We start from the raw sequence: 57,671 nt of genomic DNA, 5'->3' as shown, positions 1-57,671 counted from the left end.
GTGATATGCTTATAGAAGACGCCTCATATCTCAGACTACAAAATATATCTATCGGCTATACATTCCCCAAGAAGTTAATCAATAAGATACATCTCAGTAACTTGAAACTTTATGCCAATATACAAAACGTATGTACTTGGAGTAAATATAGCGGACTTGATCCGGAAGTGGGTGCAATGTATGGTGATGCACTGATGACAGGAGTCGATTATGGACGTTATCCTTCACCGCGTATCTATACATTCGGATTAAATGTATCTTTCTAAATCACTCTTAAAATGAATTACACAATGAAAAATAAAATATTTACCCTGACAGTAGTTGCCGGTTCACTGTTTATTTCTTCGTGTGAAGACTTCCTGACACACGAAAACACAACCAATGCCAATCAGGAAACATTCTTCGACAGCGAAGAAGCGTTAGAAACGGCCACGGCTCCACTTTATAACTATGTATGGAACAGTTTTAACGACAAAGCATATTATAGTATGGGAGATGGGCGAGCCAATAATATTACCGCTCGTTGGTCCGACTATATTTATCCGTACACTAATTTCACAGAAACAGCATTAAGCCCGGGGTTGGAAGATGCATGGGGTTCTTTTTATTCTGTCATAGCACAGGCTAACTATACCATTAACAACATCAAAGATTATTCAAGTCCTCAGATTAGTGAAGAAGCCAAAACACAAGCCTTTGCCGAAGCACGCTTCATGCGTGGGCTTGCCTACTGGTATATCGGATCTCTATGGGGAAAAGGTATTATCTATGAAAATACAGCCGAATTAGTCAGCAATTCCGTTGTGCCCGCCAATCGAGGAGTAGATGTAATAGAATTTGCAATCCGAGATCTTGAATATGCAGCAGTCAATCTTTCAAAAACAGCCTCTAATGAAGGAAGAGTCACCTGTTATAGCGCTTACGCTTTTTTGTCGCGTATATACCTGTCTATGGCAGGGCTCACTACTGACGGTCAATATGACGGAAGCAACATTGCTACCGATTTCAACCGGGGTACCCGCAACAGTTATTATCTTGAGTTGGCACGTAAAGCAGCCATGAAAGTTATAGAAGAAGGCCCCTACCAATTACTCGAGAATTATGGTGATCTCTTCGCCGTTGCTACGACCAATAACAATAGTGAATCTATTTTTCAACTGCAATGGTTAAGCGGTAGCACTGATGCAATAGGCTGGGGATGCAACAACTCCATGACCACTTATTTTGGCTGGTCTACCATGGTAGGTGAGCAGAACTGGGGCAATGCTACGTATGCTTCGTATGACCTTGTCCGCACCTACGACCCGCAGGACCGTATTCGTCGCCATTACACTATTGCGACTGTGGGAGAATACTATCCTGACCTCAATACAAAAAATGGCGGATATACATACAATGTAACTGAAACCGGTTATGAAAATAAATGCAATTTTAAAAAGTATGTAATCGGTAAGATCGATGACAATGGACAAAGTTATTCACAGAGTAGTGGTTTAAACACCTATATGATGCGCTTGGCTGAAGTTTATTTAAACCTAGCAGAAGCAATTATGGGTAATAACACTTCTACCAGTGATGCTATTGCTTTAGAGTACTTTAATAAAGTGCGCAGACGTGCCGGAATGCCTGAAGTAAATACTATTACATACGATGCTATCCACTACGAACGCCGTATAGAATTTGCTCTCGAAGGACAATACTGGTACGACCTCTTACGACGCTCTTACTATCAGCAACAGGAAGTTGTAAACTACCTCAACAATCAAGAGCGCAACGCCAGTTACAAATGGGATGAAACAGAAGATTGCCAATATGCCAAGACAGACGACGGAACTAGTGTGGCAACAGCTACTGTCAGTAACCTCACTCTACCTATATCCGACGTGGATAGTGGTCGTAATCCGCTGCTAAACCAAGAACCCGAAGCCTATACGTTTGGTGAAAGGGAAGTTTCAGAAGAAGATTTGTTCAATTGATTAAGCCAGACAGATATGAAAAGTACAAAATATATTAAGTTGTTGTGCATGTTATTACTACCTACAGTTTTCATTTCATGTAATAAAGATGACGAATACTTTGATGAGAAATATCAAAGTACCCCGATAACCGTAACCCAAGTTTATTTGGAAGACTATGAATCTTCCGTACCCGACCGACCTATTACCTATGCACGTCTCGGACAACTGATTCGCATAGAAGGAAGTGGATTCTATGGTATGAAAAAAGTCTATATCAACGGATACGACACATACTTCAACCGTGCTTACGTTACAGACAACTCTATGTTGGTTTCCATTAATAGTGATACCCCCGTATCTGATGCAGAACCCGAAGAGCGTAACATTATACGTTTCGTCAAAAACAACACGGAATTATCCTACAATTTCACGATACGCGCCGCTTCCCCCACCATCACAAGTATCAGCAATACACTGCCTGCAGCAGGTGAAAAAGTTACGGTATACGGTACCGGATTGGAAGAGACTTCCAAAGTAACCCTGCCCGGAAGTATAGAAATAACAACCGGTATAGAAAGCGATGAAGATGGAGAATGGTATTCCTTTACTATGCCTTCGGGAGTGACTACCGGGGGAAGTATCTATTCGGAAGGAGCCAATGGTCAAGCTGCCACTCCTGCCTACTTCAATAACGCAGATTGTATGATACTTAATTTCGACGGTAGCGGCACTCAAGGTTTTTGGAGTTGGAGCGAAACCGGATCTATGATTAATGCAGATGACTTGGTTACCGACCCGGTTTCCGGCAGCAATCGCGGCAAATGCCTGCAATTAATTCCCGAACGACTGATTGCAGCCGGTGGAATCATGTCAGGTAAACCTCGGGCATCCGAATGTTGGACTGCCGGTAATGATGACGCTGCCGATGACTGGAGCCGGATGTATCAATACATACCGAAAGAAACCCCTCTTACGGAAGTCGCATTGCAATTTGATATCTATGTAGCGGAAAACGAACCCTGGAGTAATTGCGGACATATACAAATCAACCTGTTCAATAACTTCAACTTTGCAGGAATCGGTTCGGATGACGACGGCTCTTCTAACCAGGTGGCTTTCTATGTACCTTATATACAAGACGGAGAAATCGTACCATTCTATACAGAAGGCTGGCAAACAGTTACAATCCCATTCAGTGAATTTAATAAATATGCCACATTAATAGCTGATAAGGAGACACCTACCTTTGAAGACGTGGTAACAGACCGGAATTCTGCCAGCTACCGGAACTTCGGTATCGGATTTGTTAATACAGATTTTACTTACAAGGATGTTACTGTGGAATCCAACACCTTTGCAACCCACATCTATCTTGATAATTGGCGCGTAGTACCTTGCAAAGACATTATAATCTCCGACTATCCGGAAGACGAAGAAGAGACTGAATAAATCAAATAGAAAAACATTAAAGATTATTGATTATGAAACGAAATAGGATTATTCTTTCGTTAATAGCTTGCACGCTTACGTTGACGGGCTGTGACGACCAGATAATGGAATGGCAAAAAGCGGACGGGAATATCAACAGTTCGGAAATACCTTTGGAACTGAATGAAAAGATAGCTTTATACAACAGTATCAAGACATACGCAGAGCAATATACACCTAACATGACTATAGGTTTGGGCTTAGGTGCAGAAGAATATATCAGCAATGCCGATTACAAAAAAATTGCCGATGAAAATTTCCAAATGTTTACAGCTGGCAATGCAATGAAACATCAGTCAATAGTGCAAGGTGATGGTTCACTTGATTTCACTACCGTTGACGCTTTTTTGGAAGTTGTACCGACAGACATCAAAATTTATGGGCATAACTTTATCTGGCATACGCAACAAAATCAAAATTACCTAAAGAATTTAATTGCACCCGAAGTAGACTTTGACAGTAGTGGAGATGGCAATTACTGTGTTAACGGTTCTTTTGAAAACGGAATGGAGAATTGGAGCTCAGAGAATAAAGGTGCAGGCATAGAAGTCATTGATTCCGATGATGCTATTGAAGGGGAAAAAATCCTAAAGATGACAGCGAGTAGCACATCTACAAAGGAATATGACTTACAAATCATTACTGATCCAATGCCCACTTTAACCAATAAAAAAGTACAGATTTCATTCTGGGTAAAATCTGATAAAGATGGAGAAGGACGTTTGTCCTTCTCAGGTATGACTAATAATTATCCATATATGAACTGGACTGGATCTCAATCAAGCTGGACTAAGTCATTTAATACATCTACAAATTGGCAATTAATTAATGTAATCCCACAAAACTTCAGTACAGATTTTGAAGAGGGAGGAACGACTTGGAAAATAAACTTTGATTTTGGTTTTAAGCCAAATGTCACTTATTATATTGATAATGTACAAGTAGTAGAGTATACAGAAGGACAAGCTAAACAATTTAAAGCCCAATTTGCTACTCGTGGTACCACCATAACTTATACCCCAAAATCTGATGAAGAAAAGAAAAGAATCCTATTAGATGCTATGGAATCCTGGATAAAAGGTATGGCAGAGCACGTAGGTAACCGTATTCAAGAATGGGATGTCATTAATGAACCTATAACTGATGATGGCCGATGGCGTGGTATAGACGGTGCCTTCGGTAGCACAGACAGCGAAGGGAAAGCTGATACAGCACCTACGGAAGATACTACTAACGGGCTAAACTTAAACTGGTCGAACGAAGCCGGCAACGGTCATTTCTACTGGGGTTACTATCTTGGCAAAGATTATGCCACCAAAGCATTTGAATATGCTCGAAAATATTGCGCGCAGGGTTCCCGTCTTTATGTCAACGATTACAACTTAGAAACAAGTCCCAACAAATTAGCAGCCCTAATTGACTTTGTAAAATACATTGATGAAAACAATGCAACCGGCCAGCCTATCGTCGATGGTATCGGCACACAAATGCACGTAACCGCAAGCAGTATCACCCGTGAACAGATAGATGCCATGTTTCAAACAATGGCCGCTACAGGCAAGTTAGTCCGCGTCACCGAACTTGATGTCGCATTAGGAACAGCTTCACCGTCCGCCGAACAATTGGAACTTCAGGCAAATGTATATCAAATGGTTTTCGAATCATACAAGGCAAATGTTCCCGAAGCACAACAGTCAGGTATCACCATCTGGACATTAAGCGATAATGCAGCCGAACATGAATACTGGCTGCCCGATGAATCGCCCAACCTGTTTGACGGCAATTACAACCGTAAACATGCTTACAAAGGCGTATGCGATGGAATTGCAGGGAAAGATATAAGTGAAGAATTCAGTGGGGATGATTGGAAGAACATCTCTTCAAAAGAAGAAAGTACTTCTGAAGAATAAATAAAATCACCCTATACATCATCTATCGACGCAAATAAGACTACATCATATTCTTATCATTCGATAGATGATGTATAATCCCCCTAAAAAGGCATCCTAAAACCGATTGTTACATAAGCAACATTTTATGTAACATCCGGCAAACAGTATGTAACAAAAACAAAGCATTGTACAATAGCAACGAAAGCCCCTTTATAAATTACCCGTTATCTTTGTAACATGAAAAGCATATTCAAAACATATCGGCAAAACATCGGAACATATTTCCATAACTTCGAAGCTTATCCGCAAAAGATAGGAGGATATTTAGTTCTACTTTTTATCATCCATTTCTTTACTGTTGAACCGGCTGTCGCTCAAAAAAGTTTCTTGCAGTCACAAGGCACTGCCACCCAACTTATCGTAGACGGTAAACCTTTCCTCATATTAGGCGGCGAGCTCGGTAATTCATCCGCCTCATCCGTACAAGACATCGAACGGATTTTTCCTAAATTACAAAGAATGGGATTAAATACCGTCCTCGTTCCTGCATACTGGGATTTAACAGAACCAACCGAAGGTCACTTCGATTTTACACTTACCGACAAAGTCCTGCAACAAGCACGCCGGAACAATCTGAAAGTCGTCTTCTTATGGTTCGGAGCCTGGAAAAACTCCATGAGTTGTTATGCTCCTCTCTGGTTCAAAGAAAACCATAAGAAATATCCCCGCGCTTACACGCAAACAGGTAAACCGTTGGAAATAGCCAGCGCTTTCTCCGAAAATGTCTATCAAGCAGACAATCGTGCCTTTTCGGCATGGCTACAACACATCGCTGCAATCGACAAAGAAGAAGGTACCGTCATCATGGTACAAATAGAAAATGAGATAGGCATGCTGGAAGATGCACGCGACTACTCTCAAGAAGCTGACAAAGCATTCCGTGCTCCTGTTCCCACAGAATTAATGAACTATCTGCAAAAAAACAAAAAGACGCTGCATTCCCAAATGATAAAAAAATGGGAGAGCCAAGACTGCAAGAAACAAGGCACATGGCAAGAAGTATTCGGTGCAGACATCTATACCGACGAAATTTTCATGGCATGGCACTACGCCCGCTACGTAGAACGAATGGCACAAACCGCCCGTTCCATCTATAACGTACCTTTATACGTCAACGCCGCCATGAACAGTCGCGGACGTAAACCGGGTGAATATCCTTCGGCAGGTCCGTTGGCACATCTTATCGACGTGTGGCGCTGCGGAGCACCCAATATCGACATCTTAGCGCCAGACCTGTACGATGACGGTTTCACCAATTGGGTAGCACAGTACAAACTGCATAACAACCCTCTTTTTATCCCAGAAATCCGTCTGACAGATAATAACGGAGTACGAGCTTTCTATATTTTCGGCGAACATGACGCCATCGGTATCAGCCCGTTCTCCATAGAGGATGGTTCCGACTCTTCCGATTCTCCTTTAGTTCAAAGCTATGCCAGATTAAAGGAACTAATGCCTTTACTCACTGAATATCAAGGCAAAGGTATGATGAAAGGAGTTCTTTTCAACCAAAAAGACAAAGAGCGTATCATTACGGATGATGACTTATCAATAACCTGCCGACACTATTTCACATTACCATGGGACCCACGCGCCACAGATGGCAGCGCATGGCCCGAAGGTGGCGGCCTCATCCTAAAACTATCCAAGAACGAATATATTGTAGCCGGTAGCGGTATCGTTTTGGAATTTACCAAGGCCTCGGAGAAACCGGGTTCCGAGATACGGAAACAACTGGGTGAAGACGGATTCGCCTTAAGTAACGAACAGGCAAAGACAAAAAAAGAAAGGTTTCAAGGAATGCGTTGCGGCATCGGTCATGTGGATGAAGTAGAGGTGGACAAAGAAGGAAAGTTCCGTTATATCCGCCGATTGAACGGCGACCAAGACCATCAGGGGCGCCACGTACGAATATCGGTAGGAGAATTCAAGATACTGCATGTACGATTGTACGAATATCAATAAAATTGATAAGTATATACCATAAAAGGATTTGAAATATGAAATATTTGATTCATGATAAGATTAGGTTAGGAGTAGCAGTGCTGCTTTGCTTTTGCACCGCCTTACAAACGGATGCAAAGGTGAAGCTGCCTGCTTTGATTTCGGACGGGATGGTATTGCAGCGTGAACAGCCTGTAAAAGTATGGGGAACTGCTGACGCAGGCGAAAGGGTCAGTGTAACATTCATGAAAAAGAAGTATGCCGCCACCGCTGACAACAACGGACAGTGGAACGTAACACTACCGCCAATGAAAGCAGGCGGTCCGTATCTAATGCAAATCAACGACATCAAACTGAACGATATATTGATAGGCGACGTATGGCTCTGTTCAGGGCAGTCGAATATGGAACTGCCTGTCAGCCGGGTGACAGATATGTTCGCCGCAGAGATTAGCGAATACAGCAATGAAAGAATCCGGCAGATTATCGTACCTAAAGTCTACAACTTCCATGCACCGCAAGAAACACTTTCCGCTACAAGCTGGAAACCGATGACGCAAGAAAACGTAATGAACTTCTCCGCCCTCGCCTGCTTCTTTGCCAAAGAGATGTATGAGAAAACCGAAGTGCCCGTAGGTATCATCAACTCCAGTTGGGGTGGTACCCCCATAGAAGCTTGGATCAGTGAAGAGGGATTAAAGGAATTTCCCATCTACATCAACGATAAACGCCTGTATGAAGATGATATCTATTGCGCACATATCAAGAAGCTGGAAGGCGAATGTTTCTATCGCTGGAACTCATCACTTTATCGCAGCGATGCCGGGCTACACGAACGGACTCCCTGGTATGCCTCAAACTATGATGATAGCGATTGGCAAACAGTGAACATGTTTTCCCGTACATGGGGCAATAACGGATTGAATCCCATTGCCGGCTCACACTGGCTGCGCCAAAACGTGGAAATACCGCACACCTGGAGCGACAAAGAAGTCACTCTGCGGTTAGGTTGCATCATAGATGCGGATTCCGTATACGTAAACGGTACATTTGTAGGAACTACCGGCTATCAATATCCGCCCCGTATCTACCGTATTCCGGCCGGGACACTGAAACCGGGAGTTAACAATATCACCGTACGCATCATCAGCAACGGCGGACAACCGGGATTTGTACAGGAAAAGCCGTACAAGCTCATCTGCGATAATGAGAGCACCGATCTGAAAGAAGAATGGAAATACCGTTTGGGAGCCCCTATGCCGTCGGCTCCGAACATGATGTTTTTCTGTTACAAGCCCGTATGTCTGTACAATGCCATGATAGCTCCTTTGCAACATTACACGTTGCGGGGCACAGTATGGTATCAGGGCGAATCAAACGTATCACGACGGAATGAATACGCTACTCTCCTTACAACCATGATTGCCGACTGGAGGCGTACTTTCGGTCAACCGGAATTGCCTTTTTATATAGTGGAACTGGCAGACTATCTATCCAAAGAAGATATCGGCGGCCGCAAGGCATGGGCAGAAATGCGTTTAGAACAGGCAAAAGCGGCCCAAGCCACTCCTAATGCTTTTCTTATACGTAACAGCGATTTAGGAGAATGGAACGATATTCATCCGCTCGACAAAAAGACATTGGGCAAACGCATAGCAGACAAAGTATTGGAAACATTGCCTATTAAAAAAGTGAAATCAAAGAACTAATAATAATCTGATATTATGGAAACGTCAATAAAAACGAATGAACAGTCTAAAGGTTTTTACAAACTGTCATGGCTTCAACGAATCGGGTTTGGTTCGGGCGATCTGGCACAAAACCTTATCTACCAGACAGTATGTATGTACCTGCTGATATTCTATACGAATGTATATGGGTTGGAACCGTCGGCAGCCGCATTCATGTTCCTCATAGTCCGGGTAGTAGACGTGCTGTGGGACCCCTTGGTAGGCGCATTCGTAGACAAACACAACCCCAAACTCGGTAAATACCGCTCTTATCTGATATTGGCGGGAATTCCTCTCACCGGCTTCGCCATACTTTGCTTTTGGAACGGATTCTCCGGTTCGCTGGTCTATGCATACTTTACCTATGTAGGTTTGTCTATGCTTTACACGCTGATTAACGTTCCCTATGGCGCACTGAACGCATCGCTCACACGTGACACGGACGAAATAACCACACTGACCAGCGTACGTATGTTTCTTGCCAATACAGGCGGGCTGGCGGTAGCCTATGGTATTCCTAAGCTGGTGGCAAGTCTGTCGCCCGACGGAATGACTAATACGGCAGAAAGCGCCGATGCCTGGTTTTATACCATGGCGATTTATGCGATTGCCGGACTGCTTTTACTGGTGTTCTGTTTTACACAATGCAAAGAACGCGTCGTTATGGATGCCAAAGAAACTGAAAAAGTACAGGTGTCAGACCTCTGGGTGGAGTTCAAGCGCAACAGACCCTTGCGTATTCTTGCGTTCTTCTTCATTACAGCATTTGCCATGATGGCTGTGGGTAATTCGGCAGGGTCTTATTATATGTTGTACAATGTACATGGCACCAGCGACCAAATGGCGAACTTTATGGCGCTCGGCTCAATCCCGGCATTTATCTTCATGCCATTAGTCCCGTGGATTAAGAGGAAGATAGGCAAACGTGCCATGTTCAATGTATTTCTGTCCATAGCAATCGTAGGCATGGCTCTACTCTATATCATATCGATGATACCGTCATTAAAGAGCCAGATATGGCTTGTTTATGTGGCGCAATTTATAAAATCCACCGGAGTTATCGTCGCTACAGGCTATATGTGGGCCTTAGTTCCGGAAGTTATCTCCTATGGCGAATACACCACCGGAAAACGTATTTCAGGTATTGTAAATGCTCTTACCGGTATATTCTATAAAGCAGGAATGGCATTGGGCGGTGTAGTGCCGGGACTGGTGCTTGCCTATGTGGGATTCGATAAGAACAACGCCGTCAGCCAATCTTCATTTGCCGAACAAGGCATTCTCTGGTTAGTAGCCATCATCCCTGCCATATTATTGATAGTTGCCATGCTTATCATCTCAAAATATGAGTTGGACGACGAACGGATTGACGAAATCAACAAGGAGATAGAAAACAGAAACAGATAATCATTCATTAAACAAGATACCATGAGAATAAAAAAAACTTTATTGTCCGCGCTTGCCGTTACTCTGTTATTGGCAGGTTGCGGTACCAAGCAAACGACACCTCAAAGCCTATCCCTGAAAGAGGCGTTCGGTGACAAGTTCCTTGTTGGCGTAGCATTGAACACCCGGCAGGTAGCCGGTAAAGACAGTGCGGCAACAAGGCTCATCAAACAACACTTCAACTCTATCGTTGCAGAAAACTGCATGAAAAGCGTAAATATTCACCCAGAAGAAGGCAGATATAATTTCGGTGCTGCCGATTCCATAGTAGAATATGGTGAAAAGAACGGCATGGCCGTTATCGGTCATTGCCTCATCTGGCACTCGCAATGCGCTCCCTGGTTCTGTGTAGACAAAGAGGGTAAGAACGTTTCGCCGGACATCATGAAGCAACGGATGAAAGAACATATCACGACGCTTGTAAGCCGCTATAAAGGACGCATCAAAGGTTGGGACGTGGTGAACGAAGCGGTAGCAGACGACGGCTCGTACCGTAACAGCCTGTTCTACCAAATTTTAGGTGAGGAATACATACCGCTCGCCTTCCAATATGCATATGAAGCCGATCCGGAAGCAGAACTCTACCTCAATGATTACGGCATGAGCAATCCCGCTAAAAGAAACACTTACGTGAAAATCATCGACGACCTGAAGAAACGGGGCTTGCGTATCGATGCCATAGGTATGCAAGGACATATGGGTATGGACTATCCCAACATAGAAGAGTTCGAGAAGAGCATGCTTGCTTTCGCCTCTACCGGTGTGAAACTGATGATTACCGAATGGGAAATGAGCGCACTGCCTACCGTACACGAAGGCGCCAATATCAGTGACACCGTTGCCTTTAAGGCAGCCATGAACCCCTATCCTGATGCACTGCCCGATTCAGTGTCCAAAATCTGGAACGCACGTATGAAAGCGTTCTTCGACCTGTTCGTGAAGCATGCCGACGTTATGGACCGCGTAACCGTATGGGGCGTGAGCGACGGTGATTCGTGGAAGAACGATTTCCCCGTAAAAGGCCGTAAGGAGTATCCCCTTCTCTTCGACCGCAATCATCAGCCCAAACCGTTCTTGCGCGAGCTGTTGTCGCCCAAAACCGCCACCTTTGACACCTTTACTTATTCCGTTGAAAACGGTACCGAAAGCGATGTACGGAATGACAGTACTTCCGGTTCCCGGTCGGTCAATCCCCTGCTTCCCGGTTGTTATCCCGATCCCAGCATCTGCCGTGCAGGAAATGACTACTATCTGGTGAACTCATCATTTGCATTCTATCCCGGAATTCCCATCTGGCACAGCACCAATCTTAAAGACTGGACACAACTGGGCTATGTATTGAACCGTCCCTCGCAATTACCACTGAAAGACGGTTTGCGCATCAGCGGAGGCATTTATGCTCCGGATATCAAATACAATCCGCACAACAAGCTCTTCTACGTGATTACTACCGCAGTAGACGGTGGCGGTAACTTCTTCGTAACAACCGATGATCCTAAAAAAGGAGAATGGAGCGATCCGGTCTTTCTACCCGAAGTAGGCGGTATAGACCCCGGATTCTTGTTTGATGAAGATGGTAAAGCCTATATTGTAAACAACGACGCCCCGGCCGGGAAACCGGAATACAGCGGGCACCGCGCTATCTGGATACGCGAATTCGACTGGAAAAATAACCGTACCGCAGGAGAACAAAAAGTGATTATAGACGGCGGTGTAGACAAATCGCAACATCCCAGTTGGATAGAAGGCCCGCACCTTTACCATATCAACGGTACTTACTACCTGATGGCAGCCGAAGGCGGTACAGGTCCCAATCATTGCGAGGTCATCTTCTCGGCTTCCTCTCCTTTCGGGCCTTTCAAGCCGTGCGGTACCAACCCGATATTGACACAACGTGACCTGCCCCAAGACCGTCCTAATCCTGTCACTTGTACCGGCCATGCCGATTTGGTGCAAACTCCTGCAGGTGATTGGTATGCCGTATTCCTTGCTGTACGCCCCTATCGCGACGGACACGATGTAATGGGGCGCGAAACATACCTCCTCCCTGTCGATTGGAAAGACGGACAACCTATTATTCTTCCTGCGGGTGAAACCCTCCATTACACCAATCGTTCCCTAGCTCCCACTCCGCTTTGGACAAGTAACGGGCTGGCTGATGAAGCATTCTTCATCCGTACCCCACAGAGTTCTTATTATGAGATAGGTAAAGACGGAAAACTGACCTTGACAGCCCGCAGTATAGGAATCAACGACCGTAGACAGCCGTCGGTCATCGGCCGCTGGATTACCAATAACGAGTTCGATGCGCAAACAGCCGTCAACTTCTTACCCACGGCTCCGGAAGACTTTGCGGGCATCATCCTGTTCCATAATGATGAATGTAATATCCGTTTCGGCAAGGCGCTGGACGAACAAGGCAAGCCTTGCTTGAAGCTGATTGCTTACAGTATGGACAAGCTCAATACGGAAACTGAAATTCCTTTGCGAGAATCGGATGCCGATAAAAAGATTTACCTGAAAGTAACCGGTAATGAACCGCAAACGGCAGGCCAAAGCGTTTATTATACTTTCTCCTACTCCTTCAGCCCCAAAACAGATTGGGTACAGGCAGGCGAACCCGTTTCCGCCGATTTACTCAGCACTCAAACTGCCGGTGGCTTTACAGGCACTATGGTCGGTATATATGCCACAGGGGATTACAATGAACAGGGAGATTACAGCAATATGAAAAAAGGAAAATAATGATTCAAATCCTATAAACGAATAATTCAATAACTTATCACTAATTTTGCTTCACCATGAAAAAAGAAATGAGATACCTGGTTCCGGGAGATTATATGGCAGACCCTGCCGTACATGTTTTCAACGATAGAGTTTACATCTACCCCAGCCACGATTGGGAGAGCGGCATCGGAGAAAACGATAATGGCGATCACTTCAACATGAAAGACTATCATGTTTTTTCCACCGACGACATTATGAACGGTGAAATCAAAGACCACGGAGTAGTTCTTCAGGTAGAGGACATTCCCTGGGCCGGCCGCCAACTATGGGATTGCGACGTAGTTCTGAAAGATGGAAGATACTATATGTATTTCCCCCTAAAAGACCAAAATGATATTTTCCGCATCGGTGTGGCTATCAGCGACAAACCCGAAGGGCCGTTCATTCCGCAAGCCAATCCGATGAAAGGCAGTTATAGTATCGACCCTGCTGTTTTTGATAACGGAGACGGCGATTTCTACATCTATTTCGGTGGCCTATGGGGCGGACAATTACAACGCTATCGCGACAACAAGGCATTGGAATGCGCAGTCTTGCCCGAAGGCGATGAACAAGCTTTGCCCGCTCGTGTAGCCAAGCTCAGCAAAGACATGCTGGAATTCGCAGAAGAGCCGAAAGCCCTAATCATTCTGGATGAAAACGATAAACCGCTGACCGCGGGCGATAACGGGCGCCGTTTCTTCGAAGCCAGCTGGATGCATAAGTATAACGGTAAATATTATTTTTCCTACTCCACCGGTGATACGCATCGTCTGTGCTACGCCATTGGCGATAATCCTTACGGACCTTTCACTTATCAAGGCGTTATCCTTACTCCGGTTGTGGGCTGGACTACACACCATGCCATCGTAGAATATAAAGGAAAGTGGTATCTGTTCCACCACGACTGTGTACCTTCCAACGGAAAGACCTGGCTCCGCAGTCTGAAAGCTTGCGAACTGGAATACGATACCGATGGAAAGATAATCACTATTGACGGACAATAAACCCGGATATAACATGAAATACAGAATATTTTCGCTTTTCTATATCGCAATAGTATTCGTTACCCAAATGGCTGCCGAAGACGGTAGCCATTTGTGGCTTCGACTGCCGGCCGATGCCCGTGCGCAAGTTTCGGCTCCCTACCAATCGCCTACATTAAACATCGCCGTCGAAGAACTGCAGGAAGCATGGCAAGGAGCTCCCGTCCGGCTTGTCATACAAAAGGACAAGCAGTTGCAACCCGAAGGTTTCCGCATCCGCTGCAAAGACAATACAGTCATTCTCTCCGCCCCCACCGAGAGAGGATTGCTCTATGCCGCCTATCACCTGCTCAGATTGCAGCAAACCGCCAATTTTCCACTCTCGGATTCCAACACTCAATTAACGGAGAACCCGGCCTACAATCTCCGTATCCTCAACCATTGGGATAATATGGATCGTACCATAGAGCGCGGTTATGCAGGACAGTCACTTTGGAATTGGGAAGAACTGCCGAACACCCTTTCCGACAGATACAAAGCATACGCCCGGGCCAATGCTTCCATCGGCATCAACGGTACGGTACTGAACAATGTAAACGCTTCTCCCAAAATTCTTTCCGCCGAATATCTGCAAAAGGTAAAAGCGTTGGCAGACGTTTTCCGTCCATACGGACTGCGTGTTTATCTTTCCGTCAATTTCGCATCTCCTATGGCGCTCGACAGTTTAAGCACCGCCGACCCTCTCAACAAAGAAGTCATCCGCTGGTGGAAAAACAAAGCCAAAGAAATCTACCGTATCATTCCCGACTTCGGGGGTTTTCTGGTAAAGGCCAATTCCGAAGGGCAGCCCGGTCCTTGTGACTTCGGACGCACTCATGCCGAAGGCGCCAACATGCTGGCAGATGCACTGAAGCCTTACAAAGGTATCGTCATGTGGCGCGCTTTCGTGTATAGTCCTTCCGATGCCGACCGCGCCAAACAGGCATATCTGGAGTTCAAGCCTTTAGACGGACAGTTTCGGGACAATGTCATTGTTCAGGTAAAGAACGGGCCGATAGATTTCCAGCCCCGCGAACCGTACAGCCCGCTGTTCGGCGCTATGCGGCACACCCCCTTGATGGCAGAGTTTCAAGTGACACAAGAATATCTGGGACATTCCAATCATCTTGCTTATCTGGCTCCGATGTGGAAAGAATTCTTCGGTTTTGTCGCCCCCGCTTCCCTGAAAGCGATAGCCGGTGTCGCCAATATAGGTACGGACGCGAACTGGTGCGGACATACTTTCGCACAAGCCAACTGGTATGCTTTCGGGCGACTGGCATGGCAACCGGCCTTATCGGCTGAAGAAATTGCTGATGAGTGGCTAAAACAAACTTTTGATTCGATACTTCCCGGCTCTCAACCTTCAACGCCCGACTTTCAACTCAAAAAGATGATGCTCGACAGTCATGAAGCGGTTGTAAATTACATGATGCCGCTCGGTTTGCATCATATTTTTGCATGGGGACATCATTATGGCCCCGAACCGTGGTGCAGTATTCCCGGCGCCCGTCCCGACTGGCTTCCGTCCTACTATCACAAAGCCGATAAACGAGGAATAGGCTTCGACCGCAGCAGTAAAGGCAGTAATGCCGTTGCACAGTATCCCGAAGCTTTGGCCCGACAATATGACAATATTGAAACCTGTCCCGAAAAATATCTCCTGTGGTTTCACCATGTTCCCTGGACACATCGCATGAAAAGCGGCCGCAACCTATGGGATGAGCTCTGTTATCGTTATGACCAAGGTGTCCGGCAAGTCAGAGACTTCCAAAAGACATGGGATGCAGCGGAGAAATATATCGACGCGGAGCGTTTTCACGAAGTACAGTCTCACTTAAAGTTACAAGTCCGCGATGCTGTTTGGTGGAAAGACGCCTGCCTGCTTTACTTCCAGAAATTCTCCGGCATGCCCATTCCTTTCGATATTGAGCGACCCGTACACGAATTAAAGGATTTGCAGAAAGTACATCTTCCCATCAGTAACTTTGAATGTCCTACGAAAGAACTGCTGAATAAAAACAGATAATAAATTAAAGCTCACTTATACCCACAACGCTTTTAGCTTTACCGGCAGCTCTAAAAAGTTTCACACCGAGGAACAAAGTGTTTTGCATCAGGAAACAGTTTGTTTCCCGGTGTGGAACAAACTGTTTCAACAGGGGAAACTAAAAGTTTCAACGGGGTAAACTTCCGGTACCAACCGTTGAAACTTTTTTCTATCCCGCTTCTTCAGAAAGGAAACAGCAAGGGGAGTACAAATACCATTACTACTCCCATAATAATCTGCAAAGGAAGTCCCACCTTTATGTAATCCATAAAAGTATATTGTCCTGCCGGCATCACCAGCGCATTGGGCGGTGTAGAGAAGGGAGAAGCGAAACACATGCTTGCCGCTACCGTTACCGCAAATAAGAAAGGTACAGGACTGACGCCGATTTGTATCGCACTCTGAAGCGCAATAGGAGCCATAAGAACGGCTGTCACCGTATTGCTGATAAACATCGTCATTAATGAAGTGGTAAAATAAATGCCTGCCATCAACACAATCGGTCCGTAACTTCCCAGTCCGCTTACCAGACTATTGGATATATATTCCGAAGCGCCGGTCTTCTCCAACGCCAACGACATCGGCAACATACCTGCAAAAAGTACGATAGTTTCCCAATTGATGGTTTTATATGCAGCTTCCACATTACGGAAACATCCGGTCAATACCATCAGCAATCCCGCTATCATCACAGCCGTAACAGGAGCTACGGGAATAAAATCGAATACCATCATCACCACCATCAACACCATGATAGCTGCGGCTACGGGAGCTTTGTAATCCAGCGTTACTTTGGCAGCCTCATCCAAAGGTTGTCCCAGCACCACCCATTCCGTATCCTCCTTGCTTAAACGCGCGATGTCCTGCCATGCCCCCTGCACCAGCAATACGTCGCCGCTATGCATATGCTCGCGTCCCAAATCCTGCAAGATATACTCTTTCTTACGGCGGATGCCTAATACGTTGACATTGAACTTATCACGAAATCCGGCTTCCTTTACCGTCTGGTTGATAATATTAGAGGAAGGCATCAATACTATCTCCGCTATCCCGATGTCATAGAAGTCAAGTTTGTTATCTGCCTTGACCGCTTCTTCGGTGGTATGACCGTCAATCATTTCCAACAAATAATCTCCGGCAAAGCGATTTACATCTGCGACGTCTCCTGTAATGTAAAGCACATCCCCTACCCATATCGTGGTATCGGGCGATGCGAGTTTCTGGGTAATCGTTTTCAAGAATTTGTGCTGTGAAGCCTCGCTACGGCGTACTTCCAGGATATTCAGCCCATATTTACGACGAATATCCAACTCGATAACCGTTTTCCCTATCAAACGTGAATCATTAATGGCGCGCAAACGAAACAGATTATTCGACAATCCGTATTCTTTCACCAGTTGGTTCAGGGATTTGCCGGATAAGGATGCGCTCTCACCTTTTCCCTTTTTAGAAAGAAACCACTTGGTCAGGGGTAGCAGCACCAATGTACCTACGATCACGCAAACGATACCGACGGGCAAGAATGAAAAGAAAGACAAAGGTTCGAACCCCGCACCCGTCAGCGTATTCTGAATAACAAGGTTCGGTGGCGTACCGATAAGCGTCATCATACCACCCATACTGCTGGCAAAAGCCAAAGGCATCAACAATCGTCCCGGATTCATACCGGCGCTCACCGCCAGGCTCACAACAATAGGGAGCATCAAGGCCACCGTTCCCGTATTACTGACAAAAGCGCCTATGGCTGATGTTACCAGCATCACCAGCAGAAAAAGTCTTAACTCGCTTTTACCCGCCAGCTTCAATATACGGGAACTTATCATCTTTGCCAAGCCCGTCTGAAAGATGGCGCCGCCTACCACGAACAGTCCCACCATCATTATCACAACCGAATTGGAAAATCCGGACAGGGCTTCTTCCGGAGTCAGAATTTGAAAAACAAGCAAACCAATCAATGCACAAAGTGCAACAATATCCGAACGGACTTTACCGGCTACAAAGAAAGCGGCGGAAAGAACAAGAATTATAAGGGTTATCAGCATAAATAAAGGTTTAAAAACTCTACAAATATACACATTTACGACGCATTCCGCAATGTTTGATTGTTGAAGACGCCTTTTCCGAAGCAGTATAAGACAAAAAAGGAAAGTTTAGAGCAAAAAAAAGGAGTACCGCTGTACTCCAACCTTTGTTAACCTTAAATCTAATACTATGAAAAACACACTGCAAAGGTACGGACTTTTGGCATTTCTGCAAATTATTCAAGGGGAAAAGATATGTTTTATAACACCTTTTAAGAAGCTGCATTCCTTTTTTTACTTCCTTTTTCAGATGTAAGCCGTAAATGTAAAAATAAGTTGTGCCTTCACGGAATAAAATGAACCGGTTCTTTTTATTCTGCCCGCAAATTACATTATCTTTGTATTCAAATTAATAAATACTTATTTATATGCCTGACTATGATTTAATCGCCATATTAGGCCCTACAGCATCCGGCAAAACTCCATTTGCCGCCGCATTGGCAGCAGAACTCAATACAGAAATCATCAGCGCCGACTCCCGGCAAATATACCGAAGTATGGATATCGGTACCGGTAAAGACCTGGCCGATTACATTGTGAACGGAAAGCAAGTACCTTACCACCTTATCGATATAGCCGACCCGGGATATAAATACAATGTATTTGAATACCAGCGCGATTTCCTGAATGCCTACGAAAGCATTAAACAAAAAGGCTGTCTGCCCGTTGTATGCGGCGGAACGGGAATGTATCTGGAATCCGTACTCAAAGGATACAAGCTACTGCCTGTACCCGAGAATCCGGAATTACGCAACCGTCTGGCGAATAAATCATTGGATGAGCTGACAGAGGTATTGGCAACCTATAAAAGCCTGCACAATACAACGGATGTAGATACGGTGAAACGCGCCATCCGCGCTATTGAAATCGAAGAATATTATGCTCATACTCCGGTAGACGAGCGTTCGTTTCCACAACTGAACAGCCTCATCATCGGTGTAGACATAGACCGGGAGCTTCGGCGTGAGAAAATCACCCATCGCCTGCACCAACGATTGGACGAAGGGATGGTAGACGAAGTACGTCGGCTGATAGCCCAAGGCATTCATCCGGACGACCTTATCTACTATGGATTGGAATACAAATACCTGACACTTTACGTCATCGGCCAACTGACCTACGACGAAATGTTCAGCCAATTGGAAATAGCCATCCATCAGTTTGCCAAACGCCAGATGACCTGGTTCCGGGGAATGGAGAGACGAGGCTTTACCATTCATTGGATGGATGCCCGGTGGCCTATGGAAGAAAAGATAGCTTTTGTAAAGTCAAAACTCAAAGAGATTTAGTATCTTTGACGGCGCCGCCGATTAACGGCGGATTATGAAAATATTGGACTGATTGAAAGGAACGGATATATGAGTGTAGAACCCGATAAATGGGGCGTAATCTATAACCCCAAAGCCGGAACGCGCAAAGTGCAGAAACGGTGGAAAGAGATTAAGGCGTATATGGATAGCAAAGGCGTGTCTTATGACTACGTACAGTCCGAAGGGTTCGGTTCGGTAGAGCGCCTGGCGGGTATACTTGCCAACAACGGTTACCGCACCATTGTCGTGGTAGGCGGTGACGGCGCACTGAACGACGCGATCAACGGCATTATGCTTTCCAATGCGGAAGATAAAGAGAATATCGCCATCGGCATTATCCCCAACGGCATCGGAAATGACTTTGCCAAATATTGGGAGATGAGCTCGGAATACAAGGAAGCCGTAGATTGTATCATAAATAATCGCCGCCGCAAAATAGACGTAGGCACCTGCTACTACTATGACGGTGAAAAACATATGACCCGCTATTTCCTGAATGCCATCAACATCGGTCTCGGCGCCAGCATTGTAAAAATCACCGACCAATGCAAACGTTTCTGGGGCGTAAAGTTCCTCTCCTATTTTATGGCATTCATCTCCTTAATCTTTGAACGGAAATTATATCGTATGCACCTTAAAATCAACGGTGAGCATATACGCGGACGCATTATGACGGTGTGTATAGGCAGTGCATGGGGATACGGACAAGCCCCCAGCGCAGTACCCTACAATGGCTGGCTGGACGTATCGGTTATCTATCGTCCCGAATTATTGCAACTCTTTTCGGGAATATGGATGCTGATGGAAGGACGGATTCTAAACCATAAAGTAGTAAAGCCCTACCGCACTCAAAAGATAAAAGTACTACGTGCACAAAATGCTTCCGTCGATTTGGACGGACGCATCCTCGACCGCCATTTTCCATTGGACATCGGCGTGTTGCACGAAGCGATAACATTGATTATACCAAACTGAGATATGACCTTTTCATAGCTCGCAATCCATAACCCATAATTCATAAAAACGTATGATTGAACTGAAAAATAATCCTGCCGGCAACTTCTTTCTGTTAGCAGGTCCTTGTGTTATCGAAGGAGAAGATATGGCAATGCGTATCGCCGAACGCGTGGCAGCCATTACCGAAAAATTACAGATTCCTTACGCATTCAAAGGCTCGTACCGTAAAGCCAACCGTTCGCGTCTGGACTCATTCATGGGAATAGGCGATGAAAAAGCATTGAAAGTCCTAAAGAAAGTGCACGATACATTCGGAGTACCCACCGTGACGGACATCCATGCCGCCGAAGAAGCCGCCATGGCCGCCGAATATGTAGACATCCTGCAAATTCCCGCTTTCCTTTGCAGGCAGACCGACCTGCTGGTAGCCGCAGCCAAAACCGGCAAAGTCATCAATATAAAGAAAGGACAGTTCCTCTCTCCGCTTGCCATGCGTTTTGCGGCAGACAAGGTGGTAGAGGCCGGAAATAAGAACGTTATGATTACAGAACGCGGAACAACGTTCGGCTATCAAGACCTCGTAGTAGACTATCGCGGAATACCGGAAATGCAAACGTTCGGTTTCCCCGTTATCCTGGATGTTACCCACTCCCTGCAACAGCCCAACCAGACCAGCGGCGTCACAGGCGGCATGCCGCAACTGATTGAAACCATAGCGAAAGCCGGTATCGCCGTGGGTGCGGACGGCCTGTTTATCGAGACACACGAGAATCCCGCCGTAGCCAAAAGCGATGGCGCCAATATGTTGAAGTTGGATTTACTGGAAGGACTTTTAACCAAATTGGTACGCATACGGGAAGCTATTAAATAAAAAAACAAGACGCTTTTGTGATTTATTATTTATCACTCCGACAGATAAGGCAAAACATTTTAAAATCAAATAATGATGAAACATTTATTACGTAACTTATGGATTGTTGCACTCATCGCATGCTGTAACTTCCAACAGGTATTTGCGCAACAATTACCGCCCATTCCCATCGACCAAGATGTCCGTATCGGCAAGCTGGATAACGGATTGACTTATTACATCCGTAAAAACAGTCTTCCCGCCAACCGGGCAGACTTTTATATCGCCCAAAAAGTAGGTTCCATACAAGAAGAGGACAACCAGCGCGGTCTTGCCCACTTCCTCGAGCACATGTGTTTCAACGGAACAACCCATTTTCCCGGAGATGCCTTGAAACAGTACCTGGAACGTATCGGCGTAAAATTCGGTGAAAACCTGAACGCATATACTTCCGTAGACGAAACGGTTTATAATATCTCCAACGTACCGGTCAACACTCCGGGGGCTATCGACTCCTGCCTGCTGATTCTGCATGACTGGAGCAACGACCTGACTCTGGACCCGAAAGAAATCGACAAAGAACGCGGTGTTATCAACGAAGAATGGCGTACCCGTATGAGCGCCATGCAGCGTTTTCAGGAAAAAATGCTTCCGGTTATGTTTGCCGGAACCAAATACGCCAACTGCTTCCCTATCGGAACAATGGACGTCGTAATGAACTTCAAACCTCAAACATTAAGGGATTATTATGAGAAATGGTATCGTCCCGACCTGCAAGGCGTAATAGTGGTAGGTGACATCGATGTAGATGCCGTCGAAGCTCAAATCAAACAGATGTTCGCCGATATTCCGGCACAGCCTAACGGCGCCAAACGCGAATACTATCCTGTAAACGACAACAAGGAACCTATCGTGCTGGTTGCCCGCGATAAGGAACAGCCATACGTGCAGACCTTTATCTTCAACAAGCACGAAGCCACTCCCAGAGAAGAAAAGAATAATGTAGGCTACCTGATGCAGGACTACGCGGTTACCTTGATTACCAATATGCTGAACGCACGTTTGAACGAATTGCTCCAGGCCGCCAATCCACCTTACATCTATGCCGCGACTTATGATGACGATTTCTTCGTAGCCAAGACAAAGGACGCCTTCACCGGCATTGTAGTCTGCAAAGAAGATGCGATTGAGAACGGTATCTCAACCATCCTCCGTGAAATAGAGCGTGCCCGCCAATTCGGATTCACCGAAACAGAATACAGTCGCGCCCGCGCAGAATATCTGCGCCAGTTGGAATCGGCTTTCCAGGAACGCGACAAACGCAAAAATGAGAATTACGTAAAAGAATACGTCCGCCATTTCCTCGATAACGAGCCTATTCCGGGAATCGCCAACGAATATACTATCATCAACCAGATAGCGCCGGCCATTCCGGTAACCGCCCTGAACCAGATGATGCAGCAAATGGTGACGGACAGTAACCAGGTAGTAGCTTTGTTCGGTCCTGAGAAAGAGGGTTTGAAACTCCCGACAGAGGAAGATATCAAGAATCTCCTGAAAGAAGTGAAATCAGAGAAGCTTACTCCGTATGTAGACAAAGTATCTAACGAGCCTTTGATGAAAGAAGCCCCGAAAGGCGGTAAAATCGTTTCTGAAAAGAAAGACGATATCTTCGGAACCACCATGCTGACACTGTCCAACGGAGTTAAGGTTATCATCAAAAAGACAGATTTCAAAGCCGACGAAATCCGTATGAAAGGTGTAAGTATGGGTGGCAGTTCACTCTTCCCCGACTCGGAAATCATCAATATCAACGGACTGGACGCGGTAGCATTAGGCGGTCTTGGCAATTTCAGCGCTATTGAACTGGAAAAAGTTCTGGCCGGCAAAAAGGCTTCCGTAAACTATGGCATCGGCGACAAGACCGAAGCCGTAACCGGCAGTTGCTCTCCCAAGGACTTTGAAACAATGATGCAACTCACCTATCTGACTTTCACAGCTCCGAGACGCGACAACGACGCCTTTGCGTCTTACAAAAACCGCAGCAAGGCCGAACTGCAGAATATGGACCTGAATCCAAGTTCCTCTTTCAGCGACTCCATCACGTCCACTCTCTACATGAAGCATCCCAGAACGTTAAGGATGAAAGCCGATATGGTAGACAAGATGGATTATGACAAGATTCTGTCTATGTACCAAGACCGTTTCAAAGATGCCAGCGACTTTACCTTTATTTTAGTTGGTAATGTCGATGTAGAAGCTGTGAAACCTCTGATTGAGTCTTACCTGGGTTCATTACCCTCCATCAACCGTAAAGAGACATTCAAGGACAACCATATCGCCATGCGTAAGGGTATCTACAAAAACGAGTTTATCCGCCAACAGGAAACTCCGAAAGTAAACAACTTCATCTGTTATAGCGGCACCTGCCAATATAATCTCCGCAACGACATCCTTATGAGCATGACCGACCAGCTTCTCAACTTAATCTATACGGAGAAAGTACGTGAAGACGAAGGCGGTACTTACGGTGTATATCCTATGGGGCAACTCGTTAAATACCCTGTCGAAAGAGCCGTTCTGCAAATCTTCTTCAACACAGCCCCCGCGAAGCAGGAAAAACTGATGAAGATTATCTATGCCGAAGCGGACGCTTTCGCCAAGAACGGTCCTGATGAAGCCAGCTTGAACAAAGTGAAAGAATATATGCTGAAGAAACATAACGAGGATTTGAAAGAAAACGGCTACTGGCTGAACAGCATAGACGAATATCTGTATACAGGCATCGACCCGGTGAAGGACTACGAGCAAATCGTCAACAGCATCACAGCAAAAGATGTCCGTCAATTTGCCAATGAGCTCCTGAAGCAGCAGAATCAAATCACTGTTTCAATGATCAGTCCCGAAAAGAAATAAAAAATAGAGCTTACCCAAAGGCTGCGTTGTTCGTGAAGCAGCGCAGCCTTTTTCATATACATTAACCACCCATCCATTATGAGCCTCTTTATAGAATTACGTAAGCACGGAAAGTTGGCTGCCAAACGGAATCCGATGTATGAGAAGAACAAATTCGGAAAGTTCTGGATGTACTTCATGGCAGTATTCTGGGCCGGCTACCTGATATTCTTCGGAACGACTTTCGCTTTTGCATTCGGCGACGGGGCAACGGAAGCATATCATGTCTTGAACAGCGGACTGATATTCGTATTCTTCCTGGACTTTCTCATGCGCTTTCCATTCCAGAAAACACCCGCTCAGGAAGTAAAGCCTTATCTGCTATTACCGGTAAAGCGCAACCGTCTTATCGATTTCCTGCTGACACGTTCCGGATTGAACGGCTTCAACCTGATATGGCTGTTTTTCTTTGTTCCGTTCGCTATCATCAGCATTACTAAATTTTACGGAATAACAGGGGTACTGACCTACAGCATCGGAATCTGGCTATTGATGATACTCAACAATTATTGGTTCCTGCTATGCCGGACATTGATGAACGAGCGTGTATGGTGGATAATCCTGCCTATACTGGTATACGGGATTATCGCTGCCGGAATGTTCATACCGGATGACAGCCCGTTGTTCGACTGGTCTATCGACCTGGGAGAAGGATTTATCCTCGGACACTTTCTTACTTTCATCGGAACATTCGCGGCTATCGTGGCACTATGGCTCATCAACCGCGGACTGATGATTAAATTGATTTATAATGAAATCAATAAAGTGGAAGACACCAAAGTCAAACACGTATCCGAATACAAATTCCTGGACCGTTACGGAGAAATCGGCGAATACATGCGATTGGAACTGAAAATGTTACTGCGCAACAAAGTCTGCAAGACAGCTCTGCGCACGGTATTCCTGGTAGTCGTCGCTTTCACCTGTATCCTGAGTTTTACCGAAGCATACGACGGTCAGGGAATGAAAAACTTTATCATGGTCTACAACTTTGTGATTTTCGGTATTCTGTTTTTATCGAGCCTGATGAGTTACGAAGGCAACTACATCGATGGCCTGATGAGCCGTAAGGAATCCATCTACACATTGCTCCGCGCCAAATATATTCTATACAGCATCGCCATACTCATACCTCTAATCTTGATGATACCGGCTATGGCAACCGGTAAACTGTCCGTCCTGAGCTGTATCGCCTGGGCTATATTCGTTGCCGGCGGTGTGTATTTCTGCCTGTTCCAATTGGCCGTCTACAATAACAAGACCGTAGACCTGAATGCTAAAATGACCAATCGCCAGAATATGGGAACCGGATTGCAAAATCTGATTTCCGGAGCAGCATTCGGCGTACCTCTGCTTATGAACTTTGTGCTGACAACCTTTTTCGGCCCCACAGTCACAGCCTGGATATTGATTGTTATCGGCGCGGGCTTCATACTCACTTCCCGCTTTTGGCTGAAAAATGTATATCACCGCTTTATGAAGCGGCGCTACAAAAACATGGAAGGATTCAGAGACAGCAGACAGTAAGATTTATTATTTAAGATTTATGGTTATGATTCAGATAAATAATTTGCAAAAGAAATTCGGCGCAAAGACCGCTGTAAATATTGACAATTACATCATCAATCAAGGTGATATGTTGGGTTTGGTAGGTAATAACGGAGCCGGAAAGACCACCCTTTTCCGCCTGATACTGGATTTGTTGCAAGCTGACCGCGGAAATGTCACCATCAAAGATATAGACGTATGCAAAAGCGAAGACTGGAAGAACTTTACCGGCGCTTTCATTGACGACGGCTTCCTGATAGACTATCTCACCCCGGAAGAATATTTCCATTTCATCGGCAAGATGTACGGCCTGAAAAAAGAAGAAGTAGATGAACGCATCGCTCCTTTCGAACGTTTTATGAACGGCGAGGTCATGGGACAGAAAAAGTTCATACGCAATTTCTCTGCGGGAAACAAACAAAAGATAGGCATTATCTCCGCCATGTTGCACCATCCGCAACTACTGATACTGGACGAACCTTTCAATTTCCTCGACCCCAGCTCGCAATCCATCATCAAGCAACTGCTGAAAAAGTACAACGAGGAGCACGGAGCGACCGTCATCATCTCCAGCCACAACCTTAACCATACGGTAGACGTATGCCCGCGTATCGCCTTGTTGGAGCACGGCGTCATTATCCGTGACATACAAAACGAAAACAATTCGGCTGAGAAAGAATTGGAAGCCTATTTCAATGTCAGCGTAGAAGAAGCCGTTGAAGTTGAAAATAATACGGACGAAGAAATATCGACAGAAGAATAAACATGAAGCAATCCTTTTCTTATGTAATTGTCCTTCTCGGACTAATGTTCTGTTTAAGTTCCTGCCATACTTCCGCTCCCCGTCTCGATTATAAAGCTCTGGCGCAAGCCTCGGTACGTCTGGGTATGGATATCGAGCTGACGGACAACCATAAATTGTATGTCAACGCCGCCGAATGGATAGGCACTCCCTATCGTGCGGGTGGCGACAGTAGGCATGGGACGGATTGTTCGGGCTTGGTATCCCAGCTTTATAAAAAGACCTACCGTATGCGTCTGTCGCGCAGCACGGACGGACAATTAAAAGAAAGCAATAAAATAGCCCGCCGCAACTTACGTGAAGGCGATTTGGTATTCTTCACCAGTCGCTCGTCCCGTAAAAAAGTAGCTCACGTAGGCATCTATCTGAAAGACGGAAAATTCATCCATGCCAGTACCAGCCAAGGAGTTATCGTGAGCAGTCTCAAGGAGAAATATTACACGCAACACTGGCTTTGCGGCGGAAGAGTAAAATGAAAAAGAGTAACAAACAAATATAAAATGCCAATTTATTCATAACTTTGCCGCAAAAAGGCATATGAATTATACAACCTACCTCTTCGACTTCGATTATACGCTTGCCGATTCCTCGCGCGGCATCGTTACCTGTTTCCGCAATGTACTGAACCGTCACGGCTACATTCACCCCACCGATGACGACATCAAGCGTACTATCGGCAAGACCTTGGAAGATTCTTTTTCCATTCTTTCCGGCGTAACCGACCCTCAGCAGCTTGCAGAATTCAAAAAGGAATATGTAAAAGAGGCAGATACACATATGACTGTCAATACGGTGCTTTTCCTCGAAACCAAATCCGTGCTGATGGCGTTAAAAGATTCCGGAGCCCGTATCGGAATCATCTCCACCAAATTTCGTTACCGCATCAAGGAATTACTGAATCAGCACTTTCCCGATGATTTTCTGGACATCATTATCGGCGGAGAAGATGTAAAAACCCCTAAGCCGTCTCCGGAAGGTTTGTTGCTTGCCATCAAGCAACTCCATGCTACCAAAGCCGAGACATTATACATCGGCGACAGTACGGTAGACGCAGAAACCGCACAAAAGGCAGGAGTGGATTTTGCAGGTATCACGCATGGCATGACTACCGCCGAAGAACTGCGGCAATACCCGCACAAGAAAATAATGAGCAGTCTGGAAGAATTATTGGAACGGGAACCATTACCCGCCGCATCGCCGAAGAACATAGGTGTACGCCGTATCGTACTTCTGTTAGTACTTTTCGCCGCATTCGCCGCCCTCATTTGCTTTCTCACCTTGGTATGACGAAGGAATTTCCTTGCTATAATTAAATCGTTCCACTATGGAGAAAGTTTTGTTCCACCATGGTGGAACAAAACTTCCCTCACAGCGGAACAAAATATTCACCATGATGGAACGAATAAACAGTCGTATCTCCGCCGCTTAGCGCCACGCTCCGAATGACAGATGCTCTTGATAGGAATCAATTCTTAGGACCTTACTTATAAAGTATTAATTGTCTTAAAAAAGAGAAAGAAAGATTTGTCCATTACAAATAAAAGAGGTACTTTTGTGCCCGATTATTCCGCACCGGGTTTAATTAAGTGCTTTCTAAGTGATTAGAGACCACCCGACGGAGCTAACTTATACATTATATATAAGAAATGTACGCAATTGTAGAAATCAACGGTCAGCAATTCAAAGCAGAAGCTGGCAAAAAGCTGTTTGTACACCACATGCAAAATGCAGAAGCCGGTGCAACGGTAGAATTTGAGAAAGTTCTTTTGGTAGACAAAGACGGTAACATCACTGTAGGTGCTCCTACCGTAGAAGGCGCAAAAGTTGTTTGCGAAGTTGTTTCAGGTCTGGTAAAAGGCGACAAAGTTCTTGTTTTCCACAAGAAAAGAAGAAAAGGTTATCGCAAACTGAACGGTCACCGTCAACAATTCACAGAGTTAACAATTAAGGAAGTAGTAGCTTAATCAATTAAAAAAGTAAGAAGAAATGGCACATAAAAAAGGTGTCGGTAGTTCTAAGAACGGCCGCGAATCACAGAGTAAGAGATTAGGCGTTAAGATATTTGGTGGCGAAGCTTGCAAGGCAGGTAACATCATCGTTCGTCAAAGAGGTACTGAATTCCATCCGGGTGAAAACATCGGTATGGGTAAAGACCACACTCTTTTCGCTTTGGTAGACGGAACTGTACAGTTCAAAGTAGGTAGAGCAGACAGACGTTCTGTTTCTGTTATTCCCGCTGAAAGCGCAGAAGCATAAGTTTCCGGACAAAAAAATAAAGCGAAGGGATGCAATCCGATTGATTGCATCCCTTTCTTTTTATACTTAAAAATAAGCAAGTTTCTTTTTTGTATTACTTTTGATTTGCACTATCTTTGCCCTCGCAAATCCCGAGTATCATAAAAACAAGTATAAGATATGCTTACCATTAAACAAATTACAGACAACACCGACGCGGTAATCCGCGGACTGGAGAAAAAGCACTTCAAAAACGCCCAAGAAACCATCGGGCAAGTGCTGGAAACCAATGACAAACGACGCAATACCCAAACAATCTTAGATAAGAACCTGTCGGAAGTAAACTCCCTTTCCAAGTCTATCGGACTGTTAATGAAAGAGGGTAAGAAAGATGAAGCGGAAGCCGCAAAAAGCCGCGTAGCCGAATTGAAAGAAGCCAACAAGGCATTGCAGGAAGAAATGGATCAGGCCGCAACCGATTTACAGAACTTACTGTATACAATCCCCAATATTCCTTACGACAGCGTACCCGAAGGCGTAGGCGCCGACGACAATGTGGTAGAGAAAATGGGCGGTATGGAGACCGAACTTCCCAAAGACGCGCTCCCCCATTGGGAATTGGCCAAGAAGTACGACCTGATAGACTTTGACCTGGGCGTTAAGATTACAGGCGCAGGTTTTCCCGTGTACAAAGGCAAAGGCGCACAACTTCAACGCGCGCTTATCAACTTCTTCCTGGACGAAGCACGCAAATCCGGCTATACCGAGATAATGCCTCCGACGGTGGTTAATGCCGCTTCCGGTTACGGTACAGGCCAGTTGCCCGACAAAGAAGGTCAGATGTATCATTGCGAGGTAGACGATTTGTACTTGATTCCGACTGCCGAAGTTCCCGTAACGAATATTTATCGCGACGTTATCCTCGACGAGAAGCAGTTGCCTATCAAAAACTGCGCTTATACACAATGCTTCCGTCGCGAAGCAGGTTCATACGGTAAAGACGTACGCGGCCTGAACCGTCTGCACGAATTCTCCAAAGTAGAATTAGTACGCATCGACAAGCCGGAACATTCCAAAGAATCTCATCAGGAAATGCTGAACCATGTGGAAGGATTGCTTCAGAAATTGGAATTACCCTATCGTATCCTGCGTCTGTGCGGTGGCGACATGAGCTTTACCGCCGCCCTTTGCTTCGACTTCGAGGTATATTCCGAAGCACAGAAACGCTGGCTGGAAGTAAGTTCGGTATCCAACTTCGATACTTACCAGGCCAACCGACTGAAATGCCGTTACCGTACAGCAGAAAAGAAGACAGAGCTTTGCCACACCTTGAATGGTTCCGCACTGGCACTGCCGCGTATCGTAGCAGCTTTATTGGAAAATAACCAGACTCCGGAAGGTATCCGTATTCCGAAAGCATTGGTTCCGTATACAGGATTCGAAATGATTGACTGAAGAAGCGTCATTTCAAATTCAAAATAATAAAAGGTGCGTCAGAATATAGGAATTTCATATTCTGACGCACCTTTTTTATACAAAAACTAAGACAGGTAAAGCAATAAGGATAAAAGTCATGAAAATTAGAACAAAAAGCCATGACGTTAAAAGCTAAGAATACCAGACTGAAGGTTGAAACGCAGAATTAAAGGTTGAGATGCAGAACTGAAGACTGAAAATACTGAGCTGAAAGCTGAAATACAGAGCTGAAGGCTGAAAACACTGAACTGAAAGCTGAAATACAGAACTGAAGGCTGAGGTGCAGAACTGAAGACTGAAAACACTGAACTGAAAAGCTGAAATACAGAACTGAAGGCTGAAAGCCTTATATCTTACAGCCCAGGGTAACACCCTGGGGTAATTATCAAATCATTCCCCTATTTTCTATTACGCCCTGAAAGGGCAAAACCCCACATCATGTCACAATCCTTAAACAAAATCTACATACATATCATCTTCTCCACCAAAAATCGCGAAGACCTATTACCCGAAAAAAATCTGAATGAAATACACTCTTATATAGGAGGAATCATCAATCAAAACCTATGCAAAAGCATTATCATAGGCGGTACCGCCAACCACATACATATTCTTTGTGAATTGACAAGCACCGTTTCTACCGCCATGCTGTTACAAGAAATCAAAAGAAGCTCCTCCAAATGGATAAAACGCGCCTACCCCCAACATCCCAACTTTGCATGGCAAAACGGTTATGCCGCATTTTCAGTCAGCCAATCAAAAGTGGATACCGTCACCAATTATATCCGAAACCAGAAAGAGCATCATACAAAGAAAAGTTTTAAAGAAGAATTAGTGGAGTTCCTAAAAAATTATAAAATTGAATATAAAGAAGAATATTTGTGGAGTTGATTCTTATGCCCTTTCAGGGCGCAAAAGAGAAATATATACTTCCCCGGGGTGATACCCCGGGCTATAAGATAGAAGGCTTCCAGCCTTCCTGTATAAAAGTGATTCTTCAAGCAAATAAGGTTCTTTAGGCAAATAAAAGTTTTTAAGCAAATAAGATTATTCAAGCAAATAAAAATCTTTAAGCAAATAAAAATCTTCAAGTAAATAAAAGTTCTTAAGCAAATTAAGATTATTCAAGCTAATAATATTATTCAGGCCAATAAAAATCTTTAAGCAAATAAGTAACCTTATTTCAAAATAGCTATTCTCTCCCAAAACAACTTTACTCCCCCAAGCACTCTTCTCCCAGAAAACTATTCTCTATCTTCAAAATCGCCTTATCCACTCCCACCGCACTCTTTTTTCCCTATACATTCTTTGTTATTAACAAATAACCCGTATCTTTGCAAAATCTATCATTCTGAAAGAGATTACGTAATTATACCAACAAAATTATAAGATAATGAATAAAATCATTAGCAAAGAACATTTCTCAGAAAAGGTCTTCAAGTTAGTAATCGAAGCACCGTTAATTGCTAAATCACGCAAGGCAGGACACTTTGTAATAGTACGTGTAGGCGAAAAAGGCGAGCGTATGCCGCTGACCATCGCCTCCGCCGATCCTGTAAAAGGAACTATCACTTTGGTTGTACAAGAGGTAGGTCTCTCATCTACCCGTTTGTGCGAGCTGAACGAGGGTGATTATATAACCGATGTTGTTGGTCCGTTGGGACAAGCCACCCATATCGAGAACTTCGGAACTGTTGTTTGCGCCGGTGGCGGTGTGGGCGTAGCTCCGATGCTTCCTATCGTACAGGCATTGAAAGCTGCCGGTAACCGTGTGATTACAGTATTGGCAGGCCGTACCAAAGAGCTGATTATCCTCGAAAAAGAGATGCGGGAAAGTTCCGATGAAGTCATTATCATGACAGACGACGGCTCGTACGGCAATAAGGGGCTGGTTACGGAAGGCGTGGAAAGCGTCATCAACCGCGAGAAAGTAGACAAATGCTTCTGCATCGGTCCGGCCATTATGATGAAATTCGTTTGTTTGCTGACGAAGAAATACGAGATACCTACCGATGTATCCCTGAATACCATCATGGTAGACGGAACAGGAATGTGCGGCGCCTGTCGCATCACTATCGGCGGTAAAACCAAATTCGTATGCGTAGACGGACCGGAATTTGACGGCCATCAGGTAGATTTCGATGAAATGCTGAAGCGTATGGGCGCATTCAAAAACATCGAACGCGAAGAAATGCATAAGCTGGAAGAACCGCAAACTTGTCAGGCAACCGGAGAAAACACCCCGGAAGAGGACGAAAAAAGCCGTAATGCCGCTTGGCGTCAAGAGCTGCGCAAATCCATGAAAGCAAAAGAGCGTACCGCCATTCCCCGCGTGGAAATGAACGAGTTGGACGCCGAATACCGCTCACACAGCCGCAAGGAAGAAGTAAACCGGGGATTGACCGAGGAACAGGCCTTAACAGAAGCCAAACGCTGTCTGGACTGTGCCAATCCGGGCTGTACCGAGGGATGTCCCGTGGGTATAGATATCCCCCGTTTCATCAAAAATATAGAACGCGGCGAGTTTCTGGAAGCCGCCAAGACACTGAAAGAAACCAGCGCATTGCCCGCTGTTTGCGGTCGCGTATGTCCGCAGGAAAAGCAATGCGAGTCCAAATGTATCCACTTAAAGATGAACGAAAAGCCGGTTGCCATCGGCTATCTGGAACGCTTCGCCGCAGATTATGAACGTGAAAGCGGACAAATTTCCGTACCGGAAATCAAAGAAAAGAACGGCATCAAGATTGCCGTAATCGGTTCGGGTCCTGCCGGCCTGTCTTTTGCAGGGGATATGGCGAAATACGGCTACGATGTTACCGTATTCGAAGCACTGCACGAAATCGGCGGTGTACTGAAATACGGTATTCCCGAATTCCGTCTGCCCAACAAGGTAGTGGATGTCGAAATCGAGAACCTTGCCCAAATGGGTGTAAAGTTCATCAAGGACTGCATCATCGGTAAGACATTAAGCGTGGAGCAACTGGAAGAAGAAGATTTCAAAGGCATATTCGTCGCTTCCGGCGCCGGACTGCCGAACTTCATGAATATCCCCGGTGAAAATTCCATCAACATTCTGTCGTCCAACGAATACCTGACACGTGTCAATCTTATGGACGCTGCCAGCGAGGATTCCGACACACCTGTGCCTTTCGGCAAATGCGTAGCCGTCATCGGCGGCGGCAACACGGCCATGGACTCCGTCCGCACGGCCCGTCGCCTGGGTGCCGAACGTGCCATGATTATCTACCGCCGCTCGGAAGAAGAGATGCCCGCACGCATTGAGGAAGTGAAACACGCCAAAGAAGAAGGAGTAGAATTCCTGACACTCCACAACCCGATAGAATACATTGCCGATGAACAAGGAAAAGTAAAACAGGTAGTTCTCCAAAAAATGGAATTGGGCGAACCCGACGCATCCGGACGCCGCAGTCCTGTGCCCATTCCGGGAGCCACCGAAACGATTGACATAGACCTTGCCATCGTCAGCGTAGGCGTATCCCCGAACCCTATCGTTCCCAGCTCTATCAAAGGGCTCGAATTGGGACGTAAAGGAACAATTGCCGTAAACGACAGTATGCAGTCGTCCATCCCGACCATTTATGCCGGCGGCGACATCGTTCGTGGCGGCGCTACCGTAATCCTCGCCATGGGTGACGGCCGAAAAGCCGCCGCAGCCATGAATGAGCAGTTGAAGCACTAAAGTTACTTCACCATAAAAAGAAAGTCCCGTTCGCCATTCGGCAAACGGGACTTTTTCTTTCTATCTGATAAAGGACTACTTCACCACCTTATTTGTCGCCGGATCGGGAAAAATCACCGTCGGCTTAAACGTCTTGGCTTCTTCAAAGTCCATCAATGCATACGACATGATAATAACAATGTCATCCGGTTGAACCCTACGGGCCGCCGCGCCGTTCAAACAGATTTTACCCGAACCGCGCTCGCCTTTAATGATATAAGTTTCAAAACGTTCACCGTTATTATTGTCGGCAATATAAACCTTTTCGCCGGCAATCATGTTAGCGGCATCCATCAAGTCCTCGTCAATCGTAATGCTTCCCATGTAGTTGAGATTAGCCTCCGTGACGCGGGCGCAATGGATTTTCGACTTCAACACTTCAATCATCATAAGATTGGCTTTTTTATGTTTATTACTCCTTATACTTGATATTGTCAATCAGACGGACTTCTCCGCAGAATACCGTAATGCAGCCTACGGCATACGCAGTGTCTTCCCAATCGGCAATCTTCTGCAACGTATTGCCGTCCACCAGCTCAAAGTATTCCAGACGCAAGCCGGGAGCGGCCGCAATGGCATCTTCCACAAACTTCCGTGTCTCGGCAACCGTATGCGAGGCCGCAAAGGTACGACTTTCAAATAAAGTCTGCGAAATTTTCAAGGCATTTTTACGTTCTTCGGCGGACAGACGGGCGTTACGGCTGCTCAAAGCCAGGCCATCTTCCTCACGTACGATAGGACAGCCCACAATCTCCAGCGGATAACTCATCTGACGCACCATTTCACGGATTATAGCCAATTGCTGAAAATCCTTTTCACCGAAATAAGCGCGGTCCGGCTGCACCGCATCAAACAACTTGCTCACAATCTGGCATACACCGTTGAAGTGTCCCGGGCGGAAAGCTCCCTCCATTACCGTATCCAAAGGTGCGTAGCTGAACCTGCGGGTATCCGGTTCCGGATACATCTCTTCCACCGCCGGAGCAAAGACAAACGCCGCCCCGCATTCTTCCAGCAAACGACAATCGGCCTCCGGCGTACGGGGATATTTGATTAAATCATTCCGGTCATTAAACTGAGTAGGATTTACAAAAACACTTACCACAGCGGCATCATTCTCCGCCACACAACGTTTTACCAATGAAGCATGACCGGCATGCAAGGCTCCCATCGTAGGTACCAGACCCACCTTCTTACCTTGGGCTCTCATAGCCGAAAGTCCGGCCTGCAAGTCCTTGATAGTATGTACTATTTCCATTTTTTCGGTTATATAATAACTTGGTTGTTCGCAAAAACGGTGCAAAATAAGCTATTATTTACCATATAAAGAAGAAATATCGTAAATTAATGCAAAAGTTACCCTGTACCAAGAGATGTCAGTAGACGCATTTATCACTGATACACAACCGCTTAACAATTCATAAGGAATTATAGACGAGCTCGTCTTGCTTTATTGCCCGATTTTTTTTATATCTTTGCAGAATAATTGAGAACATTGTTATTATGACAAAGGCGAACAAGGTTTTATTTATAACACAAGAAATTACCCCTTACGTTTCAGAATCCGAGATGTCCCTTGTTGGCAGAAACCTGCCGCAAGCAATCCAAGAAAAAGGCAGAGAAATCAGAACGTTTATGCCCAAATGGGGAAACATCAATGAGCGCAGGAACCAGTTGCACGAAGTGATACGTCTCTCCGGTATGAACCTTATCATCGACGATACCGACCATCCGCTTATCATTAAAGTGGCTTCCATACAGTCTGCCCGCATGCAAGTTTACTTCATCGACAACGACGATTACTTCCAGAACCGCTTGCAAGTGGTTGATGAGAACGGCGTCGAATATGAAGACAACGACGCACGCGCTATTTTCTATGCCCGCGGCGTACTGGAAACGGTTAAGAAATTACGCTGGTGTCCGGACGTCATCCACTGTCATGGCTGGATGACCGCATTGGCGCCGCTGTATATCAAGAAAGCGTATAAAGACGAACCATCGTTCAGAGATGCAAAAGTTGTCTTTTCACTGTATGACAATGACTTTAAAGAGCCGTTCCATCCCGATTTTGCCAGCAAGCTCCTATTGAAGGGCATCAGCAAGAAAGATATCGCCGATTTGAAAGAACCGATTGATTATACGGCTCTCTGCAAATTAGCGGTAGACTATTCCGACGGTGTTATCCAGCAAAGCGAACACGTGAATGAGGAAGTCATGGAGTATGCCCGTCAAATCGGTAAGCCTATCTTAGGCTATCAATCTCCCGAAAACTTCGCGGATGCCTGCAACGACTTCTACGACCGGGTTTGGGGAGTAGAACAAGAATAAAGTTGATTTCAAGACGAAGAATTATGAAAGTAAAATATTTAGGGATATTGCTTTTGGCACTTCTGGTTTTCTACGGATGCGATGATAATACCGGAACACTGGGTATGGGTATGCTGCCCGATTCGGATGGTATTTCCGCCCAAACCAAGACTTTCGAGGTTTCTACAAAATCCATTCTTGCAGGACCTGTTTATGCCAAGACGAGCACGGGATACGTCGGTACGTTCACCGACCCCGATCCGAACGGTTTCGGGAATTATAAAGCCAGTTTTCTGACAGAGTTGAACTGCGCCGATGACTTTAGATTTCCTGCGGAATACAACGACGAGACCCATACGGGAACGATGGCCGGCGATACCGTATCTTCCGCCCAACTGACAATATACTACGCTTCATGGTACGGAGATTCTTTGAATCCATGCAGAATGTCGGTATACGAATTGAACCGAAGATTAACGAACAACCACTATACCGATATTAATCCGGAAGATTATTTCAGCAAGGTAACAGCGAATAAGCCGAACTTTACAACCGGATATTTCCAACTGCACAAAGCGTATACGGCCTACGATACTTCCGTACCCGATTCGGTAAGAAACGCCACCGACTCCAATGGTAACAGTCTTTTCTATCCGAATGTAACCCTGCCTTTAAGTAAAGAGTTCGGTAACGAGCTGCTGCAGTTAAACAGAGCTTATCAGAGAGGAGAGAACGACTTCTTCAAGAACTCGGATAAGTTTATCGATAATGTATTGAAAGGCGTATATATTGAAACCGATTATGGCGATGGAACCATTCTATATGTCGACCGCGTGGACTTACAAATGCAATTCCGTTTCCATTATGTGGACAGCTTAGGGGTAAAACTCACTAAGAAAGACGGTACATTGAATGCGGAAGGCAAACCCGCCGACTCTTTATATTACAGTACGGCAACCGTATTTGCCTCTACGAAAGAAGTTGTCCAAGCCAACAGATTCGAGAACTCCCCGCAACTGGAAAAGAAAGTGACCAGTGACAGCGAGAAAGGCTGGAGTTATCTCAAATCGCCCGCCGGCATCTTCACAGAGGCTACTTTGCCCTACGATAAAATACATGAAGAGTTGACCAACGACACGCTGAATGCCGTTAAACTGACTTTCACGAATTATAATCAGGAGAATAACAACAAATATAAGTTCAGCATGAGTGCGCCGGAAACGGTTTTGCTATTGCGCAAGAAAGACATGGACACTTTCTTTGTCAATAACGAACTTACGGACAATGTTACCTCTTTTGTCGCCACTCACAACAGTGTGGAAACGAACCAATATACATTTAAGAATATCGCCCGTTTAGTCTCCGCTTGCATCAACGAGAAAAAGGCCGCCAAACAGAAAGCAAAAGAAGACGCAGGCGCAGCGTGGGATGAAGCGGCATGGGAAGCGGGATGGAGCCAGCCCGGCGGTGAAGGGGAGAACTGGGATAAGGTTGTATTAATCCCCGTAGTCGTGACGTATGATACGAACAGCACCACTCCTTCCATGATTGGCATTCAGCATGACCTGAAACCTACGTATGCCAAGCTAAAAGGCGGAGATCCGACCTATGGCGGAAGCAACTTGCAGATAGAAGTTACCTATACTTCTTTCAACAAATAAAGCGAAATACTTCATAGAAATAAATAAGCCCTTCAAAATGATTATTTTTGAAGGGCTTATTTATTTCTATGAAGTCAAGACTCTCAATCAACCAGCTCGATCTTCACTTTCCGGTCTTTCACCATGATGTAGTATTCGCCTGCTTCCAAAAACCGTTTTCCATTCTCATCTACGAAGCCGAAATCACGTTCCAAATCAACATCAAAACGGAAAACCTTTGTATCTCCGGCTTTGATAAGCTGTTTATCAAAAAATTTCAGTTCTTTTACCGGACGGGTTATCGAGCTGTACGGATCGGAGATAAACCAAAGTACAGTCTCTGCGCCGTCACGCTCTCCCACATTAGTGACAGGTACTTCCACCGTCAGCTTTTCACCACGTTTTACCACTGTGGCAGAAGGAGTGATTGCACCATACTCAAATTCCGTATAGCTCAAACCATGACCGAACGGATAAAGCGGCTTACTGGTTATATCCTGATAGAATCCCTGATGCGAGCGTCCACTCTTCCTCTGATTATAATAGATGGGAATCTGTCCGGTAGAGTACGGGAAGGTGATAGCCAACTTTCCGGAAGGATTGATTCGGCCGCTAAGAATACCGGCAATAGGTTTGCCCCCTGCAACACCCGGCTGCCATATTTCTACAATAGCTTTACTGACAGGTTCCAACCGATTTAACTCCAAAGGACGTCCGTTAGAAAGAAGCAATATAATAGGTTTGCCTGTTTTCTGTAACTCCATAGCCAGCTTTTCCTGAATTTGCGGCAATGCCAGTGTAGAACGCGAGGCATTCTCACCGCTCCAGGTCTTTTTCTCACCCAGACAAAGAAGAATAACGTCCGATTGCTTGGCAACAGCTACAGCTTCGGCAAATCCCGACTCATCTTCACCTTCAAAGTCACATCCTTTAGCATACAATAACCGGGACTTATCCTTAAACTCCGCTTCCAAACCCTCATATACACTTACCACATCACCGTCACGACCATGACCGGACCAAGAGCCCAGTAAGTTCCACTTATTCTTACCTATCGGACCAATCACTGCAATCTTGGCAGATGCAGAAAGCGGCAGTACATTATCTTCATTCTTCAATAACACGACTGATTCTTCCGCCAGCTTTCCGGCTATCTCCAAACTTGACGGAAGCAGAAACCGCTCTTCCTCCGTACTCTTCTTAGTATAAGGATTATCAAACAGCCCTAACCGGAATTTAACACGCAACACCCTACGAACCGCATCGTTCAGCCTTTCTTCCGAGATTTTCCCTTCTTTCAACAAGTCCGCCAGATATTTATCATAACCGTGAGACATCATATCCATTTCCATACCCGCCTGAAAGGCTTTCAGACTGGCCTCTTTCTTTGACGATGCCACACCCTGATTTACCAACTGTTCCACTGCTCCCCAGTCGGATACAACAAATCCGTCATGCTTCCAACGGTCTTTCAGTATTTCAGTCATCGTATAACGATTGGCAGATGCGGGAACTCCGCTAATATCATTGAATGCGCTCATCAAAGTAACAGCTCCGGCCTTAACTCCCATCTCATAAGGAAGCATATAGGTATCCCAAAGCGTCTGTTTGGAAATCTCCGTATAAACATAATCGCGTCCCGCTTCCGAAGCTCCATACCCCACATAGTGTTTCAGGCAGGCAGCCACTCTCCGTTCATCCGCCAAGGTATCACCCTGATAGCCTTTCACCGAAGCCACACAGAAAACCCCGTTGGTATACGGGTCTTCTCCGTACCCCTCGGCTACACGTCCCCAACGACCGTCATGCGCCACATCAATCATCGGAGAGAAAGTCCAGTCTACTCCCGACATACGCGCCTCTTGGGCGGCAACAGCGCAAGCCTGTTCCACCAATCCGGGATTCCAGGAACATGCCTGTCCTAAAGAGATAGGATAAACGGTACGGAAACCATGAATTACATCGTAACCGAACAAAACAGGAATGCCCAAGCGGGACTCTTCCATCGCCTTACGTTGCAAACCGTTACGCAGCTCAGCATCTGTATCGAAATAAATCACGGAACCGATTTCTGCCGGAAGCTTCTTCACTTCCTCTCCCACATTGTTTACATTATTATTACGCCCCAATGTGTATTGGTTCAGTTGGAGAACTTTTTCTTCCAATGTCATTCGTGCAACCAAGTCATTGACACGTTCTTCAATCGGAGCTTTCGGGTCTTTGTACAAGGGATTCTTTTCACCGCCCAAATCGGTAATCCGATAAGGATGCAACACAGCTTCGTGAGCAGCCTGCTGCGCCACTTTACGGCGCGCGTCGTCCAAGCCCTCCGGCGCATAAGCATTACCAACGGCAGAACGTTTGAAGATACGTTCAAACCATGTACAGGCAGCCGTATACCGGCCTATTTTCAAATCCAGATGATAACCATCACGGGTCATGTGGTCGCCGACAAAAGAAGTACGCGCATTTTGTATGGCGGTACCCGAAGGAATTATCATCTTTATACCTACCAGCTTACCAGCCTGCTTCACAGCATCCACAATAGAGTGATACATCGTCAGCTGATTGCGGTTATAGTTATTAAAACCCGTATGTTTGGCATCAGCCGCATAAGCCCAAGTTTGGTGCAACATCAGTTTAGTTTTCTTTGGCAACCGTTCGCGCACATACTGTACCAATTCGGGTAACCACGCCTCGTACGTTTCATACATACCGGAAAACGGACTGGCCTGTTGAAGGCTGACATAATCCCATTCTTCATCCGCCAGAGCTGTTTCCAATGAAACTTTCTTTTTTTCAACTCTCTTTCCGTCAAGACCTATCTCACGGTAATAATAAGCGGAGTCATTAGCACGTGCATTTTTTACGTGGCGCTCCAAAGAGCACCCGCCGATATACATATTGCCGATAATAGTAGAAATACCGTCAGCCTCGGCCAGTTCGTGCAAATATTGTTCCACAGCATCCTGTGAGAAACTATTGCCGATAGCAAGAATCTTAACGGCCTTCTGCCGGGCATAAGTCTCACCCGCGAAACAAAACAACAGGCAGACAAGTAACAGTTTTAATATTCGAGATTGTTTCATATTATAAAGTAATAGTTTGTTTTAAAGGCAAATCTTCGGAAGAAGCTCCTGCCAAGATTTCAAATTCTCCTTCTTCCACGATAAAGCTCCGGGTATTTATGTCGTAAAAAGCAAAAGCGTCCCTATCCAAAGATATACCGATACGCTTGGTCTCCCCTTTTTTCAAATAAACTTTATCATATCCTTTCAGTTCTTTCAGCGGACGTGGCACAGAAGACTTCACATCCCGCACATATACCTGCACCACTTCCGCAGCATCCATATTTCCGATGTTCTTCACATCGAACCTTACTGAGAAACGGTTGTCGCCAAGCTTCTCTACGGTCATATCACTGTACTCAAAACGACTGTAGGAAAGTCCGTAACCGAAAGGATATAACGGTCGCTTTCCTGTCCGGTCGTATCCCCTGTAGCCTACAAAAACACCTTCCGCATATTGTACCCTTTTGTGAGGCACGTTACGGTTATCATAATAATTATCATATACCGGATTATCTTCCCACCTTTCTTCAATACTGACAGGCAACTTTCCGCTTGGCGAAAGTTTTCCCGTAATAATCTCAGCGATGGCTTTTCCCCCCTCTTGTCCCGGATACCAGGCCATCAGAACGGCTTGCACATTCTTTCCCCAGTTACGGAAGTCAATACCGCCACCGGCATTTACAACCACCGTTACATTCTTATGAAGCGATGCCACCTTATTTATAAGATATTCCTGCCCATGAGACAATGCAAACGGACGGTCGAACCCTTCTCCCTCGGTACTGCTATTGAACCCGGCGCATACAATCACATTTGCCGCACGCCTCAAAGAAGCCGACAAACGTTCCTCATCCAGCATGCCGGCCTGGAATTTTACAGTTGCTTCACCTGCATTATCGAAATATTCGATGCGTAATTTGTACAACTCCCCTGCTTTGACTTGCATAAATGCACTACGGGTACTGAACGAATGATTGCCCCAATCCCCGGTTACCATTTTATCGTTCACAAACAAGCGATAGCCATCATCTCCCGCCAACTGAAACTTAATCGTACCGTCTTTATCAGCCTGATAAAGACCGTTCCAGCAAACAGAAAACTTATCCGCCGGCATACCTTCAAAGGGTGCGCCATATTTCCAGGTATAATCTATATTCTGTTCTATCGACGTTTTAAAAAGTTTCCCGGTAAGATTCGGAGTATTATAGTATTCGCTCTTAAATCCGTTTCGGGTGAGGCTTTCGTCTGTGTAAATCCGCCCGGATATATCTTTATACAGAATATTGTCGGGCAGCAACTCTACTTGTTTTTCTCCTTTCAATTGAACCATACCGTCATAAAGTGATACGGTAGAATAAGGAGTGACAAACCCGCTTCCGCCACCTGTCGGGATAATATCAGCATTAGGACCGAGAATCAGTGTCCTGCCTTTCCGATAAGGCAAGGTCTGATTATCATTTTTCAACAAAACAACCCCTTCCCGGGCAAGATTGAGGGCTATCTCTTTAGACCGGACATTATCTTTGGCAATCGACTTATCCTCTCTTGGGGTGTCAAAGGCTCCAAAAGCTATTAATGTCTGAAGAATATGCTGTACTTTAAGGTCAATCGTTGTTTCGGTTACAATACCATTCGCTATTGCCGGAATCAGAATCTCCTTTGTCATAAATCGGCCGACAGGCATTTCCAAATCCAGCCCGCCATTGGCGGCTCCCACCCCGGAATATACAGAAGTCCAGTCCGACATCAGAATCCCTTTAAATCCCCAGTGCTTACGCAGCACATCAATGTTAAGCCATCGGTTCTCGGTGGCATGTACTCCGTTAAGCGGATTATAACTATCCATCACCGCTCCTACCCGGGCTTCCTGTACCGCTTTACGAAAAGCTGGGAAATAAATTTCTTGCAAAGTACGTTCGTCTACGTCCGAGCTTGCATGATGCCTGCTCCATTCCTGGTTATTAGCGGCAAAATGTTTCACCGTAGCCATCACTCCCTCTTCCTGAACCCCTAATATATATTCTTTAGCAACTTCACCCGTCAGATAAGGGTCTTCACCGAAATACTCGTAATTACGTCCGCACAAGGGAGAACGGTAGATATTGACACCAGGACCTAACAGAATGCTAACTCCGCGAGCTCTCGCGTCTTGTCCCAAGCCATTACCCAAATCCCGGACTAGTCTCCGGTTCCATGTTGAAGCGGAGAGAATACCACAAGGGTACAAAGTGCTTTGGGTATTATTACGTATTCCTTGAGGTCCGTCAGCCATTCTTATTTCGGGAATCCCCAATCGGGGAACAGCACGAATATAAAATGACTTGGGACCGGAGATATAATCAATCTTCTCTTCCAAAGTCATTTGGGAAACTAAGGCTTTGGCACGCTGTTCCGCTTGGGGAGTGATGTATACTTGAGCGTCGGCAGCAAGCATATAACAATAAAGCAATAGTATGTTCAAAAAAACTCTCTTACTGATATTCATTTGGTCTGTATTTAAAAAGGACAAACGCCCCGTCTATTCCTAACTCCTTCCACAAGGTAACTTCCGTACCAACCGTAGGTACGAGGGGTACCGACGGTTGGTACAAGAAGTACCAGCCTTTGGTATTTGTCGTACCAAAACATGGTACTTCCAATACCAAAGGGTGATATAAAATTGGTACTTGTATAGCAATGGATATTAATCCATTGCGTTGTTTTAATCAGATTAGAATAATAAATATTCCTATATCAGACTATTCGTCCGCCGCTTTAATAACTAATGCATTGACAACACCATCACATGCATTTGCAGAACCAACACCTTGTACGCTAAGTGTCACATTGCCCTCAGTAGTAGGTTGCACATTTTTAACAGAAATAACAAATCGACTGAAATCTACTCTTTCCCACTGATTATCCGTACAGTTTGTAGCACTACCCACTTTCAAATTAATATCTCTATTATCTACTATACTCTTCTCTCCTGTAACATCTTCTATTTTATAGTTTGCAAATCGAGCGCCCTTACTACTATCTGTACGTACTGCTACAATCACGAAGTCATATTTCATATTCGGATCCATTCGTGTGATATTTATAGTTGCAAAGTCAGATAAATTACCGATACCTTTTGTTCCACTAACAACCAAGAAATCTCTCCATGCACTACACGGGAATGAAATTCCATCATAGACTATTTCATAGGCCTCATTATAGGCAGAACCAGAACTACCACCTTGAAACCCTTTAAATCCTGACAGACTCATACGTATACCAGTATAATCCTTGTTTGCATCATTCAAAAACACTGCATCAGTCTGAGTCACACTACTTCCAATTTGAATATTATTCCATGTAATTATATCAGAAGAGGTAGGATGTGATACCCCATTACCAACCACACCAAAATCCACATAAATAGGAGCTGCAAGCTTACCAGAAGCGGAAGGATTATATATGCTCATATCTGTAACCTCATATCGATTCTTTATTGCCATATGAGCAGAATTTTGTGCTATTGTCGCCTCCGCAGCACTTACAGTAGCGGGCACATAAGAATTCCCCACTACCTCAGTTTCAAATATAGCTTCGAACCAGGTACAAGCTGCTGTATAGCGTCCATAAGCAGTATTCAAATGAGTTCCGTCACGATTAAAAGTATCACCCAGATAAGAGGTACGTCCATTTTGAATAGCCGTTCCTGATGGAATAAGTATTTTTAATGCCGGATTATCCTGCATAGTTTGAAAAGAAGCAGCAACAATCGCATTATACATATTCTCTTGTTTTGGCTCTGTTATATCACTTGGGAAACTTCCATAATCAGAGGCATATGCCCAAGTCTGATGCCACATTAATTCGGCATCGGGATTAGTTTGTTGCAACGCAGTAATTAAATTAGGCAAATAACTTGTATAAGTAGTATAATCGCCCGACTTCCCACTTTTCTGTTGTAAGCTAATATAATCCCATTTTTCTTCATTTAGCGTTTGAGACAACTTTCGTTCTTTAAACTCAGTTTTGGTTCCATCTACTATTTTCTTATAAATATAGTCCGCTGCATCCGACTGCATATTAGCCCAATGTGTTTCTAAGTCGCAACCGCCAATATACATGTTACCAATAATAACTTCATACCCTGCCGCTTTTGCCAGGTCATATAAATATTGTTCCACTGCATCTTGAGAATAACTGTTACCAATCGCCAATATTCTGGTAAGGTTACTCAATACCTTAATCTTCACATTACCGGAAAGAGTCTCATTCTTTCTGCCATTTTTACTGTACTCAACCTTAATATCTGTTTCTCCATCAACTTTTGCTTTTACAATCAAAGCCAATTTACCGTCTATTTCTTCGACTTCCGCAGTTGCTACATCCGCAGCAGAAGAAGTACATATATAATCTGTAGCCGCAACATCCACATCTGTTCCGAATATCATCGGAATCTGCATTTCTTCAGATGGTTTCAATTTCATTTCCTCCTTGGCAAGTGTCATAGTAGCTCCCGCCAATCTATCCTTTACAGAAACCTCTATAGTATCGGACAAACAACGGATAATTCTTCTACCGCCACCTTCAAGAGGTTTCCAATACTGTATCTTGACTTTAGTGGTTCCAACCTTTACACCTTTTACATTGACAATCTTATTATTATCGGCATCCATTGAGAATCCTGTTGCAATGGCAACAGCCTCATCGAACGATTTACACTCATACTCCAACGCCTTCATTTCATCATCGCTGAAAGTAAGCGCCACCGGAGTTTCTTCATCTATATTTACTTCCGCTTTCTCAACAGCCGCTTTCATCCAGCGTCCATTGTCCGCATATTCGGCTTCATAATCACCGCTCGGTTTGCTTACCGTCACTGTGATTGTTGCCGTCAGATTATCAAGTGCACTGGAGGCATAAGCTATCTTGATGTCAGCAGTCCCCTCGGCAAGTCCTTCAATGGTAACTGTTTTATTACCCTTACTCAACGCTGCCGTGGCAACAGCCGCATCAGAAGAAGTACATGTATATTCTAATTTCTCGGCTACCGCATCCTTAAATAATAAATTCACCGGAGTACGAACACCTATTTCAAGTTCCACCTCGTCAGAAGCAGATTTCATCCATGTATTACTTAAATTCTGAGTAGTATCATCATCCTCCGAACATGCCGTCAACAGGGTTACCGAACCGGTCAATGTAACCATCAGTATGAACAAAACATTTAGCAATGTTTTGCTCTTTAATAGTAAATTCTTCATTATCATTAGTTTTTGGTTAATTATCTGTTAGTAAGTTTTTTCTTCTGATAGTAGTCACGCATAAGATACCAGGCCTTTTTTCTCATTCCCTGATCAGAGATTAATCCCTTGCGGTTCCAACCATCCTGATTAGTCGGATGGAAACGGAATGGGGAACGGAAATCAAACAACACCCATGGCGAAACTCCACGCAAATTAGGAATATTATCGAACATACGAATGTTGTCGCGATATAAACGCGCCTGATATTCTTCGCTCCAGGAACTGACTACATCTTCACTACCGGACTGCCCATACAAGGCCTCACCACCGAACTCTGAAATAATCAGCGGTTTGTCGGGAACAACATTCCAAATGGCATCCTTTGGCTCGACCGGCCAAGGGTGGTACCATCCCATATATTTATTGACAGCTACCACATCCAGCCGAGAGGTGAGCGAATCATCCATCACAAAGCGTTGCTTATCGGCATTGAAACGTACCAAATCAAAAGCGGCCACATACAAGCGTGTTGTATCCAACTGTTTACCGGTTTCAAGCAACGAAGACAGAAAAGCATTTCTCTCTTTGGAAGGTTGCGTCTCATTAGCAACACCCCAAAAGCCAACCGCACAACGGTTACGGTCACGCTTAATCATCTCAGACAACATATTCTGCGCTTTCCGGCGAGTTGTATCATCTGTAAAGTCTATACCTTGCCAAATAGGAATCTCCTGCCAAAGAATAAATCCCATCTTTTCCGCCAGACGAACAGTATATTCATTTTGCGGGTAATGCGCCAAACGAATCATATTTACTCCCAATGCTTTGGCTTCATTCAGCAGCATGGCAGCATCCGCTTCCGAGAAAGCGCGTCCCATTCGCTGAGGTATTTCTTCATGGAAAGAAATGCTACACATGAACATGGGTTTACCGTTCAGATAAATATCGGTACCCTTCACCGTAATATTACGAAAACCTATTTGTTCCGTTACGCAATCAGTAGCAGAAGTAACTCGGACTTCGTACAATTTCGGGGTATCGGGAGACCAACGCTGAAACTTCTTCACTGTTTTCACAGCTTCCGCCTTTCCTTCCGAATCGGTATACAACTCGAATGTGATTTTCAATTCGGGAATGGTTACCGAAACCTTCTCGCCGGCTTTTTGCTCGGAGAGCCGTACTTTAGTAATCAATCGATCCGGTTGTTCTTTATCCAATTGGACGACATATTCTTCAATATAAGTTTGCGGAGTAGTTACAAGCAATACATCGCGAGTGATACCGCCATAGTTCCACCAATCGAACGACAATGCGGGAATAGCATCTTTGGTACGGCGATTATTGACTTCTACTGTCAGGAAATTATCACCTTCTTTCAATAAGTCCGTTACTTCTACCTGAAAGGGAGTAAAGCCACCTTCATGGTCGGCAATTTCCACTCCATTCAAATAGACACGGCTACGATAGCTGACTGCGGCAAAGTACAAAAATTGTCGCTTACCCGGCTCACGACGAGCATCGAAATGACGGGCATACCAAATTGTTCCTTCATAATACTTCAACTCCGGCATCTGCGAATTCCAATCGCCGGGAACATTCAACCGCAATCCGTTTTCAAACGAATATTCATAGAAGTCCGTATTTCCTTGAGGAGACATGTTTTTATAAATTTCCATGCGATGTCCCTGGTCATATAAGTCTACAATAGCATTCCACTTACCATTTAACGAACGCACACTACGTCCATATACATTCGTGATAAGCTCCTGTGCCGCCAATTCACCGGTAAACAACGCGAATAGCAAACATAGTATCAAATGTTTTTTCATCTTCTTCTTTTCTTGTGTGATTACTTACAGTTTTTCAAGAAGTTCATTACCCAGCTCCACGCCGCATTTGTCTGTTCCGCATAAGCATAATGCCCGGTAGTCTCGGCCACAAATAATTCTTTCGGGGCATTGATTACGTTATAAGCGGAATAAGTAGTGGTAGGCGGACAAACCATATCGTTATAGCCAAAAGTGTAAAATCCGGGAACTTTTACTTGGCGGGCAAAATTCACTACATCATAATATCCGGCAGTTTTCAGCTTATCAGGAGTACGGTTAATTTCCGTTTTAAACATATGAGGCCAACCACCTGCACGCCCGTAAGCGTATCCTGCCATATCACACAGAGCCGGATAATAGGATACCAATCCCTTTACTCGGCTATCCAAACCGGCAACAATAATGGAAAGTGCCCCGCCCTGGCTGCCACCAAAGGTGGCCAAATTACCATTAAACTCAGGAAGAGTATAGATAAAGTCAATAGCCTTTACGCACCCCATATAAACGCGCTTATAATAATATTTATTGCGATTATCCAAATTGAATGAATGATAGCTTTTCAAGGCTCCCATAGACAGGTCATTATAAACACTTCCCGGCATATTTACCGGAATTCCATGAATGCCTATTTCCAAAATGATAGCCCCTTTCGCTGCACGTTCTGTCTCTCCTCTATAAGAACGGATACCTGCACCCGGCACTTTCAATATCGCCGGATATTTACCCGGCGCTTTCGGTATGCACAACATGCCATACATACGAGAAGCGTAATCATTATTCTGAAAAGAAATATGATAAACGTTCACCTTATCCGTACATCTTTCCGGAACCAATGTCATGGTAGGCTCCAAATCCCATTTAGCAGCAGCCTCTTTATTTGTTTTCCAAAAATCAAGGAAGTCATCGGGCATCTCCGTTACCGGCTGTAACTTTTCCGGACTGAAACCAACAGTGGCAAGCCCTTCATATTCCCGATTTTGATATTTGGCAAATACACGACAACGCAGAAATCCCGGTTTCTTCATGGTTCCGGCATTGATATCCGCCGTACCCGCCTTCAACAGCTGTGTTCCCGTCTTATGTGCTTTCATCATATCCTCAGATACTTCATAACGTATCTCCACATTTTGAACCGGAACGTTACATCTCAATACCATAACTTTAAAATTAACCTTTTCTCCCTCTTTATACAACCAATCGGCACGTTCGGGAGAAACAATCACTTGCACCATTCTCTCTGCCGGCTGGGCATATAACATTATGCTCAAGCCAACAAACAGTATCAAGAAAATAAAACGATAACTTTTCATGATATATACTTATTTTATTTCATACTTATACATTACAAAATCATTTATCGCAGGTAGTGAAATTTCCACTGTTCCCAGTCTACCCACAACCGTAGTCATAGCTTTGCCATTACCAAGCACCGGCATACATTTAATTTTCGCACCTGCAGGCAACCATGTTTCTATCCAGCTTTTATTCTGTCCGTTATTCTCTCTGTAAACAAGCAGATAGCCGCTTTTATCGTCGCTGATAGACTGAAATCCTGTCCAAGAGCGTCCGGACGGCTCCTCACCTATCGGCAGTATAACTCCTTGATGAAAGTCATATTGAACTTCTTTGTAACGGTCTATCAATGCTTTTACGGAGAAAGCCTCGTCCGGCAGATTGGAAGCTTCCATCCATGCCAATGGCTGCCCTGCCATAGCAGTTGCAAATAGATACTCAAACGAATAATGTTTCGGAGCAAACGGCTCATTACCATACTTTTCAGTATTTCTCCACTTATTCAGGAATTCTATCTGTAACTTTTCAGCCGGAACATATTTAGCAAGCATCCATAAATTGCGAAGCGTCCAATAAGGGTAATAATTTCCCCAGTCGGTATATCGGTTCTCAAGGAAGATATTTCCATATTCACCGAAAAAATGGTAACCGGCACGGCGGCTTGCCGTCGCATCCAAATTAAACATTACTTTATCGCCCGTTTCCGCCAATACCTTATCGAACAAATTGCGCAGATTAACTTCCGCTCTTTTTGTCGGAATAGTCAGCCCGTCAATTTTAAATACACGAATGCCATATTTACGATAAAGCCCTATCAAAGTTTCAGCATCCTTTTCCCAATCAGCAAAATCGTTCTGAACGCTCGGATTAAACCATAAACCGATTTCAATACCCAGCTCTTTTCCTTTCTCAACGATTGGAGTCAGTCCGTGAGGATACTTGACCGGGTCCGGAGTCCAATAGTCCTCGTTATCCCAAATATTTCGGAAAGAACCTTTGGCTACAGCAGAATTAGGACTTTTCCCAACTTGCCACCCATCATCTATCTGAAAATGAGTAATTCCTAACTTGGCAGCACGCTCCAATTCTTGCAGACAGAAACTCTCATTTACTTTAGTGTCCTGACTACGGTCGCCCCACGTATTCATCATAATCATTTCATCACGACTACGGAAATGACGACGAATATTCTTCTGATAATTACGGAGCGCTGTCAAAGCCTGCAATTCTCCTTCACCATAAACACCTGTTACACAACTGTAAGTTTGTATCCATCTATCTTGCTGAATATCTTTTTCCGTAATACCCAAACCGGTAACCATGAATTTGCCAAACTCTGCCATGAAGTCCACTCCGTTATAAGCTAACTGCACACCGGAGCATGGAGCTTCTTTCAAAAAAAAGAAACCGCAGTTGTCTTCACCGTTACGCGCAAAAAAAAGATTACCGCGATAGTTGTTTTTACGATAAGCTATGATATTCCGTTCAGTCACCAAATTATTGTTCCAGTCTGTTACATCCCAAAACTCAACGGTTTTGACATGCCAATGCTGTCCCTTAAAATGGAGCTGATCCAAAATAGCCGTAACCGACTTGGACTTCATATCTTCGGCAAACTCAATATTCTTACGATCGGCCATGTCAGTCTCTCTCCCGCCAAAAACACTGTTAGCAGTACCTCTCAGATACGTATCACAGGCTATTGCCGGACAATCATCATAGACACGATACACTCGTTTCACATCCAATGTCCCTACGGAAAAGGTAACAATGGTCTGCTGATAGGCAGGATGAATATCCGTTGCCGCTATATCCTCAACCCGGCAATCTCCGCCAAGTCCTGTTTTATCACCTTTAGAAATAAAAAAATCAGGAGTGGCAGATGCCGATAATACGGTTTTTCCATTACATTTATCACTCAAACTATAAGTTATCAGATTACCTCCATTCCAAATAAATTTCCGTTCAATACGGTTATTGCCAATGATCAGCGTATCTCCTGTCCATTTACTATAGCAAGAATTGCCTGCGGAAACAGAGGGCTGTATGCAACATACGGCTAATAATATTAATAATATTCTCATAGTATAACCTGTTTTATCGTTTGATTAAAGCACGGGGCACCGGTAACAGCTCATTGGCTTCGTTAAAACGTTGATTATCCGGTAAACCGCTCTCCTTACCGACTCCTCTTTGCATCCATTCTTTCAACTCTGTCAAATGATGCTGATATACTCCACGAGGAGAGTCCTGATACTTTTTACATAGAGAAGCTGCGATACCGACCACTTCCCCCATCATACCGGTAGTACGCATAACCCGCACTGTACCCAAAGCCACGTGGGTCACGCTGATATTACGTCCGGCCATAAACAGATTCTCCACATTCCGGGAGTACAAACAGCGATAAGGAACCGCGTAAGGGTGTATATAAATGTGCTTGGTTGCAGCCTTAAATTCTGCTCCGGGAAACTTTTTGGAATTCTCCGGATCAGGGAAATGTAAATCAAGACTCCAGGTAGTAGCAAATGAAGCATCCTCATGGAAAACGTTCTTATCAATGTCATCTTGCTTCAGGATATAATCTCCCAACAACCTGCGGGACTCTCTCTTACCGGAAACATACGCTACCCAAGCTAAAGAACGTTTTTTATAAACTCCGTTATCTTTTAAGTGGTTTTTCAAGAAACTCCAATTCGAATAAACTACCATAAGCCCGTAATCACGAATACGTTCCGCATCACTTATCTGGTCAAAATTCATTCCCGTTTCCCATTTCCACTCTCCCATCGTCACTTTTTCACAGTTAGTGTCATTAAAGTCCACACCATAAGAAAATTCCGGAAAAGAGGTTTTCTTATCTGTTTCTTCCGAGTACCATTGGGCAGAAGCTCCCATTGTCATTCTATCAGCAGTAGGGGGTGCCAGTTCTTCACCGAATTCCGAACGGGATTCACGTCCGATACGATAATCGGCACCGGCCAAATAACCAATAGTACCATCACCTGTACAATCGGAAAAGAGTGGAGCTTGCAAGCTTTGTTCTTCACCGGTCTCAACGTGTTTGATAATGACCGAACCAATACGCGTGCCGTCCATTGTAACGGAAACAGCCCTATAATTGGAAAATAAGGTAATGTTCTTTTCTCCGGCTATGAAAGCTGCTTTCTTTTCATCTTCATAGTACTCACCGGGTTGTGCATTTCCCTTACGTGAATGCCCGAACTCACGAATCATACGCCCCAGCCCTTTATTAGGCCCAATTTCAATATGTCCGCCTAAATGTACACGTACTTCGGAACTGTTATTTCCTCCCAAAACCGGACGATCATTAACCAGCGCCACTTTACATCCTAAACGAGAAGCCGCTGCTGCTGCGCACATTCCGGCAATACCACCGCCAATCACAACCAAATCATAAGATTGATGCATTACGGGAGATACAGGCAAATCCAGCATCCTTCGCCGGAAAGCTTCCAATCCGACTTTATCAGCAGGAGGGACTTCTTTAGAATCCGTCGTAAGGTAAATGGCATCACAGCGGCCATTAAAACCGGTCATATCTGTCAATGAGATAGTGGTTTCCCCTTTCTTCAGATTTACTTTACCGGCATATTGCCACTTCCACTCATTACCTTCACATCCTAAAACGGTAGAGAACCTCTTATTACCAACTTTTAAACGGAACTTTCCCGGTCCTTCCCCCTGATGCCAGGGAGAAGTCCAATTGAAGGTACGGACATATACACAGTAGGCCCCACTTTCCGGAATTTGCACTTTTGCAGAAGCATCCTCTACCGGAACTCCCATACCGTGAGCCATCAAATAAGGAGATCCCATAAGATCCATAAACTGTTGGTCTACTACCCAACCACCCTTATTCGTGAAATTCTCCGCCTCTAACCATACGGATGCAGCTCTCGTTTGCAAACAAACTAAAAGCAAACAGAAGTATACTAATATATTTTTTACCATAGATTAAAGACATTAATGAACTGTAACATCACATAATTTCAACCAGCCCTCGGTAGTCAATCTGTCTTTCTTGGCTGAAATTTGTATACCGATAGTATTGTCTTTGGTTGTATCCACCAATCCAACAGCCCAAAGATAATCACCGGCAGCAACATCTGTCAGCTTTAAATTGAAAGTATAAGTCTTCGGAGAACCCTCAATCCAATCGGACAGCGCCGGCTCTGAATCCAAGAAAGTATACTTCGGCTGAAGTGTGTTTTTATCCAATAATGCGAATGCCACCTGATATTTATCTTTCCATTGCGGAATATTAGTCGGACAGTATCCCCAACCCAAATTAGACCAACGATGAGTGATGCGTAATGTTGAGCCATTAGCTACTTCATAAGGTACCGAAATCTTATCTGGATACAGTCTGTAACCGCCTTCTGCAATAAATTCCTGCACCAGACCGTACGCATCGTTGAACCATGAGTACGTTTCACCGTTTATGATATCACTGCTGTAACGTAAGTCCATCATATTTACATAAGAACCTTTTCCTTCATCAAATTCTCCGTGACGAACATCAGCGAAATCGTTATAACCATCTCCCTTAATAGAGTTTCCATGAGTCTTTTTCACCCATCCGCCTTCCATTATGATAGGACGTTTATAACGCTGGCTGGCAGCAAACGCACGTTCCCAGGTTGAGTAATAACTCTTCATTCCAAAAGCATCATGACGAAGGCAATAGCCTTTATCTACTGCACTTTGCAATAAACGTTCCGTTTCTTCATCATAACCGGAATCCGTACCGCGTAATCCGATATAGCGATGATAATATACTACTACAGGAATTTTGTCAAAAGCATTCCGCATGAGATCGGTAGACCAATTGAATACAGCTTCACGTGGAGTATTGTCTCCTGTGGAATAGAATACAGTGTGAGATTCTCCCCATTTACCGAATCCCTGGCCACTGAAATATTGCACTACATCCGGATCATTATACTTTTTAGCGAAATCCATGATGAACTTCTCATAATACTGTTGGAAAACGGGATCATCCGGATAAGGAGACCATACTGTTTTAGAACCTGTTTGAGACGTATAACCGGCCGCACCGCCATTTTTCACATATGCAGGTGTGAAATCATAGCTCTTATCCTGACTATCTATAATCACCGCAAATGCCAACTTCAAGCCTCTTTCGGCAGCACCCTCGACCAGCATCTTGAAACGCTGAGCCGCCTTAGTATTTACATCTTCATCCCATGCATACTTACCTTCTTCCGGATTAAAATCTGTCCAAGAAGCACGAATAAACAGTGTGGTAGCATAATCGGAAACTCTCACAATTCCTGCGGAGGACTGCATATTGTCATAATCTTCCCAATAAGAATCAGCCAATCCATCACCAAGCCCCGCGTAGAGCACCCAACCCATCATGGGATTCTTAACTATTGCGGTACGTTCCGGAATAGTAGAAACAACAACATTACCGGGAGTTTCCCAAACATCAGTTCCTGTACTGTTGTCATCGGAGCAAGCTCCGATGACAATTAATAATATAGACATAATACCGGACAAGAAGCCGTATTTTTTATATTTCAACCTATCTATTGTATACATAGCTCTTATTTTTTATGATCGAAAATGACTTTCAGATTCTCAACATCTACCATAACATAGTTAGTATTCTCAGGAATAATGAAGTAAGCGTAGCGATTATCATCCTGTCCTTCAACCAATTCCAAAGAAGTGCCAGCGGTTGCCGTAATATAACCACATCTTTTCTCATCTCTGTCAGCATCCGCAGTAGACCCAAAAGCATAAGCGTTATTATTAGTTCTCTCTACTCCATCATCTGTTTTAACTCCCACAAAGAACATTACCGAACCCGTTATTTGATTTTTTTCCCAATAATCCCCAGCCGTCTGACGAGGTAAATTGGCACCTTTATAAACAAATACATTAGGATTGGCTAAGCTTTGATTTAATGTATATTTGTCTTGGAAACCCGCCGGAACACCGTCATCATGTGTTTGCCGACCGTTAAACGTACCGTACATCCATAACTTTTCAATAGGTCCGCTATATGTTTTTAAAGTCTCATCCTGTGTATTGCCAAAAGCATTCTGTGCATTCCACGGACCCACCACTTTTGATTGTATATCTGTATCCTGTGAATAAATTCTAATATTCTGATTCTCGGCATCTACCACAATACGATAAATACCATCCTCCGGAATATTCCAATAAGCTCCCCTCATAGCCTTCTCCAGAGCAATCTGTTTAAGCGGCATATTTTGAGCATATTCAACATCTTGTACACCCTCTGTCTTTGGTGCAATAGCATATTGTTTTGTATCAGCAAATAATATTGGCAAATACAGTGAGCCTGCTTTCAGTTCACCTCTAAATGCATACAAGTTGTCATTTTCCAATGTACGGGCAACCTCTATATCTTCACCTGTTACAGCACTTCCTGCAAGATATAGCTTATCTATTTCTATTGTTTCTCCTAATGCGATAATCTTCACAGTCTTAGCGTCAAAGTCTACTGTAATGCGATAATTACCTGTTTCCGGCAAAATCCATGCATTAGTTTCGGTACGGTCTACCACCGTCGCTTCCATAGATTCGGTAGTTATAGCCATATCTGGCGTTACAGGGCATATAGCATTCTCTTCATCACCATACAATACCGGGAAATAAATTCTTCCGGCAGGTAACTCACCACTATACACATATTGTTGAGGATTGCTGGCAGTCGGAACTAGTTCAATATCTTCTTGCCCTTCAACAGCCAAGAATACCTTGTCTGCCATAAATTGTTTCGCGCCATAAGTTTTTACCGTCACACTAACTGTAGCAATATCAGGTACAATCAGGCGAGGCCCTTCAGTAGAAGCCGTAACCGTAAATTTCATTACTCCTTTAGTGCTGGTCAATTGGTCAAACTTATCAATCAATAAATCCTGCAGTTCCTTATTTGTATAGTTACGGATAAACATTCCACCATCCTCATATTCTTTAATGGCATCAGCTTTGCTGCCGACCAATTCCATTTGATAATTATAGGTAACGATATAATCATTCCCATAGTCATGAGACGGTGTCCATTCTAATGTTAAGGCTACTTCATTCGGTTTACTTTCATCCAATATCACATTCTCGGAAGAAGCTGTCAAATTAACCTCATAGTTGTTCCGTGAATAATTATTATCTATATCGTCATTGCCGCAAGCTACAAAGAAGAAAGATAACACAGTCATACCCAGCAGCCTCAAACAACTTTTCTTTATTTCATATTTCTGTTTCATACTACGATTTTCTTAAGAAATTAATATCCATCGTTATTCCCCAGATTAGGACAAAGTTCCATATCATGAGTAGGTATCGGCCACAAATACTGACGGTCGGGAAAGACTCTTTTCGCACCAACAGCAATTTGCCCGGCATTGTACATAGTAGAAAAATCAGCCAGTCCGTCATCATCTATAAGTGGGGTTGACGGCCAAAACCATAAACCTTTAGCAACTATATTATTCTGTAAATCATCCGGCGCCAACATTATATAGTTATAACTATTCAAGGCTTTAGATGCCAATTTCCAACGAATCAAATCCATATAACGTAATCCTTCATTAGCTAACTCCATACGCCGTTCTATTCTTACTGTTTTTCTCAGTTCTGTTTGATCAGTAGTAGTAACAGCAGGATACATTGCTACATTAGCCGCATCTACTCCATAAGCACGTGCACGAACTGAATTGATAGCATTCAGTACAGAATTATCTATTTCATTCAACTCTATCCTTGCTTCTGCATACATCAATAACACATCCGCATATCTCATAAATATTTGATCAGATTCTACCTGTTGCCCGTTTTCTGTCCAAGAAGCATCAATGCATTTCTTCCAAAGCAACCCATTATATGAAGCATATTGCTGAACTGCACGCGAATCTTGATTGGATTGCTTCTTACCTGTTGAGTAATTCATGACTTCTTTTGCATCCGGGCGAGGATTATAT

The 57,671-nt window shown here is 44.6% G+C and carries 37 protein-coding genes and 2 pseudogenes (2 of these 39 only partly in view); 25 read left to right on the top strand and 14 right to left on the bottom strand.

The genetic code is table 11. From position 1 onward, the window contains the following. From I2F54_RS03985 to I2F54_RS03940, 10 genes are all read left to right on the top strand, one after another. Nucleotides 1-266, top strand: partial view of a SusC/RagA family TonB-linked outer membrane protein gene (locus I2F54_RS03985; protein ID WP_087412815.1) — the 3' portion only. 2,884 nt of this gene lie to the left of the window's left edge; only the last 266 of its 3,150 coding nucleotides appear in the window; its start codon lies off the left edge, out of view; its stop codon occupies nt 264-266. A 24-nt stretch (nt 267-290) separates the two neighbouring features. Then, the gene (locus I2F54_RS03980) at nt 291-1,976 is read left to right on the top strand and encodes a RagB/SusD family nutrient uptake outer membrane protein (RefSeq protein WP_087412816.1); all 1,686 of its coding nucleotides are present in this window, start codon (nt 291-293) and stop codon (nt 1,974-1,976) included. A 15-nt stretch (nt 1,977-1,991) separates the two neighbouring features. Continuing rightward, the gene (locus tag I2F54_RS03975; protein ID WP_087412817.1) at nt 1,992-3,407 is read left to right on the top strand and encodes a glycan-binding surface protein; all 1,416 of its coding nucleotides are present in this window, start codon (nt 1,992-1,994) and stop codon (nt 3,405-3,407) included. Nucleotides 3,408-3,439: 32 nt separating this feature from the next. After that, nucleotides 3,440-5,356, top strand: coding sequence for an endo-1,4-beta-xylanase (locus I2F54_RS03970; protein ID WP_087412818.1), 1,917 nt, complete (start codon nt 3,440-3,442; stop codon nt 5,354-5,356). Nucleotides 5,357-5,575: 219 nt separating this feature from the next. Continuing rightward, a complete protein-coding gene (locus I2F54_RS03965; protein ID WP_195500566.1) occupies nt 5,576-7,363 on the top strand; it encodes a GH35 family beta-galactosidase in 1,788 nt (595 codons plus the stop codon). A 35-nt stretch (nt 7,364-7,398) separates the two neighbouring features. After that, nucleotides 7,399-9,051, top strand: a complete 1,653-nt coding sequence (locus I2F54_RS03960; protein WP_195500565.1) for a sialate O-acetylesterase — start codon at nt 7,399-7,401, stop codon at nt 9,049-9,051. A 15-nt stretch (nt 9,052-9,066) separates the two neighbouring features. Further along, on the top strand, nt 9,067-10,479 hold the full coding sequence (locus I2F54_RS03955; protein WP_087412821.1) for an MFS transporter: 1,413 nt from the start codon (nt 9,067-9,069) through the stop codon (nt 10,477-10,479). Nucleotides 10,480-10,500: 21 nt separating this feature from the next. After that, nucleotides 10,501-13,263: an endo-1,4-beta-xylanase gene (locus I2F54_RS03950; protein WP_195500564.1), complete on the top strand. Its 2,763-nt coding sequence runs from the start codon at nt 10,501-10,503 to the stop codon at nt 13,261-13,263. Nucleotides 13,264-13,319: 56 nt separating this feature from the next. Next, on the top strand, nt 13,320-14,291 hold the full coding sequence (locus tag I2F54_RS03945) for a glycoside hydrolase family 43 protein (RefSeq protein ID WP_195500563.1): 972 nt from the start codon (nt 13,320-13,322) through the stop codon (nt 14,289-14,291). Between the two features lie 67 nt (nt 14,292-14,358). Continuing rightward, nucleotides 14,359-16,338: an alpha-glucuronidase gene (locus tag I2F54_RS03940; protein WP_229097131.1), complete on the top strand. Its 1,980-nt coding sequence runs from the start codon at nt 14,359-14,361 to the stop codon at nt 16,336-16,338. Between the two features lie 203 nt (nt 16,339-16,541). Here the strand turns inward: I2F54_RS03940 and I2F54_RS03935 are convergent, their stop codons facing one another. Continuing rightward, nucleotides 16,542-18,401, bottom strand: a complete 1,860-nt coding sequence (locus I2F54_RS03935; RefSeq protein ID WP_009122525.1) for an SLC13 family permease — start codon at nt 18,399-18,401, stop codon at nt 16,542-16,544. 407 nt (nt 18,402-18,808) lie between these two features. Here I2F54_RS03935 and miaA point away from each other — a divergent pair, with 407 nt between their 5' ends. From miaA to I2F54_RS03870, 13 genes and pseudogenes are all read left to right on the top strand, one after another. Further along, nucleotides 18,809-19,729 (top strand): tRNA (adenosine(37)-N6)-dimethylallyltransferase MiaA, encoded by a 921-nt coding sequence (gene miaA / locus I2F54_RS03930; RefSeq protein WP_195500561.1) that lies wholly within the window; start codon nt 18,809-18,811, stop codon nt 19,727-19,729. A gap of 69 nt (nt 19,730-19,798) precedes the next feature. Then, nucleotides 19,799-20,725, top strand: coding sequence for a diacylglycerol/lipid kinase family protein (locus I2F54_RS03925; RefSeq protein WP_009122527.1), 927 nt, complete (start codon nt 19,799-19,801; stop codon nt 20,723-20,725). A 52-nt stretch (nt 20,726-20,777) separates the two neighbouring features. After that, complete coding sequence (gene kdsA / locus I2F54_RS03920) at nt 20,778-21,578, top strand: 3-deoxy-8-phosphooctulonate synthase (RefSeq protein WP_009122528.1); 801 nt, start codon at nt 20,778-20,780, stop codon at nt 21,576-21,578. A gap of 75 nt (nt 21,579-21,653) precedes the next feature. Continuing rightward, nucleotides 21,654-24,473: a M16 family metallopeptidase gene (locus tag I2F54_RS03915; RefSeq protein WP_181986659.1), complete on the top strand. Its 2,820-nt coding sequence runs from the start codon at nt 21,654-21,656 to the stop codon at nt 24,471-24,473. A gap of 78 nt (nt 24,474-24,551) precedes the next feature. Further along, complete coding sequence (locus I2F54_RS03910; RefSeq protein ID WP_195500560.1) at nt 24,552-26,039, top strand: DUF5687 family protein; 1,488 nt, start codon at nt 24,552-24,554, stop codon at nt 26,037-26,039. 25 nt (nt 26,040-26,064) lie between these two features. Then, nucleotides 26,065-26,823, top strand: coding sequence for an ABC transporter ATP-binding protein (locus tag I2F54_RS03905; protein WP_022219294.1), 759 nt, complete (start codon nt 26,065-26,067; stop codon nt 26,821-26,823). A 2-nt stretch (nt 26,824-26,825) separates the two neighbouring features. After that, a complete protein-coding gene (locus tag I2F54_RS03900; protein ID WP_195500559.1) occupies nt 26,826-27,338 on the top strand; it encodes a C40 family peptidase in 513 nt (170 codons plus the stop codon). A gap of 61 nt (nt 27,339-27,399) precedes the next feature. Next, a pseudogene (locus I2F54_RS03895) lies at nt 27,400-28,107 on the top strand (HAD family hydrolase); the annotation flags it as partial. A gap of 401 nt (nt 28,108-28,508) precedes the next feature. After that, nucleotides 28,509-28,826: a 50S ribosomal protein L21 gene (gene rplU, locus I2F54_RS03890; protein ID WP_009122535.1), complete on the top strand. Its 318-nt coding sequence runs from the start codon at nt 28,509-28,511 to the stop codon at nt 28,824-28,826. A gap of 22 nt (nt 28,827-28,848) precedes the next feature. After that, the gene (gene rpmA / locus I2F54_RS03885; protein WP_009122536.1) at nt 28,849-29,118 is read left to right on the top strand and encodes a 50S ribosomal protein L27; all 270 of its coding nucleotides are present in this window, start codon (nt 28,849-28,851) and stop codon (nt 29,116-29,118) included. 159 nt (nt 29,119-29,277) lie between these two features. After that, nucleotides 29,278-30,552, top strand: coding sequence for a serine--tRNA ligase (gene serS / locus I2F54_RS03880; protein WP_009122537.1), 1,275 nt, complete (start codon nt 29,278-29,280; stop codon nt 30,550-30,552). A gap of 459 nt (nt 30,553-31,011) precedes the next feature. Next, nucleotides 31,012-31,464, top strand: coding sequence for an IS200/IS605 family transposase (gene tnpA, locus I2F54_RS03875; RefSeq protein ID WP_087425127.1), 453 nt, complete (start codon nt 31,012-31,014; stop codon nt 31,462-31,464). Nucleotides 31,465-31,966: 502 nt separating this feature from the next. After that, the gene (locus tag I2F54_RS03870; RefSeq protein WP_195500558.1) at nt 31,967-34,273 is read left to right on the top strand and encodes a bifunctional dihydroorotate dehydrogenase B NAD binding subunit/NADPH-dependent glutamate synthase; all 2,307 of its coding nucleotides are present in this window, start codon (nt 31,967-31,969) and stop codon (nt 34,271-34,273) included. Between the two features lie 75 nt (nt 34,274-34,348). On the opposite strand, the gene panD is transcribed toward I2F54_RS03870, so the two are convergent. Both panD and panC read right to left on the bottom strand, forming a co-directional pair. Then, nucleotides 34,349-34,702, bottom strand: coding sequence for an aspartate 1-decarboxylase (gene panD, locus I2F54_RS03865; protein ID WP_009122541.1), 354 nt, complete (start codon nt 34,700-34,702; stop codon nt 34,349-34,351). A gap of 22 nt (nt 34,703-34,724) precedes the next feature. Further along, complete coding sequence (panC, locus tag I2F54_RS03860; protein ID WP_022219215.1) at nt 34,725-35,570, bottom strand: pantoate--beta-alanine ligase; 846 nt, start codon at nt 35,568-35,570, stop codon at nt 34,725-34,727. Between the two features lie 245 nt (nt 35,571-35,815). Here panC and I2F54_RS03855 point away from each other — a divergent pair, with 245 nt between their 5' ends. Next, nucleotides 35,816-36,640: a glycogen/starch synthase gene (locus I2F54_RS03855; RefSeq protein ID WP_009122543.1), complete on the top strand. Its 825-nt coding sequence runs from the start codon at nt 35,816-35,818 to the stop codon at nt 36,638-36,640. A 23-nt stretch (nt 36,641-36,663) separates the two neighbouring features. Next, nucleotides 36,664-38,280 carry a DUF4270 domain-containing protein gene (locus I2F54_RS03850; RefSeq protein WP_195500557.1) on the top strand — a complete coding sequence of 539 codons (1,617 nt, stop codon included), beginning with the start codon at nt 36,664-36,666 and terminating at the stop codon, nt 38,278-38,280. Between the two features lie 83 nt (nt 38,281-38,363). Here the strand turns inward: I2F54_RS03850 and I2F54_RS03845 are convergent, their stop codons facing one another. From I2F54_RS03845 to I2F54_RS03800, 11 genes and pseudogenes are all read right to left on the bottom strand, one after another. Beyond that, nucleotides 38,364-40,535, bottom strand: coding sequence for a glycoside hydrolase family 3 N-terminal domain-containing protein (locus tag I2F54_RS03845; RefSeq protein ID WP_410518260.1), 2,172 nt, complete (start codon nt 40,533-40,535; stop codon nt 38,364-38,366). A 12-nt stretch (nt 40,536-40,547) separates the two neighbouring features. After that, a pseudogene (locus I2F54_RS16305) lies at nt 40,548-41,348 on the bottom strand (DUF4886 domain-containing protein); the annotation flags it as partial. Between the two features lies 1 nt (nt 41,349). After that, nucleotides 41,350-43,815 (bottom strand): beta-glucosidase, encoded by a 2,466-nt coding sequence (locus I2F54_RS03840; RefSeq protein ID WP_195500555.1) that lies wholly within the window; start codon nt 43,813-43,815, stop codon nt 41,350-41,352. A gap of 253 nt (nt 43,816-44,068) precedes the next feature. Further along, nucleotides 44,069-46,570, bottom strand: coding sequence for a DUF4886 domain-containing protein (locus I2F54_RS03835; RefSeq protein ID WP_229097127.1), 2,502 nt, complete (start codon nt 46,568-46,570; stop codon nt 44,069-44,071). 20 nt (nt 46,571-46,590) lie between these two features. Then, entirely contained in the window at nt 46,591-48,381 is a 1,791-nt protein-coding gene (locus tag I2F54_RS03830) for a glycoside hydrolase family 2 protein (RefSeq protein WP_195500554.1), read from the bottom strand. A gap of 20 nt (nt 48,382-48,401) precedes the next feature. Next, nucleotides 48,402-49,694 (bottom strand): acetylxylan esterase, encoded by a 1,293-nt coding sequence (locus tag I2F54_RS03825; RefSeq protein WP_195500578.1) that lies wholly within the window; start codon nt 49,692-49,694, stop codon nt 48,402-48,404. 6 nt (nt 49,695-49,700) lie between these two features. Continuing rightward, entirely contained in the window at nt 49,701-51,758 is a 2,058-nt protein-coding gene (locus tag I2F54_RS03820; RefSeq protein WP_087412835.1) for an alpha-galactosidase, read from the bottom strand. A 13-nt stretch (nt 51,759-51,771) separates the two neighbouring features. Further along, nucleotides 51,772-53,649, bottom strand: coding sequence for an FAD-dependent oxidoreductase (locus I2F54_RS03815; protein ID WP_195500553.1), 1,878 nt, complete (start codon nt 53,647-53,649; stop codon nt 51,772-51,774). A gap of 12 nt (nt 53,650-53,661) precedes the next feature. Further along, nucleotides 53,662-55,263 carry a DUF4832 domain-containing protein gene (locus I2F54_RS03810; RefSeq protein WP_118466700.1) on the bottom strand — a complete coding sequence of 534 codons (1,602 nt, stop codon included), beginning with the start codon at nt 55,261-55,263 and terminating at the stop codon, nt 53,662-53,664. Between the two features lie 5 nt (nt 55,264-55,268). Further along, nucleotides 55,269-56,957 (bottom strand): SusE domain-containing protein, encoded by a 1,689-nt coding sequence (locus I2F54_RS03805; RefSeq protein ID WP_195500552.1) that lies wholly within the window; start codon nt 56,955-56,957, stop codon nt 55,269-55,271. A gap of 20 nt (nt 56,958-56,977) precedes the next feature. After that, nucleotides 56,978-57,671: the final stretch of a RagB/SusD family nutrient uptake outer membrane protein gene (locus tag I2F54_RS03800; protein WP_195500551.1), read on the bottom strand. Its footprint extends 1,019 nt past the window's final position; the window shows 694 of its 1,713 coding nt (coding positions 1,020-1,713); its start codon lies off the right edge, out of view — the gene reads right to left on this strand; its stop codon occupies nt 56,978-56,980.

It is taken from the genome of Bacteroides clarus, assembly GCF_015555825.1.
Classification (GTDB): Bacteria; Bacteroidota; Bacteroidia; order Bacteroidales; family Bacteroidaceae; genus Bacteroides; species Bacteroides clarus.
The sequence above is the reverse complement of the archived record's forward strand: the minus strand, read 5'-3'. Positions and strand labels throughout refer to the sequence as shown.

Excerpts from the sequence above, each read along its gene's own strand:
- panD (WP_009122541.1), bottom strand. The coding sequence starts at position 34,702 with ATGATGATTGAAGTGTTGAAGTCGAAAATCCATTGCGCCCGCGTCACG.
- I2F54_RS03855 (WP_009122543.1), top strand. The coding sequence starts at position 35,816 with ATGACAAAGGCGAACAAGGTTTTATTTATAACACAAGAAATTACCCCT.
- miaA (WP_195500561.1), top strand. The coding sequence starts at position 18,809 with ATGCCTGACTATGATTTAATCGCCATATTAGGCCCTACAGCATCCGGC.
- I2F54_RS03965 (WP_195500566.1), top strand. The coding sequence starts at position 5,576 with ATGAAAAGCATATTCAAAACATATCGGCAAAACATCGGAACATATTTC.
- I2F54_RS03850 (WP_195500557.1), top strand. The coding sequence starts at position 36,664 with ATGAAAGTAAAATATTTAGGGATATTGCTTTTGGCACTTCTGGTTTTC.
- I2F54_RS03955 (WP_087412821.1), top strand. The coding sequence starts at position 9,067 with ATGGAAACGTCAATAAAAACGAATGAACAGTCTAAAGGTTTTTACAAA.
- I2F54_RS03915 (WP_181986659.1), top strand. The coding sequence starts at position 21,654 with ATGAAACATTTATTACGTAACTTATGGATTGTTGCACTCATCGCATGC.
- I2F54_RS03945 (WP_195500563.1), top strand. The coding sequence starts at position 13,320 with ATGAAAAAAGAAATGAGATACCTGGTTCCGGGAGATTATATGGCAGAC.
- I2F54_RS03815 (WP_195500553.1), bottom strand. The coding sequence starts at position 53,649 with ATGGTAAAAAATATATTAGTATACTTCTGTTTGCTTTTAGTTTGTTTG.
- I2F54_RS03980 (WP_087412816.1), top strand. The coding sequence starts at position 291 with ATGAAAAATAAAATATTTACCCTGACAGTAGTTGCCGGTTCACTGTTT.
- serS (WP_009122537.1), top strand. The coding sequence starts at position 29,278 with ATGCTTACCATTAAACAAATTACAGACAACACCGACGCGGTAATCCGC.
- I2F54_RS03805 (WP_195500552.1), bottom strand. The coding sequence starts at position 56,957 with ATGAAACAGAAATATGAAATAAAGAAAAGTTGTTTGAGGCTGCTGGGT.
- I2F54_RS03835 (WP_229097127.1), bottom strand. The coding sequence starts at position 46,570 with ATGAAGAATTTACTATTAAAGAGCAAAACATTGCTAAATGTTTTGTTC.
- I2F54_RS03900 (WP_195500559.1), top strand. The coding sequence starts at position 26,826 with ATGAAGCAATCCTTTTCTTATGTAATTGTCCTTCTCGGACTAATGTTC.
- I2F54_RS03970 (WP_087412818.1), top strand. The coding sequence starts at position 3,440 with ATGAAACGAAATAGGATTATTCTTTCGTTAATAGCTTGCACGCTTACG.
- I2F54_RS03975 (WP_087412817.1), top strand. The coding sequence starts at position 1,992 with ATGAAAAGTACAAAATATATTAAGTTGTTGTGCATGTTATTACTACCT.
- I2F54_RS03940 (WP_229097131.1), top strand. The coding sequence starts at position 14,359 with ATGGCTGCCGAAGACGGTAGCCATTTGTGGCTTCGACTGCCGGCCGAT.
- I2F54_RS03870 (WP_195500558.1), top strand. The coding sequence starts at position 31,967 with ATGAATAAAATCATTAGCAAAGAACATTTCTCAGAAAAGGTCTTCAAG.
- I2F54_RS03905 (WP_022219294.1), top strand. The coding sequence starts at position 26,065 with ATGATTCAGATAAATAATTTGCAAAAGAAATTCGGCGCAAAGACCGCT.
- I2F54_RS03810 (WP_118466700.1), bottom strand. The coding sequence starts at position 55,263 with ATGTATACAATAGATAGGTTGAAATATAAAAAATACGGCTTCTTGTCC.
- I2F54_RS03960 (WP_195500565.1), top strand. The coding sequence starts at position 7,399 with ATGAAATATTTGATTCATGATAAGATTAGGTTAGGAGTAGCAGTGCTG.
- I2F54_RS03935 (WP_009122525.1), bottom strand. The coding sequence starts at position 18,401 with ATGCTGATAACCCTTATAATTCTTGTTCTTTCCGCCGCTTTCTTTGTA.
- I2F54_RS03840 (WP_195500555.1), bottom strand. The coding sequence starts at position 43,815 with ATGAATATCAGTAAGAGAGTTTTTTTGAACATACTATTGCTTTATTGT.
- rplU (WP_009122535.1), top strand. The coding sequence starts at position 28,509 with ATGTACGCAATTGTAGAAATCAACGGTCAGCAATTCAAAGCAGAAGCT.
- kdsA (WP_009122528.1), top strand. The coding sequence starts at position 20,778 with ATGATTGAACTGAAAAATAATCCTGCCGGCAACTTCTTTCTGTTAGCA.
- I2F54_RS03925 (WP_009122527.1), top strand. The coding sequence starts at position 19,799 with ATGAGTGTAGAACCCGATAAATGGGGCGTAATCTATAACCCCAAAGCC.
- I2F54_RS03910 (WP_195500560.1), top strand. The coding sequence starts at position 24,552 with ATGAGCCTCTTTATAGAATTACGTAAGCACGGAAAGTTGGCTGCCAAA.
- I2F54_RS03950 (WP_195500564.1), top strand. The coding sequence starts at position 10,501 with ATGAGAATAAAAAAAACTTTATTGTCCGCGCTTGCCGTTACTCTGTTA.
- panC (WP_022219215.1), bottom strand. The coding sequence starts at position 35,570 with ATGGAAATAGTACATACTATCAAGGACTTGCAGGCCGGACTTTCGGCT.
- tnpA (WP_087425127.1), top strand. The coding sequence starts at position 31,012 with ATGTCACAATCCTTAAACAAAATCTACATACATATCATCTTCTCCACC.
- rpmA (WP_009122536.1), top strand. The coding sequence starts at position 28,849 with ATGGCACATAAAAAAGGTGTCGGTAGTTCTAAGAACGGCCGCGAATCA.
- I2F54_RS03830 (WP_195500554.1), bottom strand. The coding sequence starts at position 48,381 with ATGAAAAAACATTTGATACTATGTTTGCTATTCGCGTTGTTTACCGGT.
- I2F54_RS03820 (WP_087412835.1), bottom strand. The coding sequence starts at position 51,758 with ATGAGAATATTATTAATATTATTAGCCGTATGTTGCATACAGCCCTCT.